63 protein-coding genes (1 of these 63 running past the window's edge) are annotated in these 57,671 nt (G+C 42.1%); 13 read left to right on the top strand and 50 right to left on the bottom strand.

Annotated elements, in window-relative coordinates; genetic code table 11:
• The 25 genes from HPK16_RS11675 to HPK16_RS11555 form a co-directional block, all read right to left on the bottom strand.
• Nucleotides 1–859, bottom strand: partial view of a S1C family serine protease gene (locus tag HPK16_RS11675; protein ID WP_181677123.1) — the 5' portion only. 710 nt of this gene lie to the left of the window's left edge; the window shows 859 of its 1,569 coding nt (coding positions 1–859); the start codon lies at nt 857–859; its stop codon lies beyond the left edge, outside the window.
• 106 nt (nt 860–965) lie between these two features.
• Nucleotides 966–1,799, bottom strand: coding sequence for an MBL fold metallo-hydrolase (locus HPK16_RS11670; protein ID WP_181677122.1), 834 nt, complete (start codon nt 1,797–1,799; stop codon nt 966–968).
• 111 nt (nt 1,800–1,910) lie between these two features.
• Nucleotides 1,911–2,756, bottom strand: a complete 846-nt coding sequence (locus tag HPK16_RS11665; RefSeq protein ID WP_181677121.1) for a two-component system regulatory protein YycI — start codon at nt 2,754–2,756, stop codon at nt 1,911–1,913.
• Nucleotides 2,756–4,051, bottom strand: a complete 1,296-nt coding sequence (locus tag HPK16_RS11660; protein ID WP_181677120.1) for a YycH family regulatory protein — start codon at nt 4,049–4,051, stop codon at nt 2,756–2,758. The genes HPK16_RS11665 and HPK16_RS11660 overlap by 1 nt, the downstream gene beginning before the upstream one ends.
• Nucleotides 4,048–5,877 carry a cell wall metabolism sensor histidine kinase WalK gene (walK, locus tag HPK16_RS11655; protein ID WP_181677119.1) on the bottom strand — a complete coding sequence of 610 codons (1,830 nt, stop codon included), beginning with the start codon at nt 5,875–5,877 and terminating at the stop codon, nt 4,048–4,050. The genes HPK16_RS11660 and walK overlap by 4 nt, the downstream gene beginning before the upstream one ends.
• Nucleotides 5,878–5,882: 5 nt before the next feature.
• Nucleotides 5,883–6,596, bottom strand: a complete 714-nt coding sequence (gene yycF / locus HPK16_RS11650) for a response regulator YycF (protein ID WP_036082165.1) — start codon at nt 6,594–6,596, stop codon at nt 5,883–5,885.
• Nucleotides 6,597–6,905: 309 nt separating this feature from the next.
• Complete coding sequence (locus HPK16_RS11645; protein ID WP_036082163.1) at nt 6,906–7,862, bottom strand: ribose-phosphate diphosphokinase; 957 nt, start codon at nt 7,860–7,862, stop codon at nt 6,906–6,908.
• A gap of 88 nt (nt 7,863–7,950) precedes the next feature.
• Nucleotides 7,951–9,324: a bifunctional UDP-N-acetylglucosamine diphosphorylase/glucosamine-1-phosphate N-acetyltransferase GlmU gene (gene glmU, locus HPK16_RS11640; RefSeq protein WP_181677118.1), complete on the bottom strand. Its 1,374-nt coding sequence runs from the start codon at nt 9,322–9,324 to the stop codon at nt 7,951–7,953.
• Between the two features lie 213 nt (nt 9,325–9,537).
• On the bottom strand, nt 9,538–9,852 hold the full coding sequence (spoVG, locus tag HPK16_RS11635) for a septation regulator SpoVG (RefSeq protein WP_036061445.1): 315 nt from the start codon (nt 9,850–9,852) through the stop codon (nt 9,538–9,540).
• A gap of 139 nt (nt 9,853–9,991) precedes the next feature.
• Nucleotides 9,992–10,303: a septation regulator SpoVG gene (spoVG, locus tag HPK16_RS11630; protein ID WP_036082159.1), complete on the bottom strand. Its 312-nt coding sequence runs from the start codon at nt 10,301–10,303 to the stop codon at nt 9,992–9,994.
• A gap of 779 nt (nt 10,304–11,082) precedes the next feature.
• On the bottom strand, nt 11,083–12,276 hold the full coding sequence (locus tag HPK16_RS11625) for an ABC transporter permease (protein ID WP_181677117.1): 1,194 nt from the start codon (nt 12,274–12,276) through the stop codon (nt 11,083–11,085).
• The gene (locus tag HPK16_RS11620) at nt 12,273–12,962 is read right to left on the bottom strand and encodes an ATP-binding cassette domain-containing protein (protein WP_181677116.1); all 690 of its coding nucleotides are present in this window, start codon (nt 12,960–12,962) and stop codon (nt 12,273–12,275) included. Before HPK16_RS11620 ends, HPK16_RS11625 begins: the two co-directional genes overlap by 4 nt.
• Before the next feature lie 28 nt (nt 12,963–12,990).
• Nucleotides 12,991–13,671, bottom strand: coding sequence for an efflux RND transporter periplasmic adaptor subunit (locus HPK16_RS11615; protein ID WP_181677115.1), 681 nt, complete (start codon nt 13,669–13,671; stop codon nt 12,991–12,993).
• 255 nt (nt 13,672–13,926) lie between these two features.
• Nucleotides 13,927–14,754 carry a pur operon repressor gene (gene purR / locus HPK16_RS11610; protein ID WP_181677114.1) on the bottom strand — a complete coding sequence of 276 codons (828 nt, stop codon included), beginning with the start codon at nt 14,752–14,754 and terminating at the stop codon, nt 13,927–13,929.
• A 151-nt stretch (nt 14,755–14,905) separates the two neighbouring features.
• On the bottom strand, nt 14,906–15,646 hold the full coding sequence (gene chbG / locus HPK16_RS11605) for a chitin disaccharide deacetylase (RefSeq protein WP_181677113.1): 741 nt from the start codon (nt 15,644–15,646) through the stop codon (nt 14,906–14,908).
• A gap of 18 nt (nt 15,647–15,664) precedes the next feature.
• On the bottom strand, nt 15,665–16,525 hold the full coding sequence (gene ispE, locus HPK16_RS11600) for a 4-(cytidine 5'-diphospho)-2-C-methyl-D-erythritol kinase (protein ID WP_181677151.1): 861 nt from the start codon (nt 16,523–16,525) through the stop codon (nt 15,665–15,667).
• Nucleotides 16,526–17,061: 536 nt separating this feature from the next.
• Nucleotides 17,062–17,322 (bottom strand): biofilm formation stimulator Veg, encoded by a 261-nt coding sequence (gene veg / locus HPK16_RS11595; protein WP_036060632.1) that lies wholly within the window; start codon nt 17,320–17,322, stop codon nt 17,062–17,064.
• A gap of 124 nt (nt 17,323–17,446) precedes the next feature.
• On the bottom strand, nt 17,447–18,331 hold the full coding sequence (gene rsmA / locus HPK16_RS11590; RefSeq protein ID WP_181677112.1) for a 16S rRNA (adenine(1518)-N(6)/adenine(1519)-N(6))-dimethyltransferase RsmA: 885 nt from the start codon (nt 18,329–18,331) through the stop codon (nt 17,447–17,449).
• The gene (gene rnmV, locus HPK16_RS11585; RefSeq protein WP_181677111.1) at nt 18,324–18,896 is read right to left on the bottom strand and encodes a ribonuclease M5; all 573 of its coding nucleotides are present in this window, start codon (nt 18,894–18,896) and stop codon (nt 18,324–18,326) included. Before rnmV ends, rsmA begins: the two co-directional genes overlap by 8 nt.
• A 132-nt stretch (nt 18,897–19,028) precedes the next feature.
• Complete coding sequence (locus HPK16_RS11580; protein WP_181677110.1) at nt 19,029–20,303, bottom strand: G5 and 3D domain-containing protein; 1,275 nt, start codon at nt 20,301–20,303, stop codon at nt 19,029–19,031.
• A gap of 296 nt (nt 20,304–20,599) precedes the next feature.
• Nucleotides 20,600–21,367, bottom strand: a complete 768-nt coding sequence (locus HPK16_RS11575; RefSeq protein ID WP_181677109.1) for a TatD family hydrolase — start codon at nt 21,365–21,367, stop codon at nt 20,600–20,602.
• Between the two features lie 130 nt (nt 21,368–21,497).
• Entirely contained in the window at nt 21,498–22,637 is a 1,140-nt protein-coding gene (locus tag HPK16_RS11570) for a spr1629 family repressor/antitoxin (protein ID WP_181677108.1), read from the bottom strand.
• Nucleotides 22,638–22,648: 11 nt separating this feature from the next.
• The gene (locus HPK16_RS11565; protein WP_181677107.1) at nt 22,649–23,365 is read right to left on the bottom strand and encodes a spr1630 family ClpXP-sensitive toxin; all 717 of its coding nucleotides are present in this window, start codon (nt 23,363–23,365) and stop codon (nt 22,649–22,651) included.
• A gap of 129 nt (nt 23,366–23,494) precedes the next feature.
• A complete protein-coding gene (gene metG / locus HPK16_RS11560) occupies nt 23,495–25,489 on the bottom strand; it encodes a methionine--tRNA ligase (protein ID WP_181677106.1) in 1,995 nt (664 codons plus the stop codon).
• Nucleotides 25,490–25,646: 157 nt separating this feature from the next.
• Nucleotides 25,647–26,495: a GRP family sugar transporter gene (locus HPK16_RS11555; RefSeq protein ID WP_181677105.1), complete on the bottom strand. Its 849-nt coding sequence runs from the start codon at nt 26,493–26,495 to the stop codon at nt 25,647–25,649.
• A gap of 220 nt (nt 26,496–26,715) precedes the next feature.
• On the opposite strand from HPK16_RS11555, the gene HPK16_RS11550 reads away from it, so the two are divergent.
• Entirely contained in the window at nt 26,716–27,000 is a 285-nt protein-coding gene (locus tag HPK16_RS11550) for an AbrB/MazE/SpoVT family DNA-binding domain-containing protein (protein ID WP_036060638.1), read from the top strand.
• 386 nt (nt 27,001–27,386) lie between these two features.
• On the opposite strand, the gene HPK16_RS11545 is transcribed toward HPK16_RS11550, so the two are convergent.
• The 8 genes from HPK16_RS11545 to HPK16_RS11510 form a co-directional block, all read right to left on the bottom strand.
• On the bottom strand, nt 27,387–27,980 hold the full coding sequence (locus HPK16_RS11545) for a DNA-binding protein (RefSeq protein ID WP_181677104.1): 594 nt from the start codon (nt 27,978–27,980) through the stop codon (nt 27,387–27,389).
• A 91-nt stretch (nt 27,981–28,071) separates the two neighbouring features.
• Complete coding sequence (gene rsmI / locus HPK16_RS11540) at nt 28,072–28,953, bottom strand: 16S rRNA (cytidine(1402)-2'-O)-methyltransferase (RefSeq protein ID WP_181677103.1); 882 nt, start codon at nt 28,951–28,953, stop codon at nt 28,072–28,074.
• Complete coding sequence (locus tag HPK16_RS11535; protein ID WP_181677102.1) at nt 28,950–29,225, bottom strand: GIY-YIG nuclease family protein; 276 nt, start codon at nt 29,223–29,225, stop codon at nt 28,950–28,952. The genes rsmI and HPK16_RS11535 overlap by 4 nt, the downstream gene beginning before the upstream one ends.
• Entirely contained in the window at nt 29,212–29,973 is a 762-nt protein-coding gene (locus HPK16_RS11530) for a tRNA1(Val) (adenine(37)-N6)-methyltransferase (RefSeq protein ID WP_181677101.1), read from the bottom strand. The genes HPK16_RS11535 and HPK16_RS11530 overlap by 14 nt, the downstream gene beginning before the upstream one ends.
• Nucleotides 29,974–30,013: 40 nt before the next feature.
• Complete coding sequence (gene yabA / locus HPK16_RS11525; RefSeq protein WP_181677100.1) at nt 30,014–30,403, bottom strand: DNA replication initiation control protein YabA; 390 nt, start codon at nt 30,401–30,403, stop codon at nt 30,014–30,016.
• A gap of 11 nt (nt 30,404–30,414) precedes the next feature.
• The gene (locus HPK16_RS11520; protein WP_181677099.1) at nt 30,415–31,245 is read right to left on the bottom strand and encodes a PSP1 domain-containing protein; all 831 of its coding nucleotides are present in this window, start codon (nt 31,243–31,245) and stop codon (nt 30,415–30,417) included.
• 5 nt (nt 31,246–31,250) lie between these two features.
• Nucleotides 31,251–32,243 (bottom strand): DNA polymerase III subunit delta', encoded by a 993-nt coding sequence (holB, locus tag HPK16_RS11515; RefSeq protein WP_181677098.1) that lies wholly within the window; start codon nt 32,241–32,243, stop codon nt 31,251–31,253.
• Between the two features lie 80 nt (nt 32,244–32,323).
• A complete protein-coding gene (locus HPK16_RS11510; protein ID WP_181677097.1) occupies nt 32,324–32,818 on the bottom strand; it encodes a dual specificity protein phosphatase family protein in 495 nt (164 codons plus the stop codon).
• Between the two features lie 304 nt (nt 32,819–33,122).
• On the opposite strand from HPK16_RS11510, the gene HPK16_RS11505 reads away from it, so the two are divergent.
• Entirely contained in the window at nt 33,123–34,631 is a 1,509-nt protein-coding gene (locus HPK16_RS11505) for an allantoin transporter (RefSeq protein WP_181677096.1), read from the top strand.
• Nucleotides 34,621–35,994, top strand: coding sequence for an allantoinase AllB (allB, locus tag HPK16_RS11500; RefSeq protein ID WP_181677095.1), 1,374 nt, complete (start codon nt 34,621–34,623; stop codon nt 35,992–35,994). The genes HPK16_RS11505 and allB overlap by 11 nt, the downstream gene beginning before the upstream one ends.
• 81 nt (nt 35,995–36,075) lie before the next feature.
• On the opposite strand, the gene HPK16_RS11495 is transcribed toward allB, so the two are convergent.
• A complete protein-coding gene (locus HPK16_RS11495) occupies nt 36,076–36,492 on the bottom strand; it encodes a YusW family protein (RefSeq protein ID WP_181677094.1) in 417 nt (138 codons plus the stop codon).
• A gap of 206 nt (nt 36,493–36,698) precedes the next feature.
• Here HPK16_RS11495 and HPK16_RS11490 point away from each other — a divergent pair, with 206 nt between their 5' ends.
• On the top strand, nt 36,699–37,028 hold the full coding sequence (locus HPK16_RS11490; protein ID WP_181677093.1) for a PadR family transcriptional regulator: 330 nt from the start codon (nt 36,699–36,701) through the stop codon (nt 37,026–37,028).
• Nucleotides 37,021–37,401: a DUF1700 domain-containing protein gene (locus tag HPK16_RS11485; protein ID WP_181677092.1), complete on the top strand. Its 381-nt coding sequence runs from the start codon at nt 37,021–37,023 to the stop codon at nt 37,399–37,401. Before HPK16_RS11490 ends, HPK16_RS11485 begins: the two co-directional genes overlap by 8 nt.
• Before the next feature lie 29 nt (nt 37,402–37,430).
• Here the strand turns inward: HPK16_RS11485 and HPK16_RS11480 are convergent, their stop codons facing one another.
• A complete protein-coding gene (locus HPK16_RS11480; protein ID WP_181677091.1) occupies nt 37,431–38,153 on the bottom strand; it encodes a Fic family protein in 723 nt (240 codons plus the stop codon).
• 94 nt (nt 38,154–38,247) lie between these two features.
• Nucleotides 38,248–39,459 carry a pyridoxal-phosphate-dependent aminotransferase family protein gene (locus tag HPK16_RS11475; RefSeq protein WP_036094648.1) on the bottom strand — a complete coding sequence of 404 codons (1,212 nt, stop codon included), beginning with the start codon at nt 39,457–39,459 and terminating at the stop codon, nt 38,248–38,250.
• 310 nt (nt 39,460–39,769) lie between these two features.
• On the opposite strand from HPK16_RS11475, the gene HPK16_RS11470 reads away from it, so the two are divergent.
• Nucleotides 39,770–41,389 carry a PucR family transcriptional regulator gene (locus tag HPK16_RS11470; RefSeq protein ID WP_181677090.1) on the top strand — a complete coding sequence of 540 codons (1,620 nt, stop codon included), beginning with the start codon at nt 39,770–39,772 and terminating at the stop codon, nt 41,387–41,389.
• 26 nt (nt 41,390–41,415) lie between these two features.
• Here HPK16_RS11470 and HPK16_RS11465 read toward each other — a convergent pair whose 3' ends face one another.
• The 3 genes from HPK16_RS11465 to HPK16_RS11455 all read right to left on the bottom strand — a co-directional run bounded on the left by HPK16_RS11465 (nt 41,416) and on the right by HPK16_RS11455 (nt 43,918).
• Nucleotides 41,416–41,745, bottom strand: coding sequence for a cyclic-di-AMP receptor (locus HPK16_RS11465; RefSeq protein WP_181677150.1), 330 nt, complete (start codon nt 41,743–41,745; stop codon nt 41,416–41,418).
• A gap of 112 nt (nt 41,746–41,857) precedes the next feature.
• Nucleotides 41,858–42,484, bottom strand: a complete 627-nt coding sequence (gene tmk / locus HPK16_RS11460; RefSeq protein ID WP_181677089.1) for a dTMP kinase — start codon at nt 42,482–42,484, stop codon at nt 41,858–41,860.
• A gap of 69 nt (nt 42,485–42,553) precedes the next feature.
• Nucleotides 42,554–43,918 (bottom strand): aminotransferase class I/II-fold pyridoxal phosphate-dependent enzyme, encoded by a 1,365-nt coding sequence (locus HPK16_RS11455; protein WP_246369401.1) that lies wholly within the window; start codon nt 43,916–43,918, stop codon nt 42,554–42,556.
• 107 nt (nt 43,919–44,025) lie between these two features.
• Between HPK16_RS11455 and dhaK the strand changes: the two genes are divergently transcribed.
• From dhaK to dhaM, 3 genes are read left to right on the top strand one after another with little or no spacing between them, the layout of a single operon-like run.
• On the top strand, nt 44,026–45,018 hold the full coding sequence (dhaK, locus tag HPK16_RS11450) for a dihydroxyacetone kinase subunit DhaK (RefSeq protein WP_181677088.1): 993 nt from the start codon (nt 44,026–44,028) through the stop codon (nt 45,016–45,018).
• 11 nt (nt 45,019–45,029) lie between these two features.
• Nucleotides 45,030–45,629 (top strand): dihydroxyacetone kinase subunit DhaL, encoded by a 600-nt coding sequence (gene dhaL, locus HPK16_RS11445; RefSeq protein WP_181677087.1) that lies wholly within the window; start codon nt 45,030–45,032, stop codon nt 45,627–45,629.
• Complete coding sequence (gene dhaM, locus HPK16_RS11440; protein WP_181677086.1) at nt 45,630–46,004, top strand: dihydroxyacetone kinase phosphoryl donor subunit DhaM; 375 nt, start codon at nt 45,630–45,632, stop codon at nt 46,002–46,004. It abuts the gene before it with no gap.
• A gap of 41 nt (nt 46,005–46,045) precedes the next feature.
• Here the strand turns inward: dhaM and rpsN are convergent, their stop codons facing one another.
• Together rpsN and HPK16_RS11430 are read right to left on the bottom strand one after the other, a co-directional pair.
• Nucleotides 46,046–46,315 carry a 30S ribosomal protein S14 gene (gene rpsN, locus HPK16_RS11435; protein WP_181677085.1) on the bottom strand — a complete coding sequence of 90 codons (270 nt, stop codon included), beginning with the start codon at nt 46,313–46,315 and terminating at the stop codon, nt 46,046–46,048.
• Nucleotides 46,316–46,432: 117 nt separating this feature from the next.
• Nucleotides 46,433–47,299, bottom strand: coding sequence for a LysR family transcriptional regulator (locus tag HPK16_RS11430; protein WP_181677084.1), 867 nt, complete (start codon nt 47,297–47,299; stop codon nt 46,433–46,435).
• Between the two features lie 149 nt (nt 47,300–47,448).
• Between HPK16_RS11430 and HPK16_RS11425 the strand changes: the two genes are divergently transcribed.
• The gene (locus tag HPK16_RS11425) at nt 47,449–47,970 is read left to right on the top strand and encodes a sugar O-acetyltransferase (RefSeq protein WP_181677148.1); all 522 of its coding nucleotides are present in this window, start codon (nt 47,449–47,451) and stop codon (nt 47,968–47,970) included.
• 215 nt (nt 47,971–48,185) lie between these two features.
• Here the strand turns inward: HPK16_RS11425 and HPK16_RS11420 are convergent, their stop codons facing one another.
• From HPK16_RS11420 to HPK16_RS11395, 6 genes are all read right to left on the bottom strand, one after another.
• Entirely contained in the window at nt 48,186–49,058 is an 873-nt protein-coding gene (locus HPK16_RS11420; protein WP_181677083.1) for an alpha/beta hydrolase, read from the bottom strand.
• Nucleotides 49,059–49,116: 58 nt separating this feature from the next.
• Entirely contained in the window at nt 49,117–49,377 is a 261-nt protein-coding gene (locus tag HPK16_RS11415; RefSeq protein WP_181677082.1) for a YaaL family protein, read from the bottom strand.
• A 17-nt stretch (nt 49,378–49,394) separates the two neighbouring features.
• A complete protein-coding gene (recR, locus tag HPK16_RS11410) occupies nt 49,395–49,991 on the bottom strand; it encodes a recombination mediator RecR (RefSeq protein ID WP_181677147.1) in 597 nt (198 codons plus the stop codon).
• Between the two features lie 199 nt (nt 49,992–50,190).
• Entirely contained in the window at nt 50,191–50,508 is a 318-nt protein-coding gene (locus tag HPK16_RS11405) for a YbaB/EbfC family nucleoid-associated protein (RefSeq protein WP_036067665.1), read from the bottom strand.
• Between the two features lie 31 nt (nt 50,509–50,539).
• Entirely contained in the window at nt 50,540–52,276 is a 1,737-nt protein-coding gene (gene dnaX / locus HPK16_RS11400; RefSeq protein ID WP_181677081.1) for a DNA polymerase III subunit gamma/tau, read from the bottom strand.
• 243 nt (nt 52,277–52,519) lie between these two features.
• Nucleotides 52,520–52,972: a DUF3284 domain-containing protein gene (locus HPK16_RS11395; RefSeq protein ID WP_181677080.1), complete on the bottom strand. Its 453-nt coding sequence runs from the start codon at nt 52,970–52,972 to the stop codon at nt 52,520–52,522.
• Nucleotides 52,973–53,110: 138 nt separating this feature from the next.
• On the opposite strand from HPK16_RS11395, the gene HPK16_RS11390 reads away from it, so the two are divergent.
• From HPK16_RS11390 to HPK16_RS11380, 3 genes are all read left to right on the top strand, one after another.
• Nucleotides 53,111–53,263: a hypothetical protein gene (locus HPK16_RS11390; RefSeq protein WP_181677079.1), complete on the top strand. Its 153-nt coding sequence runs from the start codon at nt 53,111–53,113 to the stop codon at nt 53,261–53,263.
• A 175-nt stretch (nt 53,264–53,438) separates the two neighbouring features.
• Complete coding sequence (locus HPK16_RS11385; RefSeq protein WP_181677078.1) at nt 53,439–55,199, top strand: CocE/NonD family hydrolase; 1,761 nt, start codon at nt 53,439–53,441, stop codon at nt 55,197–55,199.
• A gap of 67 nt (nt 55,200–55,266) precedes the next feature.
• Nucleotides 55,267–56,166, top strand: coding sequence for a LysR family transcriptional regulator (locus tag HPK16_RS11380; protein WP_181677146.1), 900 nt, complete (start codon nt 55,267–55,269; stop codon nt 56,164–56,166).
• Nucleotides 56,167–56,260: 94 nt separating this feature from the next.
• Here HPK16_RS11380 and HPK16_RS11375 read toward each other — a convergent pair whose 3' ends face one another.
• From HPK16_RS11375 to HPK16_RS11365, 3 genes are all read right to left on the bottom strand, one after another.
• A complete protein-coding gene (locus tag HPK16_RS11375; protein WP_181677077.1) occupies nt 56,261–56,521 on the bottom strand; it encodes a YiaA/YiaB family inner membrane protein in 261 nt (86 codons plus the stop codon).
• 70 nt (nt 56,522–56,591) lie between these two features.
• The gene (locus HPK16_RS11370; protein ID WP_181677076.1) at nt 56,592–57,074 is read right to left on the bottom strand and encodes a hypothetical protein; all 483 of its coding nucleotides are present in this window, start codon (nt 57,072–57,074) and stop codon (nt 56,592–56,594) included.
• 125 nt (nt 57,075–57,199) lie between these two features.
• On the bottom strand, nt 57,200–57,454 hold the full coding sequence (locus HPK16_RS11365) for a hypothetical protein (protein WP_181677075.1): 255 nt from the start codon (nt 57,452–57,454) through the stop codon (nt 57,200–57,202).
• Nucleotides 57,455–57,671 lie beyond the last annotated feature (217 nt).

Here is a 57,671-nt window from a genome sequence, read left to right as displayed (position 1 = left end):
CACTAATCTCAAGAACCGCTAAGTCATTCCATTTGTCCGTTCCAACAAGCTTAGCCTCTGTTTTCTTACCATTTGAAAATTTGACTTCTAATTTGTTAGCACCTTCTACCACGTGATTATTCGTCACGATGTAGGCTTTACCATTCGATTTCTTATACACAACACCAGATCCAGAAGAAGCTTCCTCTTCCGCTGATGCATCTGTACTAATCGATGTTCCGGCTTGGTAATTCAAAACACTCACAACAGCATCCTGTACTTTTTCAAGTGCTTTTGTCGTACTTGTCGTGTTTTCAACCGTCACTTTTTTCGTTTCGCCGCTACCAGTGGATGTCGTATTCGAGGTCGTGCTAGTATTGTCATCATGAAGCGCACCCCATGAGAAGCCAAGCACGATTAATGCACCAATCAAAACACCTAGAAGACCAGTTAAGAAGACCGCTAGCATCGGTTTCTTCTTACCTTCTTTTTTCGGCGGCTCACTACCATTTCCGCCTCCACCAGCACGCGTTGGAGGTACCGGTGGAACAACATTATTTCCACCACCACTATTCGCAGACACCGGTTTCACTTCTGGTTCACTAGCCGAAGCATCAAAGAAAGCATGCGTTGAACTCGCTTCTGCCTCCTCTTTCGTCGCTGTTGCAAACGGCTCACCTTCTGGCGTCACGCCCTCTGCAGAATGCACAGCTTCAACTGGGATATCACGCGCAACTTGTGGCTCAGATGACGTATGTACCGCCGCATCCCCAGTTGGCTCCGGTTTTTCGTAAGATTGTGACTCCGGTAACTTCTCAGGAGAAGCCCCACTTGCTAGTTCATCTTTATGTGTTTCCAAGTCTTTGTTTTTATCATCCATGCATTATTCATCCCTTTCCAAATTGTAGACGTATCCATATAGTTATTCTATACCCTAATTATGAAAAAACTATGAAATTTTATTAAAATTTTTGCTATAAATCATATTAAATCGTAAAAATCGGTGTTGGAATCTCCGGATCTGTATCAAATAGATCAATTTGCTCACCGACAATGATACCCTCACCAGCCAAGGTTTGCGAAACAGCCATTCTCGCGAGATCCTTCATATTATTATCTTTACTCAAATGTCCAAGATAAATCCGCTTCGTCGCGTCGCCAATCACTTCACTCATCGCGATACCAGCATCCTCATTCGAAACGTGACCCTCATCGCCCAAAATACGACGCTTCACATTCCAAGGATAACGCCCCATGCGCAACATCTCCACATCATGATTGCTCTCAAAAAGGTAGGCATCAGCATTCGCAATATGCCCTTTCATCCGATCACTCACGTAACCCGTATCTGTAATCATCACGAACTTCTTTTTGCCACTGTGAAAAATATAGAACATCGGTTCAGCTGCATCATGCGAAACGCCAAACGATTCCACTTGCAAACTACCGAATGATTTCACCGTTTCCATATCAAATTGAAATTTTTGCGCCGTGTTAATTTCACCAATCGACGTTTCCATCGCAGCCCATGTCTTCGCATTCGCGTAAACAGGCACCTCATAGCGTCGCGCCAGAACGCCCAGTCCTTTAATATGATCCACATGCTCATGCGTTACCAAAATCGCATCCACATCCGTCATACTCCGCCCAACTTCGCTGAATAAATGCTCGATTTTCTTTCCACTCAAACCACAATCCACTAAAATAGTCTGATCCGCCGTCTCAATGAGCGTTGCATTTCCTGAACTACCACTTGCCAATATACTAAAACGGAGCTGATCCGTTGCCTGATTCGCTGTCTTGATTTCCTTTGCAAACATCGCTTTCTAGCCCCCTTAAAAATTCCATAATCTTATTGTACAACGAAAAAAACACAATTGCACGAAAAAAGGAGAAACCTCACATTTTCCAAGGCTCTCCCACTTTCCAATCTACTGCCGCGCTTTCTGAACAGCGTCACTCTCCGAATTCGGTATTTCTTCATTTGCCTGCAAATCACTCGAGTTAATCACAGACCCCTCCAAGCCATTCACAAGGAAAAATGTCGTCTGCTTCTCGTGTTTCACCTCGAAAGCCCACACAGGCAAGTACACGTCCGAACTCGGCAAACTAACCAAATTGTAATAACCGAGCGTCGTATTCACAATCTTACTATTCTGCTTTAAATCACCATGCTGATGAAGTACCTCCAATGCATCCGTTCCCGAAATCACATCATCCTTTTCATCGAACATCTTCGGATCACCAAGCATCGTTTGCCGATAAGAAATAACCTCATTATCCTTATTCAAATTAAACACAATCTGGCCATTCGTATTAAACAACACAGGTCGTCCATCAATTTTCTGATTAAACGTCATCTCGCGCCTATCGGAATCATAACCCCAATACGTATACCGATCCCCTTCAAAAACATCACTCTTCAAAAATGGCATCAAGTCCGCACCATACTTCTCCGGATCAATCTTTACAGGTTTGACTAGCACCGAATAAATCCGCTGATCTGCATTCAAAACCGAAATCTTCTGTCCCTTCAAATCATTGATATCCTTCTGCGTAAAAGCAAGTGGCTCTGTGGTTAAATAAGACCCCTTCTCTGGATTAGACGGGATCTTACCATACGTAATATTTTCAGATTTCAACTTCTCCTCCAAAGTCTGACTAACGAGAGGCGTCGGCGAAGAAGACATTCTAGAATCAATGAACAATATCAATAAGAAAATATCCAAAATCAAGAAGGCGATAATAAAAATCGTTTCTGTTTTCTTCCAATCCATTACGATTCGCCTCCCACAACAGGTGTCCACGTACCATTGTATTTATAAAACCAAGCCGGTTTCAGCTCCACAACACGATTATAGCTGTTATTATTTTGCTCATATCCCATCACATACCCAGGGACAATCATCTGGATATCGTCTGGATCCACGGTCTTAATTAGGTTCTCATAAACACTCACCGAACTCGGCAATGTCACTGCTTTTGACTCCGTCGTAATTTGCGCACCAAGTTTGAAGAACGGACGCTGATATTTATACACGCCTTCCGTCCCCTCCGTCACCAAAATCTGCGACATGCCATCCTTGTTAAACACCGGCAAGCCCTGCACAAACAAAGAAAATGCGGTTGTCGAGCTATCCGCCGAGTACCCAGAATAATAATAATTTCCCGTCCAGCCCCAATGATCATTCACAAAATTAAAACTCGACTGAATCTGCTCCGACTTCATCGCACTGCTAAGCTGCGACGTATCCCGACGCTCTTGCGCTGGATCCACATACGTGAGCACCTTTTCTTCTGGATTCACCGTCATCGAACTCGAACCATTCGTAAACGAGTTATCCTGCCCTTTCACTTTGCTCCCATCACCAAACAGCGCATTTTTAAACAATCCAATATCAATCGTCTCAATTACATACTGCTGCTGTTGCAACTTCACCGGCGCATCATTCAAGAATAAATACTGCTTATTCTTATACAACTCATTTACCGGAGCCATCGCCGTTTTCTGCTCCGTCAAAACTTGCTTCAACGTTTCGACCTGTTCCTGCTGAATGGACCCCTGATAAATCTGCTCATTCGAGTCATTTCCAAAATACACCGAGAACAAACCATTCTCCGACTTAGTCAAATTAAACGTAATCCGATTAAACGAATTCGAGTCAAAATTATCACCCTTCAATCTAAAAACCTGACTGTAAATCGAAAGCGGCACAGCATTCGGGAAAACAAGTTCCATCGAATTATTCTGATGCATCATTCCTTGGTAACTCGCCGTCATTTTATCCGTCCGCACCAATTCAGAAAAATCAAATGTCGTCCCAGCCTTCACAAGCGCGTTAATCATCGTTAAATTTTGCGTCATATAATGCTTGTCATTCTGATGATAATACACCATTGTCGGCCTAAAAACCTGTTCTGGCTGTCGTAACTTTGCAATTTGCTCCTTTTTCACCGTCTCATTATCAATCACTTCATAATCCGGCTGCACTTTCCAGAGGCTGTAGCTTAGGAAAACGCTGATAACTACAAGAACAGTGAGGATAATTCCTCTTATTTTTGTACCCTTCATTCCCAATCATCCTCCGGTAAATCATTGTATGGCAACGTAAACGAGATAGTTGTGCCTTTCCCGCGATTACGCTCCGCCCAGATTTCGCCACCATGCGCTGTAATCACATCACGCGCAATCGCAAGACCCAGACCAGTTCCGCCCATCTCCCTTGACCTCGCCTTATCCACACGGAAGAAACGATCAAAGACTTTCGTCAAGTCCTCCTCAGGAATCCCCATACCTTCATCACTGATACTAACCTCAATCGCATCCTCGCGTTTCCGCAAGTAGAACGTTATACGGCCACCATCTGGTGAATATTTATTCGCATTCGAGATAATGTTATCCATCACCTGCATAATTTTATCTTCATCAATTTCAATAATAACCGGCTCACGCGTAAACTGACGCTTAAACGTTGTGCCATCCTTCTTCATCATCTCAAAGCGATCAATAATATGATTAAAGAAATCATTAAAATTCACAAAATTCTTATCCAAATTCGTACGTCCACTATCCATCCGTGATAATTTCAGCAAATCATTCACTAAGCGAATCATCCGCTCCGTCTCGCTTTGCGTCACCTCAAGAAAACGTGGCGCAATCTCTTCATCCCGCCATGCACCATCACTTAGCGCCTCTAAATAACTACGCATACTCGTAAGCGGCGTCCGAAGCTCATGTGACACATTCGATACAAAATCGCGGCGTTCCTGATCCACTTTTTCCTGGTCCGTAATATCATGTAAAACGGCAATAATCCCGTTCACAAAACCAGTTTCACGTTGGATAACCGACAAATTCGCCCGTAAAACATATGGCTCCTCAAACGTACTGCGATCCATTGTAAGCGGCTCTTCCAACTCCATCAAATCATCAAAAGAATAGTCATCCGCCACGCCAAGCACATCAATAATTGGTTTCCCATTCGCACTTTCATGCGCCATTTTCAGCATCTTTTCAGCCGGCGAATTAATCAAAATAACCTTTCCGCGACGATCCGTTGCAATCACGCCATCTGTCATGTAAGAAAGCACCGACGATAACTTCCGCCGTTCCCCCTCCGTCATGGCTTGCGCTTCCTGCACCCGTTTCGTTAGCGCATTAAAGGATTCCGCCAATTGGCCAATTTCATCCATGCCGTACACTTTTACCTTCCGCGTATAATTCCCGCGTGCCATCGCAAAAGCTTGACGTTTCATATCCGTAATTGGCTTCGTAATCGTTCGTGAAAGCAGAATTCCTAGAATCGCCGTAATAATCATCGCAAGGAGCGTCCCTGTGATAAAAATACTCGTGATACTATCAACCTGCTCATACACCGATTCAATATCCGTAGCCAAATAGATGGCGCCAATAACCTCTCCTTTTGAAGTAATCGGGGTAACATCCACCCAAATTTGCCGTTTTGGATTTTTCCCCATGAAGATTTTATTTTCGCCATTCCCACTATTTATCGTGTTTTTAATCATCTTATTCGTCGAGACCTGTCCAACAATACCTTGATTGTCCACATCTGAGGTCCCAATGATTTTCAGCTTATCGTCTACAACGAGCACGTTCTCAAAATCATTGCTACCACGAACGAAATCGAGCAACATACTTTGAATGTCACTCTCGAGTTTCGTCTGGTCATCGTTCGTATATTTCAACATTTCTTCGCGAACATTGTACTCCAATAAATTCACACTATTAGTAATCGCTGTTTTAAAGTTCTTCTCCAATTGGTCCTGCAATTCTCGCACAAAATAAGCCCCTATTACTTGCATTGCTACCAAAATAAGCAACAAATAAATCATGACAAATCTAAATTGGACCGATTGAAAAAACTTCATTCTCCGCATAATGTTTACTCCTGTTCAGGGTTACGTAAATAGTAGCCTACTCCCCGTCGTGTTACAAGCCATGCTGGATGACTTGGATTATCTTCAATTTTCTCACGTAAGCGGCGCACCGTCACATCAACCGTCCGCACATCGCCAAAATAGTCATAACCCCAAACCGTTTGCAATAAATGCTCACGCGTCATAACTTGTCCCATATGCTTCGCCAAATAATGTAGCAATTCGAACTCACGGTGAGTCAGTTCAATCGTCTCACCGCGTTTAGAAGCAACATACGCATCCGGATGAATAATAAGCGAACCAATTTCCAGTTCACTGTTCTCTTCCTCTTCTGCCGCAGCACTTCCAGCGGTACTATGACGACGCAAATTCGCTTTCACACGCGCAATCAACTCACGATTACTAAACGGTTTTGTCACGTAATCATCCGCACCTAGCTCAAGGCCTAGCACCTTATCAATCTCTGAGTCTTTTGCCGTCACCATAATAATTGGCATATCATATTTTTTACGAACCTCACGACACACTTCAATACCATCGCGCCCAGGCAACATAATATCGAGTAGAATCAAATCAGGTTGAATTTCCTCCACTAAATCAATCGCTTCATCACCATCATACGCGCAATATACGTCAAAACCTTCTTTATTTAAATTAAATTTCACAATATCAGCTATCGGTTTTTCATCATCTACAACTAGAATTTTCTTTTCGGCCATCTTTAACCAGTCCTCCCATTTCTAAAATCGCTCCATTGGCGATACCATATATTTTTTTGAGAAATAACCCTTATGTTGCAACTGAAAAATGTCTTTCTTTATGAGATAAATGACTGCTTTATTTCCCATGTAACAATCCACGCTTGCCTTATTTTTAGTTATGGCAACCTTTATCAAATGATAGACTATCACAATCATCATTATAACATAATATCTTCAGGATAGGAAAAGTTGGGAGGGAGATTTGTACTTTCCTAAACAAAAACGCAGACATCCTAGGAAGGAGGCCTGCGCTATGTATTTTCTGTATTAATCAAATAATGGGCTTACTGACTCGTTTTTGTGTACGCGGACGATTGCTTCGCCAAGTAACGGTCCTACAGATAATTGTTCGATTTTGTCAATCCATTTATCCTCTGGTAAAACGAGCGAATTAGTCACGATTAATTTCTCAATCGCTGAATTATTAATGCGTTCAATCGCCGGACCTGACAGGACTGGGTGTGAGCAACAAGCATATACTTTCGTTGCGCCACTCTCGATTAAAGCATTCGCTGCAAGTGTAATTGTACCTGCTGTATCAATGATATCATCAATCAAAATAGCCACTTTACCGTCTACATTACCAACGATATTCATTACTTCCGCCACATTTGGGCGTGGACGACGTTTGTCAATAATTGCAATCGGCGCTTTCAAACGATCGGCCATCTTACGAGCTCTTGTTACACCGCCGTGATCTGGTGAAACAACAACCAAATCTTCATCGATATGATGCGAGCTGAAATAGTTTGATAGCAAACGAACCGCGTTCAAATGATCGATTGGAATATCAAAGAAACCTTGAATTTGCGGTGCATGAAGATCTAGTGTAATCATGCGTGTAGCTCCTGCTTTTTCAATCAGGTTAGCCACGAGTTTTGCCGTGATTGGCTCACGACTACGCGCTTTACGGTCTTGGCGAGCATAACCGTAATACGGCATCACAATGTTAATTGTTTTTGCTGAAGCTCTCTTAAGTGCATCAATCATGATCAAAAGTTCCATCAGATTTTGGTTAACAGGAAAACCAGTGGACTGCACAACATAGACGTGACAACCACGGATACTTTCTTCAATATTAATCTGAATTTCACCATCACTAAAATGGGTCACGCTGGACTTCCCTAAATTAATTCCTGCTACTTCCGCGATTTCCGCCGCCAGTGCTGGGTTGGAATTTAAAGAGAAAATTTTTAACTTTGGATCAAAATAATCGTTAGACATAATCAGCCTCCACATAGATTTTATATAATTTTTAAATGGCTGGGATTGCACAGTGGCAGAACCGAAGTACAACCCCACCCACAAATGACTACTTACCGAAATTCAGTTTCTTCGCGTATCCTTCTTTATTTTCTTGCTTCACACGAGAAATAGCAAGGGCATCTTCTGGTACATCTTTTGTAACCGTTGTGCCTGCTGCTACAAAGGCACGATTGCCAATGTTCACCGGTGCTACCAAGTTGGAGTTGCAACCAATAAAGACGTCATCACCGATAATTGTTTTGGCTTTATTTTTGCCATCGTAATTCACTGCGATAGAACCGCAACCGATATTGACATTTTCGCCGATTTCCGCGTCACCCATGTAGATAAAATGCGGGATTTTCGAGTTTTTGCCAATCGTTGCTTTCTTCGTTTCCACAAAGTTACCAATTTTCACGCCTTCGCTGATTTCAGATTCAGGGCGTAGGTGCGAATAAGGCCCAACTTGAACGTCATCGCCAACTTTGCTGTCATAAATAGAAGAATGTCTCACTTGCACACGTTCACCAAGAGTCGCATTATCAAGCACGCTCGCGCCTGTAATCTCACAATCAGCACCGATAACTGTTTTCCCATGAATCGCAACGTTCGGTCCAACAACGGTATCTTGACCGATTTCAACATCGACATCAATATACGTATTTGCTGGATCAATCAACGTTACACCATTGCGCATGTGGTTCTCATTGATTCGGTGACGCATAATTTCTTGCGCCTCTGCCAAAGCTACGCGATCATTAACACCAAGCGATTCCTTCGCATTCTCCATTCGATAAGCCGCAACAACCTCATCTTCATCTTTTAAAATTTTGATAACGTCTGGTAAATAATATTCACCTTGCGCATTTTCGTTGGATACTTTTTCCAACGCTTCAAACAAAGCTTGATTGTCAAAACAATATGTTCCCGTGTTGATTTCATTCACGCGTTGCTCTTTTTCAGACGCATCTTTGTGCTCAACAATTTTCTCTACAATTCCTAAATCGTCCCGAATAATCCGTCCATATCCCGTTGGATCATCTAAGACAGTCGTTAAAATAGTTGCCTTGGCACGCTTTTCTTGATGATACTTCATTAAGTCTTCCATTGTATGACCTTGAATAAGCGGCGTATCACCACACACAACAAGCGTTACACCTTCTTTGTCACCAAGTACACTCTTCGCCTGTAAAACCGCGTGAGCAGTCCCTAACTGTTTCTCCTGCAAAGCAAACACACTTCTATCTTCCAAATGGGTCTGCACTTGTTCCGCACCGTGTCCAACAATCGTCACGACTTCATCCGGTTCAAGCTGACTGATTTGGTCTACAACATGTTCTACCATTGGTTTTCCACATACAGGATGCAAAACCTTGTAAAGCTTCGACTTCATTCTTGTACCTTGCCCAGCCGCTAAAACAACCGCATATCTTTTCATCATTGACAAGACCCTCCAATTATCCACTATTCTTCATAATGATAATACCGTAAAACAACCTTTTTTTCAAGATGCAATTAGAACCTAATCTTGTGTTTACTCTAAGTAACTCGACGACAAGCGCTCGTATTGTTGGGTCTGTAGCTCATTTCATTTCGCGCAGCCCCAACAAAAAACAACCAGCGCTGGGCTGGTTGTTTGGATTTATATTATTAATTATTCCGCAGTTACTTCTTCTTCAACTGCTACATCTTCTGATACGGCACTTGACTCTTCTTCGCCTACACGAACATATTCAGCAAGTACAACCTCTTGGATTTTTCCACGAGTATCAGAATTGATTGGGTGGGCGATGTCACGGAACTCACCGTCAACGCCACGTTTACTTGGCATTGCTACGAATAAACCGTTGTTGCCGTCAATAACACGGATATCATGAACAACAAATTCCTCATCTAAAGTTATGGAAGCAATAGCTCTCATTCTTCCATCAGTTTCTACACGACGTAATCTCACATCAGTTACTTGCATTATTAGTCACTCCTTATCCCATTTTGTCTTCTCATAGTTTTTTCGGGTTATTTTATCTTGTTACTTGGGACAAACTTAGTCTCCCTTTAGATTTGCTATTCACAACAAGTATTTACCCAGGTCCTATAAAAAGTAGTGTTTAGTCTTCATTTCCTTCTTCCGCTTCTGGTGCTGCTTCCTCTACTTCACTGACAACTTCATCAGCTTCTGCATAAGCAACTAAGACAGCGTCCTGAATTTTAGCACGAGTATCAGAATTAATTGGGTGAGCGATGTCACGAAACTCTCCATCTGGAGTACGTTTACTTGGCATTGCTACAAATAATCCATCATTACCATCAATCACGCGAATATCATGTACTACGAATTCACCGTCAATAGTAATTGAAGAAATAGCTTTCATTCTTCCATCAGTCTCAACTCGACGTAATCTCACATCTGTAATTTCCATTTTCTTCACCACCTTAGCTCTTGTTGACATGCTACTTGTTGATTCAACACACACGCAACATCATAAAGATAACACTAGAGAATTGTTCCCTCGACATTTCTCCCATACAAAAAGCAATTATTAAATTACTCCTTGTTCCCAAAAAGGAAAGCCCAGAATTTTTCTCTAACAACATCATAATAAAAAAAGCTAAATTTGACAACTTTGTGACTTCGTACATAAAAATGCTGTTTATAGTGCATTTTTTATTGACAAAAATGCATTGTTTTTTATAAATGAATAATTGTATACTATAAAATAATAATTTATAAAAAAAGCCACAAACGACTGCCAGTATAACGTTTATATGCAATGTTTAATACCCAATATTTCTTTCATTCTATAATATTCCAAGAGGAAAAGCCAAAAACAACCTATTTTTTAGTATACAAAAAATGGCGTATTGATCGTTTTTCATACTCCTTTTTGCACATCATTTTTTATTTATTTTTACAAACACGCCTGAATTATGACAGTTAGTAACATCCTTTATTTTTCATCTATAAGCATTGAAGCGAAAGGGTTTATCATACTTTTATAAACTTACATTTTAGGATGAAACACATTTTTCACAAGCATTTTCATCACAATTATGACAAACAGATTAAAAATATATGACAGCTCGATTTATGACTTAAATTCAAACATTTGCGCAAAAAAAGGACTTTTAGACGCATTGTTATGTAGCTATATAATAAAAAAAGAGGATTATTTTACATAAATCCTCTTTTTTATATACATTATTCTGATCGTAACGCATCGATTGGGCGTAATTTTGACGCTTTATTCGCTGGTGTAATGCCAAATATGACACCGATAAACATCGAGAATAGGAACGCGCCAATGATTGTTGATGCGGTAATTCCAGATGGTATACCCGCAATGGAACCAAATGCAAGGGCTCCGGATACACCTATCGCAATTCCGATTAAACCACCGACAACACTGATGACGATAGATTCAATTAAGAATTGAGTCAGGATATCACGTTTTTTCGCACCCAAAGCTTTGCGGATACCGATTTCTCTGGTCCGTTCTGATACAGAAACGAGCATGATATTCATAATCCCAATACCACCGACAACAAGAGATATGCCGGCAATTGCTCCAAGCGCTGTTGTAAGCGTCGAACTGATCGTATCAAACGCATTTAAGATTTCTTGCTGATTAATAACTTGATACGGCGCCGATTCACCACTTGCAGAGTCAGCTGCATTATAGTCAAAATGGATAGATAAACGCGATTCTAAGGTATTAACAACACGATCTACATCTTCTGCTGTATCCGTTTCTACATAAAACGTCCGGACATTCGTATCTTTTAGCATGCGTTGCGCTGCGGTCAAAGGCACAAATACTTGATCATCACTCGACCCCATCATCGACGCGCCTTTTTCTTTTAGAACGCCGACAACTTTATAAGGCATCCCATTTACGCGGATATATTCCCCTACCGGATCTGAGAAGCCGAATAAATCACTAGCTACATTTGGTCCGATTACAGCAATTTTTTGTCCATACTCGACATCAATTGGCAATAAAAAGCGACCGGTATCTAGCTTCAATCCACGAGCATCTTTATATTGCTCGTTTGTGCCGATAAGCTTCAAGTCTTTTGATTTATAATCAAATGTTGCTTTGACTTGTCCTGAGAGTTCAGGAGAAACACTTTTGACACCATCAATATTTTTATACTTCAGAACATCATCGTACGTAAATTTATCATTAGGATTAGTCGATGTATTCATTACCGTCACCAAGTTCGAGCCTAGGTCTCCCATTTGGCTGTTGACTTGATCGGTTACACCTTTACCGAGTGATACTAGCAAAATAACCGAAGATACCCCGATAATAATTCCTAGCATTGTCAGAAAGGAACGCATTTTACTTGTTTTTAATTGCTTCCAGGCCATTTTCATACTTTGGCGGATCATTTTGCTACCCCCTCATTGAAAAGTTGACCATCTTGAATTCGAATCGTTCTCGTTCCGTAATTCGCGATATCCAGATCATGTGTAATCATTACGATTGTATTGCCAGCCTGATTCAGTTCTTGCAAGATCCCCATAACTTCTTTACCAGTTTTGGAATCAAGCGCCCCAGTTGGTTCATCAGCTAGCAAAATTTGTGGGTTAGCCGCAAGCGCACGTGCAATCGCGACACGTTGTTGTTGCCCACCAGACAATTGCGTCGGTAAATTCTGCTTCTTATCTGTTAGCCCAACCTTACGAAGACAATCAAGTGCAATTTCTTCCCGTTTCGCAACACCCATACCACCATAAATCAGCGGTAATTCGACGTTCTCAAGCGCCGATAATTTCGTCAATAAATTAAACTGTTGAAAAATAAATCCGATTTTCTTATTACGAATAGCAGACAGTTTGTTATCGTTTAACGTTGCCACATCGACACCGTCCAAATGATATTCACCGGAATCCGGCACATCTAAGCAACCAATCATGTTCATCAAGGTTGACTTACCAGAGCCAGAAGGTCCGACAATCGCTAAAAATTCGCCTTGTTCAACAGCAAGCGTTACATTGTCCAATGCTTTAAATGTCTCGCCGCCAAGTGTATATGTTTTCGTTAAATTTCTCATATCAATAAGTGGACTAGTCACGCGATCACCTCCTTGTTTGGTCTAGTTTTTAAAATCCTGGTTGTTGGGATGAGTTAGATTTCGTTGGCAAAATGACTTCATCGCCTTTTTCTAGACCTTTCGTGATCTCCATATTATCTTCGTTATGAAGCCCAGTCGTTACGTATTGTTTTACTTCTTTCGTCGTCTCATTTTTCCCTTTTTTAGGGATGAGTACGTAATATTTGCCGTCATCATTTTTCTGAACTGCTTCAATTGGAACGTATAATGCATTTGCTTTTTCATTCACCAAAATGGAAGCATCCGCTGTCATCCCTGATTTTAGATCTGTACTATCATCGATTGAAATCGTCACCAAGAACGAAGACACGCCATTCATAACGGTTCCTTGTTCTGCGATTTCCTTCACTTTACCTGTGTATGTTTTGTCAGGAACTGCCGTAACCGAAATCTTAGCTTCTTGATCTTTTTTCACGTTTGGTACATCTAGCTCGTCCATTTGTACTTGTAGCTCTAATTCTTTGTAATCAGGCGCTTGTTGATTTTGCGGAACAATAGCCCCTGTTGCTGTCGCGTTAATTTTCATGTCCCCTTGCTTCACTTTCGTTGTCACAAGGTCCTTCGTCGCTGTTGTATCTGATCCTGATTTAGATCCTAAAAATAATACTGCTCCTACTACGATTGCCGCGATAATAACGATGGCAATCAACCATTTAACCCATTTCTTCATGTGTGTTGCTCCTTCCAAATTAAGTAATTGTTTGTTAGCTCCCAGTATGTAGGCAAGCACTGCTATAAAAAAGTTCATAAACATAAATATTCGCTTGTCGAAATGTTCATGCGCCCTCTACAAGTCCCTATTGTAGCATAGATAAAATTAAAACCAGTCATACGGAGGTCGTATTTATCTGTTCATATTCCATTCATATAAAAAAACTAGAACGCTAAAACAGCATGACTCGCTGCCCCAGATTCTAGTCGTTATTTATTGATTTGGGTAGTTGAAATAATTGCCTTCTACCACTTCGATTTGCTTCTCTTTAACATCTACGTTCTTAATTTTCACCAAGGAGACGTAATCATCCACTAAGCGCTCTTCCGCGTATTCAGATTCCACTAAAACACCGATACCGACTAATTTGGCATTGAACTCTTCTAACAAATTCTTCATCCCGTTAATCGTTCCGCCCGCTTTCATGAAATCATCCACAATGACAACGTTCGAACCTTCTGGTAGACTGCGCTTCGAAAGTTCCATTTTCTCAATACGTTTACTCGATCCCGACACGTAATTAATACTAACTGTCGAACCTTCCGTCACCTTACTATCACGTCGCACAATGACAAATGGGACGTTCAGATGTTCCGCCACGGCCTGCGCAATTGGAATCCCTTTTGTCGCCACCGTCATAATCGCGTCTATTTTTTGCTTATTAAATTTCGTCGCTAAAATTTTCCCGATTTGGCTTAACGTCACGGGCTCACCAAGTAAATCAGATAAATATAAGTAACCACCTGGAAGTAAACGATTAGGTTCAGCGATGCGGTTACAGAGCGTCTGAACGAAATCTAGCACATCGGCATTATCCGCAATCGAAATGTATTTCACGCCACCAGCAGCGCCTGGGACAGTCTCAAGCGTACCAATGCCTCTATCTTCAAATGTTTTCTTTATAATAACTAAATCTTCACTAATAGATGATTTCGCAGAACTATAACGCTCAGCAAATAAAGTTAGTGGTACCAGTTTTCGTGGATGGCTCAGTAAAAACTGTGTCATATCAATCAAACGTTCACTACGCCGAATTTTCATATTGCTTCTTCTCCTCTTTTTAAAAATAGCTTTTCCAAACATTAGAACCTATTTCGCCCTTTTTGTACGTGTTTAACATCATTATAAAGGCTTTTTAGAGGAAAAGATAGTCATAGCTTGCCTTTCAAAATCACCACATACTAGAATCCTCTTATTTCATAACTTCTTTAAAGCTAACTACTTCCGCTCCAACTGATTTCAACGCTTCCTGCACCTCATCCGATGTTAAGAAAGTCAGCTCTTTTATCCGATAATCAGAATAAGAAGTCAAGCTGAGCATTGTTTCATCGATAAATGCTGGGTGACACATGAATTCCAACGTCTCCGTATCATGCTCGTGTGCCTTCACAACCTGTTTGACAACATCCGCTGTAATCCCATCCGCATAAAATTGATCAGAAAAACGATCCGTTGTTGGAATCCCCGTATAATCCGCATCATGCACAGAACGACGCAACCCAACTTGATATTTTTTCGCTAATTTTTGCATAACTGGCAAAACAATAGGTTCGATAAGGTGATGCGTATCAAAATGGGAAATGGGAATGCCTGCTGCGAGAATTTTTTCGATTTGAGCGGTGAATTCACGCTCTACTTCACTAAAATCAATCGCATCCGCCGAACTCCTCAGCACGTCTTGCGCTAGAAATTTCCCCGACTCAGCAGTAAGACTCGGAACATCCTTCAAAAGTGGACTACCAAATGTCAGCGTCAAATGCGCCCCGATATCGAGTCCTGGATTCTCTTTCGCCACCTCAGCGCCTAAATCAAACGCTGGTGAATTCGCAAGCATTGTCGTCGATTTTACAACACCATGCTTATACGCTTCCAAAATTCCATAAACGACACCTTTTGACAAACCAAAATCATCCGCATTAAAAATAACTTTCATCACTTCACGACTCCTTTATCATTTTTCTTCTTGCCAAGGTCTAACTAAATATACTTCCTCACAGAAGCCACGTAAGCCGTTATAGACGCGTTTTGCTCTAGAGTACTGTTTTACAAGGGCAAACACTGTCGGCCCGCTACCACTCATTAAAGCCGTATCTGCGCCAAATTCCAGCATCTTCTCTTTGATTCGCTTCACTTCTGGGTGTTTCGCGAGCGTCACCGTCTCGAGCACATTCCCGATATTATCACAAATCCCCTCAAAACTGCCATCCCGAATCGCCTGAACCATTCCAGCCGTATTCGGGTGCTCCACTTCTCCAACGCGCAAGTCTCGGTATACACCCGGCGTCGAAACACTAATCGAAGGCTTCGCTAACACAATCCAGCAATTTGGCATCATCGGAAGCGGTTCAATAATCTCACCACGACCAGTTGCAAGCGCCGTTCCACCATATAAGCAAAATGGAATATCCGATCCTAATTCCGCGCCTAAATCCGCAAGTTCCTCAAGCGTCAACTTCAAATCCCACAATTGGTTCAATCCCTTAAGAGCTGCAGCCGCGTCACTACTACCACCCGCAAGTCCAGCCGCAACCGGAATACTCTTATCAAGCGTTATAGCCACACCTTGCTTCACTGAAAAACGTTCCTTCAAAAGCGCCGCCGCCTGATACACCAGATTTCGCTTATCATCCGGAATAAAATGCGCCTTCACATCCAGTTTGATGATATCCTTTTCCAATAAAACTAACTGCAGACGATCCGCCAAGTCAATTGTAGTCATCACCATCTCAAGCTCATGATAATTATCTTTTCTCTTATATAGCGCATCCAATGACAAATTAATTTTCGCAGGTGCTTTCACATTTATTTTCATCATTTCTACAGCCTTTCTTAGGGAACATCCATCGTTCAACCCAAAGTAATAAGTTAGTAATTTCGCCTGACTTCAAGTTTGGTCACAGCTCCTCAAATCTTCTTTGTTTATTCTACCATAGCAACGCCCAAATATGTACTCCAAACTCAAAAAGACTTCTAAGCATACTGCAAAAGTATTGAGACTAGCTCAATTCCGAAGTTTACTCAAGATGTGAGTCAGATAATCTCAATCATTCTTTTATTTTTTTGCGTAAGACGTAAATTACGCTTTACACAAATCGAGCGAAAGCGGTTGCAATGCAGCTATTCTCTGGAAGCCGGAAGCGGAGCGTACTGGCGTACGTGATGACTGAAAACAGGGAGGGAGTAATTTCTCCGACCATGTGAGAAGTTATGCGAAGCGAAGCGTAGAAGAACCGGAAGTCCAGAGAATAGCTGCATTGCGAGCGCTTGTCGCCGATTTACTTGTCATAGACTCAACTCCCTAAGACATCAAAAAACCAGCCGAGTTGGCTGGTCTTGAGATATTAGTGATTAAAGTGCTAATTCTTTACTTACATCGTCGGTAAAGTCTAATTCCACAGTGTCTGTTAAAATGTCTGTATAACTATAGGATACTCTTTCGAAATTGTTCTCGTCTTGATCTAATTCAACAACAAAAACAGCTGGATAAGTTTCAGCTAAAACGCCACAACGCTCGATTGTTTTCTTACGTCCGCCGTTAGCTTTCAAAGTTAGTCTCGTTCCAAGTCTGGATTCAAGATTTTGTTTGATGCTTGCAATAGTTTTTGACATTTTGTACCCCCACCTCACTAATTTCCAGTATAGCATATCTAGGGCCAAAAATCAACAAACAAATATTTTAACAGCGAAACGCCTCTGTGTCAACCACTAAGGTCGTCTTTTTATCATTTTTTCGCTATTTTCTCATGAAACTGTCAAGAAAATTACTTAAAGTCGCAAATTCAGGGATGTTAAGCGTTTCTCCGCGTCGTTTCACGTCAATACCAAGCGCAGCAAGTTCTGCTTCTAATTCTTCTTTTTGCGGTTTCAATTCTGGAAATCGGTTCACTAAATTATTCCATAATGTTTTACGTCGCTGTGCAAATGCCGAACGCGTAATATCGAAAAAGAAGGTTTCATCATTCACCTGGGCTGGTGGTTCCGAGCGTCGTTTTAGATGAATAATCGCTGAGTCTACATTTGGTTGTGGCATGAATACCGTTTTTGGGACGATAAAGGAAAGCTCAGCCTCCATGTAGTACTGTATCGCGATCGATAAGCTCCCGTATGCCTTTGTACTCGGTTTTGCTGAAATCCGATCTGCCACTTCCTTTTGCAACATAAAAGTCATGCTAGACACTGGCAAGTCCTCGTGAAGCAATTGCAAAATAATCGGCGTTGTCACATAGTATGGCAAGTTCGCAACTACTTTTACAGGTTCCGTTCGATCCGGAAGTTTTTCCGTAATCATCGCCCCAACATCGACTTTCAAAATGTCTTCGTTCACGATCTCTATATTGTCGTAAGCTGCGAGCGTATCTGGCAAAATGGACATCAGGCGTTGGTCAATCTCAAAAGCCAATACGCGCTTAGACGTGCGCGCTAGGTGTTCCGTAAGCGCTCCGATACCTGGCCCAATTTCAATAACGTCTGTTTCTTTATCCAGTTCCGCCGTCTCCGTGATTCGTCTCAAAATATTACTATCAATCAAAAAATTCTGGCCCAGACTTTTCTTAAACAGAAAATCATATTTTTTCAGAATTTCTTTTGTACGACCTGGTGTTGCGATATCTTTACTCATTCGTCTCCTCCTGCACTACTTTGCTCCATGCGGCTTCGAATTGTTCTTTTGTAATACCGAACATGCGTAGTCTTGCTTGCAATTGTTTGCCGTTGGTGTAACCTATTTTAAGGATTTCTCCTAGCTTTTGTCGTTTTGCTTTCGCGCCTGCTCCACCCATCAGACCAAGCATCACAAGCCGATCATAATCGATATCACTCGTCTGGACGCGTTCATTGCTTGTATGAAAATGTTCCAAAGCTTCGCGAATTTTTTCTGGTGTGGCATGTTCTACACCTAAACCACGACCATATTTCGGTAGTGCATCACTGCGTCTAATAAAAGCGTGATGGCATCCTGGAACTGCTGCATCGATTTGCTTTCGTATTTTTTCACCTGGGAAATCGGGATCGGTTAGTATAATCACACCGCGTTTTTCTTTTGCATGGCGAATTTTCTCAATGGTCATAGTGGATAGAGCTGAGCCGTTTGTTTCGATTGTGTCTGCATCTACTGCGCGGTGTATTGCGGTTGTATCATCTCGCCCCTCAACAACAATGACTTCATGAATCACTAACTTCTCCATACAAAACGTCCCTTCTCTTAATCAGTGTTTCTATCATACCATAAAATTCGAAAAAGCAGAACCCGCTTTATTTCACACAAAAAAGCAGGAGGGACACCATGATTGGCGCGCCTCCTGCTCTCTATATGTTTCTTAATCTAAAATTGTTACAGTAACTTGGCGACGTCCCCAAGTATAACATTGGCTCTCATCTGCAAAATAAACGTCTACGATATTACCTTTAATCGCGCCACCAGTATCTCCTGCAATTGCTTCTCCATAACCTGACACATAGACTCTAGAGCCTAGTGGAATAACGCTTGGATCTACTGCAACTACTTTTAAGCCTGGGTTTGCTGTTAAATTAATACCTGTCGCTGTTGTACCGCCACCTGAATAAGCTGTTGATTCCATCGTGAACGTTTTACCGCCTGATGATGGTTTACTGCTTACAGTGGAAGGGCTACTTTGAGAAGATGATGAACTCGATGTTGTAGCTTTTGATGTTTCAGCTTTTTTAGAAGATTTAGCTGGGGCATTGCTGATTGCAGTTACCACAGGCTCTTCTTTTGTACCACGAACAATAATTTTATCCTCTGGTTTTGCTGTTACTTGTTCTGCAAGGAGTTTGCGTTGTTTTTCTTTACCATTCTCAATAACAACATCATACTTGGCAATTTTCTCGCCAGCTTTTCCTGCTTGTACAACTTTTTCTTCCCCTTTTTCAAGAGAAGCATCTTCTTTTACTACTGTTTTGAAAGCTACTTTAGATTTCTTTTCATCGGTTTTTTTGTCTACATATGTAACAACAACCGTCATGTTTGGAGTAAGTTTAGCCGTTTTTACTGGTAATACTTTATCGTGAGCATCCAATTTAATGTTTTTCTCCGCCAATAAATCTGCAACTGTATCTTTTGTTGTCCACGTTACTTCTTTTTTCGCACCATTTTGAATTGCTAGAGCGACAGCACGGTCGATTTTAACTTCCATGTTTGCTGCTACTTTGTCATCCAATGAAACGTTTAAAGCATCTTGTGGACGTGTCGTAATATTTTCATCCTTCAGTACTTCGGCAACTGTGTCTTTTGTTGTCCACACACTCGCTTCTTTACCTTCGTCATTAATTGTAACTTCTTTAGCTGGAATGTAAGCAATCTTCATTCCGTCTTTTACAGCTGTATTTTTGGAATAAGACAGTTCGTCATGTTTTCCAATTTTTACACCTTCGTCATTTAGTACTTCTCCAACTGTTTTTGCGTGCGTGCTAACTTTCGTAACCTCGCCTGCTTTTACAATCGTGATATCGTTTTTAGTTCCCTCGAAAACGAAATAAAAAACCAATGCTACGACAATAACAAACGCGCCAATCATTATTGGTAAACGCCATTTTGATTTTTGGCTTGCGTTACTGCTAGTTTCCATGGTCATGTATTTCTCCCCTTTCTAACTTCTGTTGTGATTATATACGGGGGACGAAAGAACTGTCAACGAATTATCCAAAAAAGATGTCTAGACCAAAAACAGGCACTTCATCGTTGGTATAGAGCCATTGTAAAACCTTTTCATTACATTCTATGTCTAATGTGTCAGTTATATTTCAGCAAAGTCAGTCTCTAGTCGTAGGCATAATAGCGCGGGTTTTTAAAGATTTCTTAAACTTTATTTTTTCCTTGCTTAAGATTCCGTTACAAAGTTCAGGTAATATTACAGTTTGATGACAAAAATCAACTTAATTTGAATAGCCGATTTGCATTTTCTGTTGTGTAGCGGGCGATTTCCTCATATTTCAGTTCTTTTAATTCTGCAACCTTTTCGGCAACAAGCTTGACGTAACTCGGCTCATTTCTTTTGCCCCGATTTGGATGCGGAGCGAGATATGGAGCATCCGTTTCGATTAAAATCTTGTCTAATGGCACTGATTCTGCTGCAATTTTTGGTAATTTTGCGTTTTTAAAGGTAACTGTCCCGCCAAATGAGATGTAGAAATTCATGGCTAAACACGCTTCCATTACCTCTACTGTTTCGCCAAAACAGTGCATAATTCCGCCAACTTCTGACGCGTTTTCTTCTTGTAAAATACGAACAACGTCCTCCGTTGCTTCCCGATTGTGAATCACGATTGGAAGCTGCACTTCTTTTGCCAATCTAATTTGCTGACGGAAGACCTCAAACTGAGTTTCTTTTGGCGACGTATCCCAATGATAATCCAATCCCATTTCGCCAAGTGCGACAACTTTCGGATTTTTGGCTAATTCGCGTAACCATTCTAGTTTTTCGGGAGTAAAAGTAATCGCATCTGTTGGGTGCCATCCGACAATCAGGTAAATAAAATCATATTTATCAGCAAGTTCCAGCGCACGATTGATTGTTTCTTCGTTAAAACCGACAACTGCCATTCGCGAAACATCATTTTCTTTGGCCCGCGCGATAACTTCTTCCAAATCTTCGTTAAATGCATCATCATTTAAGTGTACATGTGTATCAAAAAGCATTTTTATCCCTCATTTCTTTATTTTCAACAGGTAGAATGTCGACTTTCTTCTATATAATAGTATAACTGCTTTTCCTGTTTTGTGATTGTGTCATATTACTATAGAAGAAAGTCGTTTTTTTGGTAGTCGCTTAATCTGCCTTTTTAATAAAATCGTATGTTGCTGATACTTGCTTATTTACTAAATAAGATTCGAAAAACGAGGTTTCAATGCAAAATAACCGACTCAAAAACGGTATTTCCACATGCCAATACTGCAACATTTCTTCCAGTGTCATCAATTGATTCGTAAATACAAAATGAAATAAAGCCTTGATTTTACCTGGTTTGATAATTTTTATTTGATCATCTAGCGGTTCCTTTGTTCTATATCCTTTGCGATTCAGGTTGGCAAAGAAGTAGCGATTCTGTTCGTAAGTTAGCTGGCCAAGCTTATAGGCTCGGTACTCCATCGTTTGAATAGACACGCACCACTTCTCTTTCATTTCAATATACGCATCTGGATTTGTTTGCTTAGGAATAGCCTGAAAATCAGCGAGGAATGGCTCCTTTGGCAAAAGAAAGCAGCTTGCAAAATAGTTAGCTTCCTGTTCTACCGTTTGATAGCTTTTCTTATCTAGGTTATTAATATCTAGTTTATAATGCATCAATAAATGCCCTAATTCATGCGCCAAATCAAAATTACGCCTGACCGATGATTTTTTTTCTCGACTTAGAACAATGAATGGTGTATCTATCCATGTGCTGTATGCATCGGTTTCTTTTCCTAAATTCTTTTCAAGAATGACAGCCCCGTTTTTCTCTAGCACGTACAGTAAATCTTTATTGTCTTCAAGTCCTAACTGCCTTCTAATCTCCACCGCCAGCTCTTCAATACCGCTTTCACGATCCGTTCCTAAGTTTGTAGCTATCCATTTCTTCAAATTATTAGGCGGCGCTTCCACATAACGTTCCGCATCGCTAATCATAGCGCTGGTGAAATTTAAAAACATCGCTTCTGTTACGGTTTTGGATCGATATTCTCTGTCGCCATTTCGATAAGCAATGGTGGCCTCGTCCACGTCATATGTTAACCTATTCTGGCTATAAAAATACTTCGCTTTCACGTTGAATAGCTGCTTTAACTGATTGATATTATTGAGATTAGGCAATGTAGCCCCAGTCTCATATTGCCATATCGCCTGCTCCGAAACATTCAACATACTAGCAAGTTCCGATCGTGAAAAGCCATTTAAAATTCGAATATCTTTTAATTTTTCACCTAAAAACATGGTGCCACCTCTTAATTTTTTATTTCTTTGGCTGGAATAATATACTCATATCCATCAAATTCACTTGCAATTTCTTCTTCTGCTTCTGTTTCTCCTCGTACAACTTTGAGATCCTCCGCACTAATTTCAATAGGACTACTCGCGATATAAGGAGTCAAATCTTCTACTTCTATAATCTGGCCTTTTTGAAGGGGAAGTGTCAGCGCAATTCTTGAGATCATTTTAGCCTCGTCTACTTCATAAATAACAGCATAGAAAAGTCTATAGTCAGATACCAAGGTTTGAACCGTCTCCATATCAGCCTTTGCTGCAAAGAACAAGGATAATTGCTCTGTCTGCTCAACCGAATCCTTCATTTTAAAGGTTCCGTTAATCGCCGCTAACTCGGATAAATAGTTTTCTTTGCTCTTCTTTTTGATAGGTAAACTCTTGGCAAGGCTTTTCACACTTTTTATAATCAACACAAAACGTTCTTCCTTCAGTTGACCATCGAACTTCAGAAATTCCCACGCATATCCAGCTTTATCTAGCTTCCATTCAAAACCTGCATCTGCAACATTCTCAGCCACGTAATGATCAATATGATTCCCTTTTACCCAAGCGTATGCACCACTCACATTTAGCTCGGTCTTTTTGGCGCGTCGTTCATCTAAGTAGCTTTTATAGCCTTGCAAAACACCATCAACAATTGCTTGATTCACATCTTTAGAGAAAACATATTGATCCATATATAGCACTCCCTATCTTTATTTTTAAACCAATCTTAACACATATCGTCATTTAAAATAAAGAAAAAGCGTAAAAAGAGCGAAATAATTAAAGTGAGGCAGGTTCCTTAGAAACCCACCTCACTTCAATTATTTCACTTTCGCACCGTTTGGAAGGGCGCTACTTGCTTCAATTATTTGTAATTTGCCATCTTTTTCGCCAGATAGGATCATGCCTTCACTCATTAAACCGCGCAGTTTTACTGGTTTTAAGTTCGCTACGACAATGACTTTTTTGCCAAGAAGTTCTTCTGGTTCATAGAATTCTGCGATGCCTGATAGAACTTGGCGCAGTTTTCCTTCACCTAGATCTAATTGGAAGCAAAGCAGCTTATCCGCTTTTTTGACCTTTTCTACTTGCTTAACTTCTCCAACTCGTAAATCAATTTTGTCAAAGTCCTCAATGCCGATTTCTGGTGTTTCAAGCGCGACGACAGTTGGTTCTTCCGCTATCGGCGCTATAACCGTTGCTTTCATCTGGTCTTGGATGTAGGCCACTTCTTCCGCTGCATCTAAACGCGGGAAAATTGGCGTTCCTTTTGCGACTACTTTTGTGCCTGCTGGAATTTTGCCATAGCCTGTGATCGAGGACCAGTCTTTTAGGGCTTCATCGGTAATTCCTAATTGTGTGAAAATACCTTCTGGACATTGCGTTAAGAATGGTTTCAACATCACGGCGATGATTCGTAAATTCTCCGCTAAATGGGTCATAACGCTTGCTAGTTCATCGCGGTTTGCTTCGTCTTTCGCTAGAACCCAAGGCGCTGTTTCGTCAATGTATTTATTTGTACGACTGACAAAAGTCCATAACTGGGAAAGAACCACTGAAAATTGCATCGTTTCCATATTTGTTTCGTATTCTTTTAGAACATTATCTTTAAAAATCTCTAATTCGCCGTCAAAAGGCGTTACATTGCCTTGATAAGCTGGAATTTCACCATCAAAATATTTATTGATCATCGCAACAGTCCTGTTTAAAAGGTTGCCCAGATCGTTTGCTAAATCATAATTCACGCGATCGACGAAATCTTCTGGTGTGAATAAGCCGTCAGAACCGAATGGAACTTCGCGTAATAGGTAATAACGTAGTGCATCCAAGCCGTAGCGGTCAATCAGCATGTATGGATCGACAACGTTACCTTTTGATTTCGACATTTTGCCGTCTTTCATTAAAATCCAACCGTGTCCGAAAATTTTCTTCGGTAGTGGTAAATCAAGCGCCATCAAGATAATTGGCCAATAAATCGTATGGAAGCGCACAATCTCTTTTCCGATGATATGCACGTCTGCCGGCCAGTATTTGTTGAAATTCGCATCGTCTTCTGAACCATAGCCAAGCGCGGTTATGTAGTTAGAAAGCGCGTCAATCCACACATAAACAACATGTTTCGCGTCTCCCGGAACCTTAATTCCCCAATCAAAAGTTGTTCTGGAAACAGCCAAATCTTCTAAGCCTGGTTTGATGAAATTGTTAATCATCTCGTTTTTGCGTGATTCTGGTAGGATGAATTCTGGATTGTCGTTATAATAAGCGAGCAAACGATCAGCATATTTACTCATGCGGAAGAAATACGATTCTTCTTTCACAAGCTCAACTTCATTGCCACTTGGTGCTTTTCCGCCAATTACTTTGCCATTTTCGTCGCGGTATACTTCTTCTAACTGTGTTTCAGTGAAATATTCTTCATCTGAAACGGAGTACCAACCTTCATATTGACCAAGATAAATATCGCCTTGATCCAGCAACTGTTGAAAAATTTTCGCAACGCCATCTTTATGACGCGGTTCTGTTGTCCGAATAAAATCTGTATTGGTAATCTCAAGTTTCTTCCACAAATCTTGGAATCCTGCCGCGATATCGTCCACATAACTTTGCGGCGAAACATTTTGTTCTTCGGCTTTTTGTTGGATTTTTTGACCGTGCTCATCTGTACCCGTTAAGTAGAAAACATCGAATCCTCTCAAACGCTTGTAACGCGCCATCGCATCTCCTGCAACCGTTGTATACGCATGTCCAATATGAGCCTTTCCACTTGGATAATAAATCGGAGTCGTAATATAAAATGTATTATTCTCTTTTGGCAATCTAATCCTCTCCCATTCCTCCGCCGAAAATCAGTTTTTCCGGTGTTAAATTCACAATTACCTTCTATTATATCATTTTCTACGCAAAACAAAATACCGCAAGCCTGAAAATTTGAAAAAGGCAGCGCGGAATAAAGTCCCACACTGCCGAATTTGTTTATTTAGTTAGTCCAATCATGAATCCACCAGCGCCAACTAAAATAATTCCGATGATAACAAGGATAAGTTCGCGTCTTGTCTTTTTCTCACCAAGTAGTAGAATCCCACCTAGCGTCGAAATGACAACACCCATTTGCGAAAGCGAGAAGCTGATTGCTACACCAATAACCGTATTCGAAATGAGTAGCGCCAAGTTCCCAACACTCCAAATAACACCTGGAATAATGCTAAGCCACGTTTCTCGTAAAAAGAAGGTTTTACGATCTTTAAATGAGAATGCAACGGCCGCAATAACCATCCCGACAGCTTGTGGCAGAATCGCTTCCCAACCACTGATATCAAACGCTTTTAGAATAACAACATACGCAACATAGCCCAGCGAAGAAATAATTAGTGCGACCATTCCTTGCTTCATATTGCCATTTTTTGATTTATGTTGTTGGTATGATGTTAGTGTAATCCCAACGATGATGAAAAATAATGCTGAAAAACCGAGTACTAATTTAGCAGTCGTGCCCCATTCATGAAAAACGAAAACACCGAATAGCGAGGTTCCGACTAATTGCATCCCAGTCGAAAGTGGCATTGCCTTGGAAACACCGATATGCGTAAAGGCGCGAAACTGGTTCAGCTGCCCAACAGTCCAGAATATCCCTGATACAAAGCTAACTAATAGAATCGTCACCGTAAACTGCGGCGTGGAATAGAAATACATGCCAATCGCAAAAATCAGCGCTCCAAATGTTACTCCAAGTGTCTGCTGATATGGTTTCCCACCAATTTTAGAAACAACAAGCGGCATAATCCCCCACATGACCGCTGGAATAAGTGCAATTAAAATTTCCATAAAAAAACTCCTCTCAAATCTGTAAAATTGTCTAATCGAGCTAAAGAAACAAAATTTGCAATTGTAGAACATTTTCAGTACAAATAGCGCCCCAACTAGCTTTATACCCTTTTTTAGAAACAATAATCATTTTTTTTGCATTAAATGATAATTTCGTCTAGCTTTTCTAGGAAATTCTTGGTATTATAGATAATAGACCAAAGAGTTAGGAGGTAAGAATATGAAATCTACAGGTATGGTAAGAAAAATTGACGAACTAGGACGTATCGTAATCCCAGTTGAAATTCGTCGTAACCTAGGCGTTGCAGTTAAAGATGCTTTAGAAATTTACATCAATGAAGATGAAATTATCCTAAAGAAATATACAGCTAGCAACCTTTGTGACATTACTGGTGAATTTTCCGATCAAAACAAACAAGTTGTTGACGGTAAATTAACACTTAGCCGTGATGGAGCTGAGAAATTAGTAGCTGACATCCGTCGTCAATTCGGCGATGATATCTAAACTACAATTAAAGAAAGTATCCTATTTGAAAGCGTGCTAGCCTCAAATAGGATGCTTTTTTGTTTGGGTTATTACAAAGCGTACCTTGCTGAGTTAGAACCCAAATATAAGAGCGAACGTAGTGAGTTGTTAATCCTTTTTGGAGTTTTGCCCCTACTTATGGGTAAATCGGCGGTAAGCGTTCGAATTGTTGAGGCTCTTATGAAGCATAGTTTGCTGAATTAGAGCCTCAATATGCATGAGAGCAAAGCGAGCATGTAATCCATTATTGTTCGGTAGACTTCGATTCTCCACCAAACTGTTGCAATACAAACCCTTTCGCTCGATTTGTTTAAAGCAAAATATAGATCCTACACAAAAAGAATAAAGACTTAATAAATCATAGTTTACTCTTCTATCACCACGAACGAGGTTAGTTTTGAGATTTTGGCGTCCGGTTTGTTGCTTTGGAAGGTGAAGATGTCGGAGAAGTAGACGTGTTTGCCTTTTTTGTTTGTGACGGTTCCATGGGCGGAGCCTTCTTTGCCATGGCTTATGAGCGATTGGACTTCTAGTATGTTGACTGCTTGGAGGTTGGCGATTAGTTCCGCGATGAACTCGTCTCGGCCTTTGATTTGGAATTCGCCTGGTACCGTCCACACGAACGACTCTTCTAATACGCTTTCAAGTAGAGCTCTGTCGCCTGATGCCGATGCTACAAGATAGTCACGGATAATGCGTTTTTTCGGTGCATTGTCGCAGTCAAAATCACAGAGTACAGCGAAATCTACTCCGGATGAGGCGGTTCCTTTTGTCGTTTGTTTAAATGCTAAACTGCTCTCTGCCAATGCTTCTTTTAAAATTCCAATTGCTTTTGGGCCAACGCCGTGTATTTTTAACAGCGTTTTTTCGTCGTATTCTGCTACTTGTTCGAGTGTCGTTATGTCCAGAAGTTGTAACGCGTTCGTTGCTGGTTTGCCGATACTTGGTAGTTTCGTCATTTGGAATCCCTCCTTTTTCTATTACCATCATTATAACAAGGATAGACATTTTTTCACAAAAAAAGACCCGCGCGATGACGAGTCTGATTCACTATAATTCATGATAGGCTTGATAAACTTCGCGTTTTGGAAGCTGGCGGGTTTTCATGACCTGCTTAATGGCTTCTTTGGAGGAAACGGATTCTTCTTCCATCACTTTTTCGACGTGCTCTTTGATTGGCATTGTCTCCCACCAAACTTCTTCGTCTTCACTTGGTGCATCTTCATTTCCTTCTACGATGACGCAAAATTCACCACGGATTTCGGTTTCTTTCGCCCATTCTAGCGCTTCTTCCACCGTTCCACGCAAAAATTCTTCATATTTCTTCGTCAACTCGCGGCATAATACGATTTTGCGGGTACTTCCAAGTATTTTGCTCATCGCTTTTAAGACTTCTTTCAAGCGGTGTGGTGATTCGTAGACAATCCACGTTTCCTCGCGCCGATTCAGCTGGTTCAACGCTTCTTCACGATCTTTGTTGCTTCGTGGTAGGAAACCATAAAAGAAGAACGGTTGTGGTGCTAAGCCTGATGCGATAAGGGCGGTAAGCGCTGCGTTCGCTCCTGGTAGTGGTACAACGGTGATTCCAGCTTCAATCGCGGCGCCTACGAGTTCATAGCCTGGGTCGGATATCGACGGCATGCCCGCATCACTCACGACGGCAATTGTTGTTCCTACCTCCAGTTTTTCGATAAGCTCATCTTGGCGTGTCGTTTTGTTGTGCTCGTGGTAGCTTACCATTTTTGTATGTATGTCGAAATGGTTGAGTAGCTTGATTGTGTTTCGCGTGTCTTCCGCCGCAATTAAATCCACTTCTTGCAAAATTCGAATCGCGCGCATTGTCATGTCTTCTAAGTTGCCGATTGGTGTCGGAACTAGGTATAACGTGCCTTTCGTGTCGTCTGTTTCAACAAAACTTTTCTGACTCTTCATATCGTGTCACCCTTCCTCTTTTCTTGCAAATATTGATCTTTATCTTTGCGTACTAATTTTTTAAAAGCAGATTCGGCTTTTGTAGCCTCGGATCGTGTTTCGAAACATTCGGAATGGATGACCCTCACTGGGCGCCGATTTCGCGTGTATTTGCAGCGAATCCCGGCGTTATGTTCAGCTTCGCGGCGTTCTACATCAGTCGTGTAACCGCCATAATAAGAGCCGTCTTTGCATTCCAATACGTAGAAATAATGCGTGTCACTCTTCACCATAAAGCAGCTCCCTCACTTGCGTCGTATATTCGCCGTCCGCATTCTGCACGATGATTGGCGGCAGGTACCTCACGCCTGGTTTAGCGCCTTTTATGCCTTCCACCAAAATCGTGTTCGCCTCTCGTTCCACACGCGGATGCACAAACTGGACTCGCTTCGGCTCCAATCCATATTCCCGCATAATATCAATGATTTCAAGCAGCCGCTCCGGACGATGAACAAAGCTCGCTTTACCGCCTTGTTTCAGCAAATCTGCCGAGACCTGAATCGTATCGCGCAACGTACAATGCACTTCATGACGTGCGATTCGCAAATGCTCATTTTCATTTTTGATACTGGTTGATTCTAGCGCAAAATACGGCGGGTTGCAGATGACAAAGCTATTTTTTCCTTTCCCAAGAATCGGCACCACCTCACGCAAATCTTGTTGCAAAATTTCAATCTGACCCTCGAGTCCATTATATTCAATGCTACGTCGCGCCATGTCTGCCAAGCGTTCCTGAATCTCCACACCAATAATTGGCACTTTTGTTCGCGAGCTAACCAACAAAGGAATAATGCCATTGCCGCTACACAAATCGATAATGCGCCCACCTTTTTGATAGGGTATGTAGCTAAATCGCGCAAGTAATACTGCATCTAGCGAAAAAGAAAATACAGACGGACTCTGAATAATTCGCAAGTTCTCCGCTAATAAATGATCTAATCGTTCGTCTCCTACTAACACTCTTTCGTTCCCCCATATCATTTCAAAAATGGCCTTCCCACAAAAGAGAAAGCCATTTTTTTCACTTCTTATTCAATAACGACATGCAGAACAGACAATCTTCGTCGTTTCCGCGCGGGCTCCCAAAATGCACGTTGCAAATATGGAAACCCTCTTTATACAATTTGACTAAATTATCATATCCTTCGCCAACTTCAATCATCTGGCGCATCGCTTCTTTGCGAGCTGGAGCCATCGCCCCCAACTCTTTTTCTGCTGGTATCCTGCTCACATGTTGCTTGCCATCGAGTTCTTCCAAACGGCGACGTAAATGTTCATTTTCTAAGTTCAGACGGTTGTTTTCTTCCAACATATCGCCTAGATTTTGTTTTAAGTCGCCAAGTTGTTGATATAACTCGCCGATTTGTTCTTCCATATTGCTGACTGAGTCAAAAAGGGCTTTTTTATCCATATGGGCTCACCTCAGGACTTCGCGGGTTCTTTTGAAAAGGCATTAAAGGGACGTAATTCTTCTAATGCATATTCAATGACCGCGTCTTGATCTGGTAATCTAACTTGCATAATTCGGCCGAGTAGATTAATGCCGACTACACGTGCCTTGCCATCAGGTGTCACAACATGTTGACCGACATCAGGCATTTCTTTCTTCGCTGTTTCGTATTCATCGTTCTCATATTTCAAACAACACATTAAACGACCACAAAGTCCGGAAATCTTCGTCGGATTTAGTGATAAATTCTGGTCTTTAGCCATTTTGATAGAAACTGGTTCAAAATCACCAAGAAAAGTCGAACAGCACAGCATCCGGCCACACGGGCCAATTCCGCCAAGCAACTTCGCTTCATCACGTACACCGATTTGGCGTAATTCAATCCGCGTACGGAAAATCGATGCCAAATCTTTTACGAGTTCACGGAAATCCACACGTCCTTCTGCGGTGAAGTAAAAGATGATTTTATTACGATCAAATGTATAATCGACATCCACTAAATTCATCTCGATTTTGTGTTCAGAAATCTTCTCATCACAGAGTAAAAATGCGCGCTGACAAGAGGCCGCATTTTCTTCGACACATTTATAATCTGCATCTGTTGCAACACGTAATACTCGTTTTAGAGGCATAACAACATCCTCTTCATCGACTTCGCGTGGTGCGATAACCGCTTTTCCAAACTCAATTCCTTGTGCATTTTCGACAATAACGCCTTGACCCTCGACAATTTTGAGTTTCTCAGGCGAAAAATAATATATTTTACCGGCTTCCTTAAAACGAACGCCTACAACTTTTGGCAATTGGACTACCTCCCTTGAATTTTGAGTACGAGTTGCTCCATCAATAGCTGGGTGTTCATGTTGGAGTCTAGTTTGCGCTTGGCTCCAAGAATGATTTCCATCTCAGCAGTCGTATCTGTGAGTGACTTTCGCAGTATGTCCTGCTTTAACATCGATGCTTGCTCCATGCAAATTGGACGATAATCGTCGTTTAGCGATAAATGCAATCGGTCGCGATAGAGTAATAGCAACAACTCTAGGCCTAAATGTAGCTGTGTTTTGTCCTTGAAAACGGGCATCCATGATTCTTGAATAAGCAAAATCGGATCCACACCTTGATGATGTAGTCCCTCATAGAGCTTCACCGTCACGTTGCGTGCTTCGGCAAACCATTCGTCCTCGTTCCAAGTAGTGGCCTGTTCCGCATTTCCAGCGACACTCGCCAACACACGGGCCTTCTGTTCTAAAATGCCTTGCGCTATCAAATCGCTGACAAAAGCTTCAAATGGTAAAGCCCGAAAGCTCACCGGTTGCAGTCGCGACTGGATGGTTGGCAAGATTTGTTGTGGACTCGCGGTCAAGAACAAAATCAACATGCCGCCATCCGGTTCTTCTATAAATTTAAGCAAAGAATTAGCAGATTGCACTGTCATTTTGTCCGCGCTGTCGATAATCAAAACCTTGCGATCCGATTCCATACCGCGCTTAGACAGTTCCTGCTTCAATTCCCGTACTTGATCAATTTTGATACTGTTACCATCTGGTTCTAGCCAATGAACGTCGGGGTGGTTATCATTTTCAATTCGCAGGCAATTATTACACGTCCCACAAGCCAACTCGTCGTCACTTTTTTCCAAGCAAAAACGGGTCTGGGAAAGCCATTTAGCGGTGCGTTTCTTACCAGTTCCACGCGCGCCTTCTAGCAAATAACCATGCGCCAATCGGTCTGTCAGAATACTTTTGATGAACAGTTGCATCGCGATTGGTTGCATCGCTAGCAGATCAGCTTGTCGTCCCACGAAAAAACCCCTCCAATCATTTCTCTACATTATAACATGACGGACAAGGTTATGGCGCAAATTTTGCCAAAAAAATTACGTTAAAATTCTTCACCGCGCATGATGGCGAGAACGCGCGTGTTCGGGATGTAACGCTTGATTTCGCGTAGTTTAGCGTACGTATCTAAGTCGTCCGTGTACTCCGCCAGCTGCATCGCGACCGCGCTACTTCTACTCACACCCGCATTGCAGTGCACCACGATTTGACTGATATCAGCAAACTGGTCGACAAAATCATGAATAATCGCCGCATGTTTCTTATTGAAAAGAAGCATCTCGTCCGATTCTTTCTTACTAAGTCCCCAATAATCATCCTCTTCATTGATATCATTGAACTGAATCTCTAGAATTCCTTGATACTTTCCTGGATCTTTTATCGGTGCAAACGCTTTATCTTTATCCGCAATGCGAATCATAATCGGTGTTTTTCCAATCGGGTCAAAAGATGTCGCGATGACTTCGGGTAAAGCGATGATGGGCAATGTATATGGATCGAAGTCAATTTGGCGACGTTTCTCGTTAATATAATTAGCCACTATTCTCACTCTCCTCATAAATAAGCAACTTTGCCTACTACTTCATTCTAGCATTTATTCGCAAAATTCCCTACCGTTAACGCCTTATTTTGTGCACATTTTCACTTTGTTCGAAACAGACAAACCTTTTCAAAAGTTTATGTAAAACGTCTAAGGAAATACGTTTCAGAGCATGCTATATTTAACATATCAGGAGAAAGCTGTCTCTCATATCCATAAATTTAAAGCGCTTTCTTTCACAAACTCAACTTGGTTTTTCGCTTATTTTAAGCATTATTTTATAGATAAAGGAGGAAAAAATGGTATGGTTCAGGTGGATAATGCGCAACTAGAGAAATATCGATCTCGGGGGTATAGCGATGATCTACTGCCTAAAACAGAGAACAAACGGACATGGGGTACGTTTAACTATTTCACATTGTGGATGGGTTCTGTACATAACGTTCCTAACTATGTAGCAGTCGGCGGGTTTCTAATACTCGGATTGTCAACGGTTAGTATCATGGCAGCTATTATTGTAAGCGCCTTTATTATCGCCGCGGTCATGGTTTTAAATGGGGCTGCTGGGTCAAAATATGGCGTACCTTTCGCGATGATTTTGCGGGCTTCTTACGGGGTTCGTGGCGCGCTCTTCCCAGGGATTTTAAGGGGTTGTGTCGCAGCGATTATGTGGTTCGGCTTGCAGTGCTATGCGGGATCACTCGCTTTTCTGATTTTAATTGGCAAAATTTGGCCTGGTTTTTTAGAGATTGGCGGAGGCATCAATATTTTAGGGATTACGATTCCTGGCTTGATTGCGTTCTTGCTTTTCTGGGCGGTCAATGTCGCGATTGGATTTGGCGGGGGCGGCGTTTTGAACAAGTTTACCGCTATTCTAAATCCTTGTATTTACATCGTATTTGGGGGAATGGCGATCTGGGCGATTTATTTGGCAGGCTTCGGCAATATTGTGAATTACGTGCCAGCTAACGTCCAAACTGGCGGGAACTCGATTTTCCTATTCCTCGTCGTGATTAACGCCGTTGTTGCGGTTTGGGCGGCACCTGCTGTCAGCGCATCGGATTTCACGCAAAATGCGAAAAGTTTCAAATCACAAGCGACTGGGCAAACGTTCGGTCTCGCGGTAGCTTATGTTTTATTCGCCATTGCTAGTGTCTGTATTTTGGCGGGCGCGAGCATTCATTATGGTACGGAAACCTGGAATGTACTTGATATTGTGCAAAAATGGGATAGCTTGTTTGCATCGATTTTCGCCGTCTTGGTTATTCTGATGACGACGATTTCAACGAATGCGACGGGGAATATTATTCCGGCGGGGTATCAGATTGCTGCGATTTTTCCGAAGAAGTTGACGTATAAGCATGGCGTTATGATTGCGAGTATTATTAGTGTTCTGATTTGTCCATGGAAATTGATGGAGAATCAGGCGAGTATTTATTTATTCCTCGATATTATCGGTGGGATTCTTGGCCCTGTTATCGGTGTGATGCTAGCCCATTATTTCATTATTATGCGCCGTCAAATCAACTTGGATAGCCTTTACACAGCGCCCGGTGAATTTTCTTATTACAAAAATGGTTTTAATTCGCTCGCGTTTGTGGTGACCATTGTTGCCGTCCTTGTATCACTAAGCGGTAAGTTCATCCCAGTCTTGGAGCCAGTTTCCAGACTTTCATGGTTCGTCGGTGTGATTGTGGCTTTTGGCGCATATGCCCTGTTTGCCTCGCTTCACCGTAAGAAAAATCCATCGTTTTATGAAGAGAATACAGAAGTTCATATTAAAAAAATAGGAGTTGAAGGAAATGAGTTATGATTTAATTATCAAAAATGGAAAAGTGATTTTAGACACGGAAGCGGTAATTACAGATGTGGCAGTAAAGAATGGAAAAATCGTGGCAATTGGCGCAGGACTTGGCGAAGCGAAAGAGGTCATTGATGCAAGTGGACTCGTTGTTTCACCAGGTATGGTCGATGCGCACGTGCACATTTCAGAACCTGGTCGCACAGAATGGGAAGGCTACGAAACCGGGACAAAAGCAGCTGCAAAAGGTGGCGTGACTTCGTTCATCGAAATGCCACTCAATCAATTACCGGCAACAATTGACCGTGAATCTCTAAATCTCAAATTTGACGCGGCAAAAGGCAAACTTAGCGTCGATGTAGCGCTTTTTGGTGGACTGGTTCCACATAACTTAGATCGCCTGAATGAGCTGAATGAAGACGGTGTTGCGGCTTATAAATGCTTCCTAGCAACGTGTGGCTTCGATGGTGTCGATAATGATTTCCGTAACGTCGATGATTATTCTTTCTTCGCCGGTATGCAAAAAATCGCTAAAATGGACAAAATCCTAGCGATACACGCTGAAAATGCATTAATATGCGATGAATTAGGCAAAGTCGCCCAAGCTGAAGGCAAAACATCAGCGAAAGATTATGTCGCATCACGTCCTGTTTTCACAGAAGTGGAAGCCGTACGTCGCGCCATTTATTTAGCTAAAATCGCAGGTTGCCAAATCCATATCTGCCATTTAAGTACTCCAGAAGGCGTGGAAGAAGTAACTCGCGCACGTAATGAAGGCCAAAAAGTGACGTGTGAATCATGTACCCACTACTTCGCGATTGACGAAGAACAATTTGAAACGATTGGTACCACGGCAAAATGTGCTCCACCACTGCGCGATAAAGCGAACCAAGATCGTCTTTGGGAGAAACTTTTTGCAGGTGAAATCGATTTCGTAACTTCGGATCACTCGCCTTGCCCTCCAGATATGAAAATTGGAAATGCCTTCACAGCTTGGGGCGGTATTTCTGGCTTGCAAAATAACGTTGACATCATGTTCGATGAAGCGGTGCAAAAACGTGGCATGGCGTTGACACAATTCGCGAAACTGATTGCATCAAACCCAGCAGATCTTTATAAGTTAGCCGACAAAGGTCACATCGCGATCGGTAAAGATGCCGATTTCGCTTTGATTCAGCCAAATGCACCGTATACGCTTGCCGCTGAGGACTTGGAGTATCGTCACAAAGTTAGCCCGTATATCGGTCGTACAATTGGCGCACAAGTCGTGGCAACGGTACTACGCGGTTCCGTGATTTATGACAAAGAAAACGGCGTTCGCGATACGCATGAAGGCGCGTTCGTTCTTCAAACCGCGAAAGAGACTGTTCAATAATTAAATGAAAATAGGAGAATAATCCAAGTTTAATTCATTTTAAACCTCGATTATTCTCCTATTTTGTATTATCTCGGTTGTTTATCTTTCGATTTCAAATGCGACACGTTTGTTATTCTTTAATTTTGCTTCAAAATCGAACTCTTGGTAGCGCGTAGATAGTTTGTAAGTTTTTAGAATATGGTTCACGATTTGTGTACGTGTTTTACCCGTTACATTATATGTTGCGAAAGCTTTATCCACTTCGGCTTGTGCAGCTGTTCCGCGTAATTTCTTACGTGTGAAATCATTTTCGAATTCTACTTCCACGCGACCATTTGATTTCACTTCGAATTCAAATTCTAGTTCTTGGCGGCCATAGTCTACCGATACTTCTACTTTTTTATAAAGGTTCTTGGCTGTTGCTTTTGCCGCTGATGCTTCACTTGCTCCAAATCCTGAAAAACCGACGATTAATGCCATTCCGCTTGCGATTGTTACTTTTGCTAATTTATTCATTTTTATTCTCCTTCTTAAAATTATGAAGTATACTACTATGCAATGCGTAGTACCTGTAAATAGCATAATACAGTCACATTACTTTGTCAACACTTAATATTATATTTATTACATAATAGATAACACGAGTATTGCTATTAAACCGCAAAGTTGCTATACTTATCACATATAGTATCATTGGAATAATTTTTTATTGGAGGATGAATATGAGCGTAACGACACAGTTTCGAAAGGGTGCGTTGGATATGTGTGTCCTTTTCATCTTACAGACGGATGATTTTTATGGATATGATTTGACGCAACAAATAAAGAAACATATTCCAATTACGGAAAGTACGCTTTACCCTCTTTTGCGTAGACTTGTGAAAGATGGTTATTGCGCAACATATACGGTGGAGTCGCCAACTGGGCCACAGCGGAAATACTATCACATCACGCACCAAGGCCGGATTTTTTTGAAAGAGACGTTGCAAGAATGGGATGAATTCACGGCAAGTATTGCAGCTTTACGAAAGGAGATCAAACCAAATGAATAGATCAGATTTTTTCGAAACATTGCATCATGGTCTGCGTTCTCTGCCCGAAGATGAGCGTGCCAGTATTATCAAAGATTTGGATGAGCACATTGCGGTAAGCTTAGAAAACGGGATTTCGGAAGCTGACGCCATCGCTTTGCTAGGTGATCCGAATGATATTATTGATCAGTATGTGCAGGACACTGTTGTGGTTCCTAAGCGCGTACAGCAACCAATTATTCAAAAATCAATGCCGCAACCGGAGCCTCCTCAAGTTCAGGTCGAAACGAAAACAGAGAAACCCGCCAACAAGCAGATTTCTCCGTTTAAAATCGTGCTGATTGCGGGTATGTGTTTTATTATATTGATGTTGCTATTAGATGCATTGGATTAAAAATAGAAACGTCGATTGATTTTTGATAATCAGTCGGCGTTTCTATTTTTGTTATACGGTATTTTTTGGTCTTCACTATTCTGAAAACGTTTGGCACGCTCTTTCTCTTCTTCCAATTTATCTTTTACAAATCGGAAAAATGCCTCTGAATCCTGCGTCGCTAAATATTGCATGTATTGTGCGCGTTCATCTGCTCGTATGATTAGTGGCGGAAAGTCATTTTTAAGCAGTGCATAATTCATGAGCATTCGACCGGTTCTGGCATTACCATCGCTAAATGGATGAATACGTTCAAAGTCAATATGACTCTCCGCGACGGCTCGCAAGTTTTCGTCTAGCGAGTCCTGCTCTAGCCTATAATTAAGATTATCCACCCATTGTTGCATTAGGATGGGTCTTTCTGCTGGACTGGCTGTTTGAAAATCAGCGCCTAAAATAGCGTTTTCACCAGTTTTGAATTCGCCTCTATCGTATTGTAGTTTGTCGGTAAGTTTGGCGTGAATCTCTTTTACCAGTGCTATACTGATTGGTGCCTGTTCTTCTAGTTGTTCCAGCATATATTGAAAGGTCTGCTCATGGTTTTTTATTTCATATATTTCGCGTAAATCGTAGCCACTTCCTGTTACTTTGTTGTAAATAATGATCGATACGGTATCAGCCAACGAAATAGTATTTCCTTCTATCGCGCTAGAGTGATGGGCTAAGCGAACTAGCACATCCTGCAAATATTCCTTTGACAGCGTTCTATTCATGATTCGACTCACCCTCCTAACTCCCTTTATTATAACGGTTTATCCCTCCAACGTAAAAATCCCTACTCTCGCAAGCAGGGATTCGTATTCGTATTTAATTCTCGCTATAAAATTTCAACGCGGCTTGTGCTGCTTCGCCTTTTGCGATTTTGCCGCCGTGGAATGTGATCGAGGCTTCTAGCGCGTTCAAGGTATGCAGAACGTTCTCTTTGCGGCTACTAAAGCCCATATTTCCGATGCGCCAAATCTTGCCGGCAAGGGAACCGAATGAACTCGCGATTTCGACGCCGTAATGGTGCAGTAATGTTGCACGAACGGCTTCTCCGTCAAGGCCTTCCGGTATATTCACACACGTTACAGTCGGCATTTTACTAGACATATCGCCGAACAGCGTTAAGCCCATGGCGTTCAAACCAGTCATCATCGCTTTTTCATGCTTGCGGTGACGGGCAAAACGGTTTTCTAGGCCTTCTTCGTGCACAATTCTTAAACCTTCACGTAACGCATAAATCATTGATGTCATTTCGGTATGGTGATTGATATGTTTTGGTCCCCAATATTGTTGAATTTGGCTAAGGTCTAGGTAGTTGCTCGAAATGAAGCGGTCATTTCGGACGTCCTTTGTTAGGCCAAGCTCGACTTGGTAACGGGATGCGAGGATTTTCTCGACTTTTGCGTTGTAGGTTACTGGTGCCATTCCGGTTGGGACGCTGAGGCATTTCTGCGTGCCAGCAACGGCGATATCTACTCCCCACGCATCAGTTTGGAAGTCAGCACCGGTGAATGTTGCGACCGCATCAACCATGAATAGGACGTCGTTTTCCTTACAGAATAAGCCGATTTCCTTCAAGTCTTGCATTTGGCCCGTGGATGTTTCGCCGTGAACCATGATAAGCATTTTTGGGTTGTACGCTTTAATTTCGTCGATAACTGTTTTCGGGTCAAAAATAGTGCCCCATTCTTGCTCGACAATCTTGACTTGCGCGCCTGCACGTTGCGCGAGTTCTGCCATTAAAAAGCCGAAACGACCAAATGACGGTACGAGTACTTTGTCGCCTGGTTCAATGATTCCACAAACGGCTGCTTCAAGTCCTGCGCGAGCTGTGCCATCAACGGCTAACGCCCATTCATTTTCTGTTTGAAATGGCATTTTTAAAAGGTTGGTTACGTCGTTCATCATGGCGAAGAATTCTGGATCATATTGCCCTAGAATCGGTGTGCTCATTGCTCTTAATACGCGTGGTTCGGCCTCTACTGGGCCTGGAGTCATGATTGTTCGGATCGATGCTTGTAGTTCTTTTACCATATTATGTTCCTCCTTCGTTATTAAAAAAGAGCGGTTGGTCGTTTATGTACATTTATTCACAACATTACTTGGGAATTCATCATACACTCTCCATGGACCGACCGCCACAATAGCTATGCTTCTGCCTTTATTTTAAGATAATTCTAAACGGGAAACATTAGCCAACTAGCACGAAAAGGATATCCTGTTTTGTTCATAGTAAACAATATTTTCTAACGACAAACGGAGCACTTCTATAGTACAATTGAGAGGACTAAACTTTGGTGTGGTCCGATGCTTGTTCGTCCTGCCAATGGAAGGGGTTTTTACAATGACAACGATGTCCGAACTGCTACTAACGCCAAGGTTTTCTAATATTGAAGTGATAAATGCGGAGGCCGATTTGGAGAATATGGTCGATACGATTGAGATTTCGGAGACGCCTGATATTGTTGCTTACTTGCCTAAAAATACATTTTTGCTTACAACTGCGATGGCTTTTCAGAATGATCCGGAAGCGCTTTGTAAATTGATTGAAGATTTGCATCGTTTGCCGGCTGCTGGGCTCGGGATTAAGTTGGGGCGTTTTATTGATAAATTGGATCCGATGGTGATTGAGACCGCGAACCGGTTGAAGTTTCCGATTTTGCGGATTCCGCTTACGGTGACGCTGGGCACGATTTCGCACCAGTTGTTGTCTTATATTTGGGATCATCAGACGGAGAAGTTTCATTATGCGATTGATATTCAGCAGAAGTTTTCGAAAATGATGATTAAGGGCGCGTCGCTACAGTCTTTGATTCAGAATTTAGGTGGTATTTTGAAGCGGCCGGTGGTGTTGATTAACCCGTTTTTGGAGGTTGTGGCGAGTACGCAGCATTTTAAACAGCCTAGTTACGCGACGACACTAGATGATATTCATGCGAAATTGAAAAAGACGCCGGAGCTTTCAAGTGAAATGACGTTTTTGCTGGAAGATGATACGTTGTTGATTTCGGTTTTCCCAGTGAAAGTGACGACGTACTATCCGTATTTTCTGGTGATTTTGAAAGCGGATCAGATTCCGTATCCGTTCTCGCAGCTCGCGATTGAGCAGGCGAACACGATTATTTCGTTTACGATTTATAAGAATCAGAAATTGGCGGAAGGTAACCGAACGTTGCGTGGGAAATTTTTCACGAAGTTGTTGCAAAAGGGCGAGGATGACGCGGAATATACGCGAAACTTGCTGGATTATGGGAAGGGTTATGGTTTGTTGCCGTCGGATTATTATCGGTGCTTGGTGGCGGGGATTGATGAGAGTTCGATGGCGCTGAAGAATTTGACGTTGCAGGAAGAGATTTATTCGCTGACGTATGAGTGGTTGGAGCGGGAATTGCATCGGAATTTTGAGAATGCGTTGATATTTCCGCACCCGACGGAGGATAAGTTTATTATTTTGCTGCAGCAGCATGAGGCGGATTTGAAAGAGCGGTTGGTTGCGATTCAGACGGCGCTTGATCGGTTGTTCCCGATTTCGATTTCGTTTGCGGCGGGTAACGAGGTGTATGAGACGGCTTCGATTCATTATTCTTACATGGAGGCTGTGGATACGTATCGGCAAAGTGAGAAGGATCACTATCACTCGTTTGTGCATTTTTATGAGTCGAAGGGGATTATGGAGTTGATGCAGTTTATTCCGGTGGAGCAGATTCAGCATTTTTGTTTGTTCACGTTGAAGACGCTGGCCTACCCGCAAAATGAGATGCATCAGGAGTTGCGGCGGACATTACAGGTGTATTTGAGTTGTCAATGCGAGATTACGGAGACGGCGAAACAGTTGTATATTCATCGGAATACGGTGAAGTACAGGATTGCGAAATGTGCGGCGCTGCTCGATCATCCGATTACGCATGCGGATTTTTCGCTGAAGTTGCGGTTGGCGTTATTGTTGTCGGACAAAAAAGGTTGAGCTAGGATTTCTAGCTCAACCTTTTTTTAGAACTGTTGAAACTGATCAACTGGCATGACAAACACTGTCGCACCGCCAACTTGGACTTCAATCGGGTACGGCACATACGTGTCTACCGTTACGCCAAGCGATGCCGCTGGGCTCATGATTTGTTCGCGAGCCTTGCAGTTGTTTTTAATGATTTCAAGCGCGGTATCGACTTGTTCGTCTTCCACACCTATGATAAAAGTCGTGTTTCCTGCTTTTAGAAAGCCACCTGTTGATGCTAATTTCGTGGCACGGAAATTGGCATCCGTTAACGCGTCGGATAGGCGGTTGCTGTCCTGATCTTGAACAATCGCAAAAATAAGTTTCATCATTTTCCATCCCCTTACAATGTTTTTCTTTATTATATCAGAAATTTGGCGAAAGCTTTACTAATAAAACCTCGTGGCGGGCGGGGCTCATCTCGATATGTAACAAGAGATGTCAGCCCAATCTCGCTTGGATTCGTTCGAAAATATCTGTGACGATTTCGTCGATACTTCTTGTCGCATCAATGATTTCAATCCGTTCTGGGAACATGTCGCGCACAGTTTCATAACCTGACTGCACTTTGTTGTGGAATGTCACGTCTTCCATGTCGAGGCGGTTGACTTCGCGGCCTTTATTCGCAGCGATTCTTGCCAAGCCAACGTCTGCTGGAACGTCTAAATAATACGTCACATCTGGCATCGTTGTTTCAACGGCAAATTGATTGATTTTCAAAACTTCGTCGATCCCGATATCGCGTCCAACGCCTTGATAGGCAAGCGAACTATCGATGAATCGGTCACACAGGACTAGTTTTCCTTCGGCGAGGGCTGGGCGGATAAGCTCCACGACGTGTTGGCGTCTCGCACCGGCAATCAACAAGGCTTCGGTTTTTGCGTCCATTCTGCTGTCGAGATCGTTCAGGAAAATTTCCCGTACGACATCAGAAATCTTGCTACCTCCTGGTTCTCTCGTTTTGACAAATTGGATTCCTGCTGCTTCTAAACGCTCTGCTAGACGCGCGCCGACCGTTGTTTTCCCTGATCCATCTGGACCTTCTAACGTGATAAAAATACCGTTCATTTTTTGTTACCATCCTTATTCGTTTTCTTAGTTCTAAGCATACCATGAACTGGCGCAAAACGCTTATATTTATATGAAAATTTTCATTTGGTTTTGGTGAAGTTTTTCACCGCCTTGGTAGTGATGTTTTTGGACTGATAAAAGTATTTCGATGTGTGTCGCTGTTATTATCTCACCAGCTAAAATAACTGGAATTCCTGGTGGGTATGGAATAACCATTTCTGCTGCTGTTTTGCCGATTGTATTTTCAAGTGTTTCGAAACAGGTTGAGTGAGTTGTATCGCGAGCTAAAATTTTTGTGATTTTTGGGATTGTCATTGAGATTGGCTCAGATAATTTGCCAAAATCTGCGGCATTCCAATTTAATTGAGCTGTAGGGGCCTGGAATTCCATGCCTTCTTTGATTAGAGGTAATGTTAGTAACACATTATTAGCGTCCGCGAGTTCTGGATAGTAGCCTGCCTGTTCGAATATTGTTTGGAGGTCGAAACCTGATAAGCCGTCTTTACAAACGCTGAGCTTTAGTGGATCGTCAGGTGTGATGACAGTGAGGTTATTTTGCCGAAGCCACGCTATCCAATCTGCGCGAATTTTTAGGAATGCTTTTGTGTCCTGTTCATTGTAGTTTGCCACATAATGACGCGCATAATCGAGTGATGCCATGATTAAATAGGAAGGGCTGCTCGATTGCAACATTTGTAGATAGCGCGGAATCTCGGCTAATTCTTCGCGCCATTTTGGTATATGTAAATAAGATCCCATCGTCAGCGCAGGTAGGGTTTTATGCGCAGAATGCACGACAACATCCGCGCTGAGTTCTATGGATGATACTGGAAATAATGAGGCGTCTGCTTGAAAATGAGCACCGTGCGCTTCGTCAACAAGTACGAGTGCACCGAATTCTCGACAGGTCGCGATACAGGTCGCTAGGTCAAAGTCAAAACCGTAGTAGCTTGGATAGGTGAATATGACGGCGCGAATCGTTTCCATTTGTAAGGCTTCGCGCAATATCGAAGCTTCAACACCATTCGCCGTACCTGTCTGCGGTTCCTTTCGTGTCGCCAAATAAATCGTGTGGACACCCACCAAATCTAACGCATGCATCACTGATTTGTGGCAATCCCGCGACACTATCACCGTATCCCCACGCTTGCAAGTTCCCAGAATCATCGCCAAATTCCCGACGGTTGATCCGTTCACCAACATGTAACTGCGATCTGTATTGTAGCATTTGGCGAGTAATTGCTGCGCCTCAAGTATCGCACCTTCTGGGTGATGCAAATCGTCTAATCCCGAAATTTCTGTGAGATCATGACGCAAAACTTCGCGATATTTCCCGGGAAATAATAGCCCATTTTTATGTCCTGGCACGTGTAGGGATGTTGCCCCCTCGTGATTTTTTAAAGCCTCCACAATCGGCATCTTGTTTTGCATCGAAAACCCTCCAATCTTATCTCATCTATTGTATCATAAACGTTTAATCTCCCACCATCAGGGAAATTTACATAGTAGGAACTAAAAGCAAGGAGGAGACAGCAAAAATGAAAAAGATTCTAAATGCAGTCGATCAAGCCGTGGAACAAATGGTGGAAGGCCTCGTTAAAACGCACAGCGATCTTGTTTACCGCGTGGAAGGCACGCGTGTCATTGCTCGTAACGACAAACGTTCTGGAAAAGTTGGGCTGGTCAGCGGTGGCGGTTCTGGTCACGAGCCTGCGCATGCTGGTTATGTTGGTAAAGGGATGCTTAGCGCGGCGGTTTGTGGAGACGTTTTCACATCGCCTACGCCGGATCAAATTTTGGAAGGAATCAAAGTCGCGGATCAAGGAACAGGTGTGCTACTCATCGTGAAAAATTATACGGGTGACGTGATGAATTTTGAAATGGCGGCGGAACTCGCGGAGGCAGAAGGGATTAACGTGGCGTCTGTCCTCGTCAATGATGATATCGCGGTGGAAGATAGCTCGTTTACGACTGGTCAGCGCGGCGTTGCAGGGACGGTATTTGTCCATAAAATTGTAGGCGCGGCCGCGGAGGCTGGTGCCTCACTCGAAGAACTCCAAGCCCTCGGTGAAAAAGTCGTGGCTTCCGTCAAATCGATTGGCGCAGCCTTGTCAGCTGGGACGGTTCCCGAGGTGGGACATCGCGGTTTCGAACTTCCCGAAGACGAGATTGAAGTCGGCGTTGGGATTCACGGTGAGCCTGGATCTAGTCGCGAAAAGGTGATGACCTCGCATGAACTCGCGAATTTGCTTTTTGCTCGGATTAACGCGGAACTGATTCTTGGCACGAATGACAAAATCGTTGTTCTCGTCAACGGCATGGGCGCGACGCCACTCATGGAGCAATATATTTTCGCCAATGATGTGCACAAAATCATCGCAGCTCACGGGATTCCTGTTGCTAAAACGCTCGTTGGTGACTTTATGACATCGCTTGATATGAACGGCGTCTCCTTGACAATTTTGAAATTAGCGGATGAAAAATGGCTCGATTTAGTGAACTATCCTGTCGTAACTAGCGCGTGGAAATAGGAGGGATTGCAATGACTTATAATCTAAAATGGGCGATTGGGTGGCTGACGGATTTCAGCGATCGTGTCATCCAAAACAAGCAGTTGCTCAGCGATTTGGATCAAGCGATTGGCGATGGTGACCACGGGATTAACATGGCGCGTGGCCTCACGGAACTGAAAAAAACGCTGGCGGAGAAAGAGCCGACAAACGTAAAAGAAGCATTCAAAACGGCTGGCATGACGATACTTAGTAAGGTTGGTGGCGCTTCTGGACCGCTGTATGGCAGTGCTTTTCTCGCGATGAGTAAAGCGACCGAAGCGGGCACGTTGACCGAGGCCGAATTGATTGAGGCGCTAGAAGCTGGGCTGGACGGGATTGAGCACCGCGGCAAGTCGCATGCTGGTGAAAAAACGATGATTGATGTTTGGGAACCGGTTATCCACGCCCTGCGCCAAGACGAATTGACTGGTGATGTCATTGAGGCCTCGCTCCAAAAAACGAAAGATCTGAAAGCTACGAAAGGCCGTGCCGCTTATCTTGGCGATCGTTCCATTGGCCATCTTGATCCAGGCGCTTACTCTTCTGCACTACTTTTCCAAGCCTTACTCGCACAGGAGGAGCTGAAATAGATGACAAAAAAATACGGTATTGTGATTATCTCCCATTCTGCAGATGTCGCGTATGGCATTCATCAAATCATTCAGGAAGTCGCGCGTGACGTTGCGATTACACACGCTGGTGGAACGGATGACGGCGAAATCGGCACGAGTTTTGAGAAAGTAAGTACAGCTTTTGAGACCAATGAAGCGGATTACCTCTATGCTTTCTATGATCTCGGCAGCGCAAAAATGAACATCGAAACGATTATGGAAATCTCGGATAAGGAAATCCTCCTGTTCGATGTCCCTATCTTGGAAGGCGCTTATGTCACTGCGGCCCAGCTTCAAATGGACGAAAATATCGATGTGATTAATAAAAACTTAGAAACGATTATTATGAAATGAAAAAATGCCTCGCGTGATAATCACGCGAGGCATTTTTTCGTTCACCAACTGGCTTTTTTCACGCCAGGAATTTGTCCTTTATGTGCGAGTTCTCGAAATGTAATCCGAGACATTGCGAATTTGCGCATATAAGCTCGTGGTCTGCCATCAACTAGATCACGATTTTTATAACGAATCGGATTTGAGTCTTTCGGCAATTTATTCAGAGCTTCTATGTCACCGCTTGCCTTTAATTCACGTCTTAAGTCAGCATATTGCGCGATTAATTGACGTTGTTTCGCCGCTTTTGCTATTTTAGATTTTTTAGCCATATATTTCCTCCTTTGATAATAGTAATCATTACGATTTAACAAGTATACTCTTACTCGCTACATAAATCAAGTTTTTCAATTTTAGTAGCTCGGAGCCAAGCTCTCAAAAAAAGGCTACTACTCTGCTTTTAATTGATCTAAAAACTTAGTCGCTGCAATAGACATCGCCTGATTCTTTTTCCAAATCATGCTTAATGACGCATCCAATTTCGGTTGAAGTGGAACAAAACTCAAATTACTTTCCGTTGTATTAATGATTCCATCGATACACAGAGCACAACCAACGCCTTGCTCCACCATCAAGGAGGCATTATATAACAAATTATAGCTACCCACAATATCTAGTTGATCCAGATTGTTTCCAAGCCATTCAGAAATTTGATTGCTTACCAAACTTTGCTGGGAAACGAACAACGGGACTCCTACTAAATCAGCTGGCATAATCGTTTCCTTTTCAGCTAAGAAATGATCACATCTAACGAGCAACCCCCACCTATCTTTCTGTGGCAAATTGATATACGCATATTTTTGTTTATTAGTCGGATTAACAACCACTCCAAAATCTAACAAACCAGCATCTAATTTTCCCATAATATCATCTGCATTGCCGCTATACAAATTCACCTTTACTTCAGGATACGCATCCATCATCTGTTTCATCGTTTTGGCAATCAGCGACATCGCCTTAGTCTCTCCGCCTCCAACATGAATTTCTCCAGCGACAACCTCATCCTTCCTTAAATTCATGGTCGTCTTTTCAACTAAAGTCAGTATCTCATTGCCCTTGCTTAATAAAAATAGGCCCTCTTCTGTTAGGCTGATTTCACGATTCCCTCTCTCAAAAAGTATAACACCTAGCTCTTCCTCTAACTCTTTTAATTGCTTAGACAATGTTGGTTGAGAGAGGTGTAAACTTTTGGCCGCTTTGCTAATATTTCTTTCTCTGGCTACTGCTAAAAAATAGTTCAATACTCGAAGTTCCATAAAACCTCCTATAATAATTAGTTATATTTGATTATAGTTTATAGGTATTAGACATATATATAATACTACCGTAAACTGAAGATGACAAATAGTTAGGAGGGATTGTTTTGGCAGACACATTAAGAAATCGAATCAGTAATCGAGAAATAATGGTATCTGATCCGATTTTTGAAGAAATTCATCACTTGCAGGAAGAGAATGAAGAAAGGTTAGTTCATTTAAACCATGCCTTCCATTCCAAGCAAGAGAGGAATCAAATTTTATCCGACATTATAGGCGCAAAAATAGACGATACAGTCACGGTACTTCTTCCCTTTCATACCGATTTTGGAAAGCACATTACACTCGGAAAACATGTTTTTATTAATAGGAACGCGATGTTCGTTGATTTAGGAGGCATTACGCTCGACGACCACGTTTTAATTGGGCCTCGAGTAAATCTGATTACAGTCAATCACTTACTAGAACCTACAAATCGTAGAGGGCTATTCACAAAACCCATTCATATTAAGAAAAATGCTTGGATTGGAGCAGCGGCGACCATATTGCCTGGTGTCACGATTGGCGAGAATTCTGTTGTCGGAGCAGGCTCTCTTGTCACCAAAGACGTCCCAGATAATGTCATTGTCGTTGGATCACCTGCAAAAATCACAAAGAAGATTGAAAGCTAATAAATCCGCACCATGTAAAAAAATAGGCAGGACTGTAACTAGCACTTACAGCCTTGCCTATTTTGGGATGAGACTCTATAAATAAGCTGCACACAAAAAGACTTATTTATAAAGTCCACTCTATTTTACCTCATTTTTGTGATTCCGTCAAAATTTTGTCAGAAAATACTTTTTTATTTGAGTTAACTATTATTATAGTCTGAACAACTTTGTTTTTAGTCTTTTCCCAAGAATTGCTTAACTTCCCTGTCGACACCAATATTAGCATGGAGCCAACTGTGCTGCGCGAATCGCCCGGTGAACAGAACTTCTTCGTAATCGTTATTACTAAATAAGAATGCCGCACTCTTCGCACTATCAACGGCGACCGGCCCATCGCTCCGACTGCCGTCATCCAAATCCCCAACGATATTCAAGACTTGTAAATCGTGCGGAATCTTATCTTTACGCTTCATCATTTCTTGAAAATAAGCAGACTCTTTTTTCGGTCCATTAGCAGCTAAATCATACGGTGTTTTGCCATCGCTTGACACAGCGGAGCCATTGAATGGTGTTCCAATCGCAGTGAATTTGTCCACTTTTGGATAGCTGTCTGACTGATAATTATACTTTTGCAAGAAGTTAACGAACGTCAAACCACCGTAGGAATGCGCAATGATATCCACTTTTTTAATGCCATAATCATTTTTTAGCGTGTCCATCGCCTTGGAAAACCAAGTCGCATTATTAGGTATAATTGATCGCGGATTTTCAAAATTCACACGAATCATCGGCCGCTTCATACCTTTATCGTAGACGCCCGAAGCCTCAATATCGCCATTTTCACGAACGAGTAAAGTCAACGAACGCGTCGCAAAATTGGCCGTACTATACCGAACCGTCGTTGTGAAAAACGTCCAATTGGAGCCATCAAACCCGTGAATAAACACAATCGGCTCATCATCCAAACTCTCTGCTGAACTGGAAATATTCAAGGCTTGCTTCACGCGGAAACCTAGCGGATCAAACAGCGTCGTTCGAAAACTCATAAACAAAAGCACCACGACAAGCACTATTACTCCAATCATCATACTCCGTTTTTTCTTCACTTTCCACACTCCATTAACCACAAAACTAGAGACCACAACCATGATCTCTAGTCCTATTTTATTTCGGCGAGTTTCTTAAGTTACGATGTCTAGCTTCACGAAAAAGATAAAAATATTTGGCTTCTGCTTTCTTTAATTCATATTCTGTTTCCGAGTTGTAGCCAAAACTTTTACGCGCAATGTCTCGATGTTGATTCCATTTCTCTTGGGTAACCTCGATTAATTCTACTAAATACGCGTCATATGATTGATGCATTTTCCCTATCTTTTGTTTCTTTTTACGTGGAGATTTCGCATTTTTGTCGCTTCTTGTTTCCATTTTCGCTCACCTCGTTTTTAAATTTCGCGTCGTCCCTCTAATGCTTTGGATAGCGTCACTTCATCAGCATACTCTAAATCGCCGCCAACCGGGAGTCCGTGCGCAATTCGCGTCACTTTTATGCCCGATGGTTTCAGCAATCTTGAAATATACATCGCTGTCGCCTCGCCCTCCACATTCGGATTCGTCGCCAAAACTACTTCTTGAATTGTGTCATCCTGCAAGCGTTTCAGCAAATCAGGGATATTAATATCTTCTGGACCAATCCCGTCCATCGGTGAAATCGTCCCGTGAAGCACATGGTACAAGCCGCGGAAATCACGCATTTTTTCCATCGCAATCACGTCTTTTGCCTCTTGAACAACACAGATAATACTGCGATCGCGCGACGTATCCGCACAAATATAACACGGATCTTTGTCCGTAATATGGCCGCAAACGGAGCAAAAACTCAAATTACGTTTCGCATCCACAAGTGCCTTCGCAAAATCAAGCACATCTTCTTCTTTCATGTCCAACGTAAAAAAAGCCAGCCGCGCCGCGGTTTTCGGTCCGATCCCTGGCAATTTCATAAAGCTGTCCATCAGTTTAGTTATCGGCTCCGGATAATGCATAAAATCCTCCTTGCTCTTAATCTCTTGGGTAGACATCTAAATTCTGCTCCCAACAAATCGAGCGAAAGCGTTTGTATTCAGCAGATTCGGTGGAATCCGGAAGCGGAGCGTACTGGTGTACGTGAGAACCGGAAGTCCGCCTAATCTGCTGAATGCGAGCGCTTGTCGCCGATTTACATTGTGTAGAATCTATCCAGAATTACATCCCTGGTAGGTTCATACCTTGCGTGAATTTGCCCATTGTGGATGCGGTTGTGTCTTCTACTTGTTTTAGTGCGTCGTTTGTTGCTGCTAAAATTAGGTCTTGTAGCATTTCGATGTCTTCTGGGTCTACTACTTCTTCTTTTACGATGACGTCTGTTACAAGGCGTTTTCCTGTCATTTCAACGGTTACCATGCCGCCGCCTGCTGTTCCTGTGAAGCTTCTTTCTTCCAGTTCTGCTTGTGCTTTTGCCATTTCTTTTTGCATTTTTTGCATTTGTTTCATCATACCTTGCATATTTCCCATTCCACGCATTATTAAATCTCCTCTTTCTTATCTTAGTTTTTTATTCTTTAATTTCAAGTAAACCTTCTCCAACTAGTTTCGCAGCTTCACTGATAATAGGATCTTCCGCCGGTTCTGATGGTTTTTCGCCGCCGTCTTCTGATTCGGTGTTGTCCGCATTTTTCAGGAAGTTCTCGCGGATTTCGCCCCACTGATCTTCGGGAATGCCGATGAAGCTATAGTTATTCTTCGTCAGCCGCGAAATGCCGTTCGTTACTGTTTCTACAAAATTGGGATTATCCATCGCCATTTGACAATGAATCTCATGCTTAAATTTTAACACAAAAGTGTCGTTAGAGGCAGCTACGGGCTCTGCTTCGTTTAAAAGTGCGGCTTGTGAGGCCATCAGCATCGAAATCAGGTCGCTCCAGCAACTGCGAATGAGTTGCAAATCTTGTTTTTTCGCAGCGCTTAGTACGGAATTGATTCGCCCGACTGGTGCTTTGAATTGTTTGTTTCCCGAGATGGCTTGCTTCTTGCGCGGTGCGGCAGATTGGGCGTTTGTTCCATTCCCTGCCGTTGCGCCATTCGCGATTTGACGTTTTAAATCGTTCAGCTCTTGCTCTAAACGGTCGACTTTGTTCACGAGTTCGGCAACATCTTGACTCGGCGCAGCCGCTACATTCGGTGTGGTAGCTGCAACTGGTGCTCCTCCGCCAACTTGAATCAACTGCACAAGCGCAACTTCGATGTAGATTCCTGGATGATTAGAAAATCGCATTTGTTGACCAGCGTCGTTTAAAATCGTCACGTATTGGTATATTTTGTTCGCATCGGCAGACGTCGCCAATGTTTGGAACGCTTCATCGATAACTGCGCGCTCCATAGCATCTGTTAAATCTGGCGCCTTTTGGAATAGCAATACATCGCGGAAAAATACGAGCAAATCTTCTACTAAGCGAACCGGGTCTTTACCTTCTGCGAGTAGTCCGGATAACTTTTCTAATGCCATTTTTGCGTCGGAATTGATTACTGCTTGCACGAGTTCGGTGAGCATGCCTTGCGCTACGGAACCTGTGATTTCGAGTGCGTCGGCAACCGTGACTTCTTGCGTGCCGTACGAAATAACTTGATCGAGCAAACTTAGCGCGTCACGCATCCCGCCTTCTGCTGCGCGGGCCACAATGTCGAGCGCCTTCGCATCATACGCAATTTTTTCCTCTTCTAAAATAAACGCCAAACGCCCAATAATGTCTTGCGTCGTAATCCGTTTGAAATCGAAACGCTGTACCCGCGAAATGATGGTCAGCGGTAACTTATGCGGCTCTGTCGTTGCCAAAATAAAGATGACATGTTTCGGCGGTTCCTCGAGCGTTTTTAAGAGCGCATTGAAAGCCCCCGTCGAAAGCATGTGCACCTCATCGATAATGTACACTTTATACTTCGCGATGGTCGGCGCATACTTCACCTTTTCCCGGATATCACGAATTTCCTCGACACCGTTATTAGACGCCGCATCAATCTCTAGAACATCAGGAATCGAGCCATCCGTCGTACCCGTACAAATCTCACAATCATTGCAAGGCTCGCCATCCACACTATTCGGACAGTTAATCGCCTTCGCAAAAATCTTCGCCGCACTCGTTTTACCCGTTCCACGTGGACCAGAAAACAAGTATGCATGAGACGTCTTATTTTGGACGATAGCATTTTTGAGTGTTCGCGTTACATGTTCTTGCCCGACTACATCTTGAAAACTTTGCGGTCGGAAAACACGGTATAGTGCTTGATATGCCATTCTTACTCCTTTCAGCGAAGCGACAAGTACTCATCTTCGTCGTTAAAGTCTGTGTTCCGATGCTCTTGTACAGTCGTACACTCCGCTCCGGTACTCGCCTTTGCCTAGAATCTGAGCGCTTGTCGCTCCGCTGAAGGTTTGGCGTTTGCAAAGACTAACTTTTAAACAATAAGAACTTTGTCTGCTATCTGCGTATTCTATATTTCCATTATAGCTTATAAAAACCTATTTGATAAGTTCGAGTTAGCCTTCAATTTTCGAGACTAAATCCTTGTGTTGTTGGATTACTAGGGCTTCGATTCCGTCTAGCATTCGGGTGATTCGTTTCTTACGTGTGAATCCTAGCATGCCGCCGACAAGGATGTTATTCCATCGCGCCATCGATGTTTTTGCTTCTACCGTCTCATCATAAATCACTTCACATGTATGCTCTGTGACAGCCTCAATCGTGTAGCTTGTCGTGTGTGTATTTACATGCGTTTTCGTCTGAAATTCATACACTTCGGGCGGCGTACATTTCGTAATAATCATGATGGCTTCCGAACCATTCGCCATTTTGCGCTTGAATTTCAAGCCCTCAAGCTTTTGTACAAGCGGTTTCTTCCCTGTTGCCGCCTTTACATCATGGACAACTGAATTCATAATCGTATCAAAACACTCTTTTTGCGAGATCGCGAGTTTTTTCGTAATTTTCAATGGATTAACGCTCCTTCTTCACTTTATTCCGTGGCAACTTCTTCTCTAAAATTATCCCATTTACGCGCTCCTTTTACAAGCATATAAGGAAAGAAAATGAGATTTGTAGTATAATGGGAGAGAAATGGAGGTCATAGCATGGCACAAAAAGCAGATTTCCCAGACTTCGACAACGGCAAACTGGTGAAGAAAAATGATTATACCATCGTGCTCCCAGGCGATAAAGAAATTATTTTGCCAACGAAAAAGAAGACTGACGATACAAAAGATGAGTCCAAGGATACAGAATAGGAAAATGCCTCGATAGTTAGATTTTTAATCTGCGTATCGAGGTTTTTTTCATGGTATTCATTTTTCAAATAACACATACCTCGATAGCTTGAGTATGCAGAATAACGATTGTACTTCTAGCGTTTTCCCTCGTATAATTTGAAGTGTAGAGAAAATAGTCTTGGAGGTAATACAAATGACTGCAAAAATCACAGAAAATATGAGTTTTAGCCCAGCATTCGAATATATTGACAATGGTATCGAACACGGTGTCCTTAGCCCTTTTGAAACAAAGGAAGTTATCTTGAAAAAAGGCCAACTAATCGCGGAAGGCTTCAAACCACTAACGTGCGATATTAAAATGTTAAAAGATGTACCCGTTAAATTGCGCGACGGTATCACGATTTACACAGATATCTATTTACCAATTACAGAAGAAACAGTCCCAACTCTCATCGCTTGGAGCCCTTATGGAAAAAGCGCCGGAACTGCACCTCGCTACAAAAATCTTTTCAATATGTTAGGTATGGGAAACGCGTGGAATTCAGGTCTAACGAAATTCGAAGCGCCTGATCCAGCTTACTGGTGTGCGCATGGTTACGCCGTTTGTAATCCAGATATGCGCGGTATCGCTCATAGTGAAGGCGACACCACGATGATCGGTTCCCAGGAGGCAGAAGACGGTTATGATTTAATCGAATGGTTAGCCGCTCAATCTTGGTCAAATGGCAAAACAGCCCTTACCGGAACATCGTATCTAGCCTTTTCGCAATGGTATATCGCAGCCGAACAGCCACCGCATTTGACTTGTATCAACCCAACAGAAGGACTTGCGGACGGTTATCGCGATTTAGCTTTTATTGGTGGCATCCCTGATCAAAATTTCATTGAACGCTTGCAAATAAATCACGTCAGCGCTACAGGTGCCAAACGTGAAGACTTAGTAAAAGAAATGCAAGCTTATCCAATGGCCGATGCTGCTATTTGGAAAGATAAAGTGGCGGATGCGAGTAAAATCACTGTTCCGGCTTTCGTTATAGCAAGTTATTCCAACACACTACACACAATGGGTACCTTCCGTTCATGGCGTACACTCGGCTCCACTGAAAAATGGCTTCGTATTCACGACCGTCAAGAATGGCCATATTACTACGATGAAGACAATACAGAAGAATTGCGTCGCTTCTTTGATTACTATTTACTTGGCAAAGATAACGGTTGGACAAATACACCGACTGTGCGCTATTCCCTTCTTGATTTCCATGGTAGTAATGAAACAGATCTACCCGCGGAAACTTTCCCACCTGTAGCTAGCGAAAATAAACGTTACTACATGAATGGTAAATTCCGTGCTTTACAAGAAAATCCTGAACCAGAGGACTTCCCAGTAAAATATGTTGCCAATAGCGTCCCAGGGCGCACGTCTTTCCAAATGACCTTCGACAAAGAAACGCATTTTGTTGGTTATCCGAAAGCAAAACTGTTTATGGAAGTGGACGGCTATGATGATATGGATGTCTTCGTTTGGATTCAAAAAATCGATAAACTTGGTAATGTTTTGAGTGAATTCGTCGTTCCAAATCATGGCGCAGCACTCCAAGATTTCACGCAAGAAGGAGCATCAGCATTACGTTACAAAGGTCCGTGGGGTCGTCTTCGTGCTTCGATGCGTCAACTTGACAGCGAAATAGCAACCGATGAAATTCCAGCCTATCGTTTTGACCGCGTTGAAAAACTCGCGCAAGGAGAAATTGTGGCATTAGATATCGTTTTAAGTCCACTTGGTTTATCTTATGAAGCTTTAGAAACGTTGCGAATTGTTGTCAGTACAAAAGACGAACTTGGATCGGTTATGCCAGGAACACCAGGTTGTACACCAGATAATAAAGGCATTCATATTCTTCATACTGGTGGAGAGTACGCTTCTTACCTTCAATTACCTGTGATGCCCAAATAACTTGTAGATTCAAGGGGTTAACTTTATAATGAAACTACTACCAATATTAGTTTGGAATGGAGTTATTATGAAGTTAACCACCTTGAATTATTTCGTTAAAGTTGCAACGGAGAGTAGTTTTACAAAAGCTTCCGAAAAGCTGTATATTTCGCAACCAACTTTAAGTAGACACATACAAGAATTAGAGGCTGAGCTAGGTGTGGCGCTGTTTATTCGGCGTAGTCACACGATTACATTAACACGTGCCGGTGAACAATTTCTAGCAGAAGTCAACGATATTTTAACACGTGTTGATAAGTTGGCTCATATGTTTGATGAGCAAGAGAGTCCGGATAGAACTGCCCAAATTATAAAAATTGGTTATCTATCCAATTTTAATATGAGTAAAATGTATGAACTGTTGGAGCGTTTTAAAATTAGCCATCCTCATGTTCCATTTTTGATGAAACAAGATACACCGATGAAGCTAGCTGATGGGCTCTTGAGTGGCCAGTATGATTTGGTTTTTAATTTATTAACTTATTTTCAATCTAGTGATACGGTTGAGAAAGCGATATTCCTAGAAAATCATTTACAAATCGCTATGCCAGTCAATCACGCCTTAAGTCATAAGAAAAAGTTGCGTTTTTCAGATTTAAGTCAGGAAACGTTTATTTTACTTGAAAGACAGCAGTCACCAGTTATTGTGGATTATGTGGTCGGACAAGGTCTCAAGAATGGGTTCAATTTGAAGGCGAATTCTTACGTGAAAGATCTTGATGAGGGGCTATCTTTGGTTTCTGTGGGAAAAGGTTCGGCTTTCTTATATTCCGGGATGAATGATGGGACTCTGGAAGACAAGTATCGGATTAAGATTGTTGATTTAGAAAGTGACAGTGAAGATCAAAATATTGTCGCTGCTTTTGATAAAGAGCATGAAACCAGCCTTCTTTTAGATTTATTTACGTTTATACAGAGGGAATTGTAGTTTAAAAAGATATAAAAAATGGTTCTATAATCAATATCGAGGTAAGAATAATCTTCCTCCACATTGATTATAGAACCATTTTCTGCGTCTTACCTTATTCCTCAGCGTTTTCTACGTCTTTCGCGCGGAACATTTGGTTGTAACGCTCTTCATCCTCTTGGTTATCACGCACGACTTTAGCCACTGTAAAAGCAGATGAAATCAAACCGATTGAACCCATGAGATAGTACCCTTTGACCATTAGAGGTTCTTTCAACGTTGCTAGACCAATGATTGTAAGTGCTAGGAACGCCAAGAATGAACCCCACGCTAACATAACAAATGCTGGTGAATTACGATATGCTTTTCTTTTCACACTATCACTCCCTTTTTATTAAGTATACCAAGTTTATAGTAAAAAGGATAGAGAATTTTTACAGGGATTATTAGTTAGCTTTAGGATAGGAAAGTAGTGCGCTGTATTCTTTGGATTCCGCGTCATTAGGATCAATCCAATTCCCAAAAACGCTCATGTTCACGGTCACTTCCCCGCGATCGTAGTGAAAAATATAATACCAATCCGTACTTTGCGGATCATTCGTGTTTTTCTTTTCGCGGATTTCTTTGTTGTCCTTGTCGTAAGTAATGTAGTAATTATTTTCTTCGTGCTTCGGGTTTTCAAGATAGGCTTTCCACTTCGCCATGTCTTTTTTTGTCGTTATAATTCGACCGTAACCGCCGCTTTTAAAATCGTAGCTAAGTTTGCTTATGTCAATGATATCGTCAGTTGGAATGCCGTATGCCGCGATTTTTTCGTTGATCGCCGTGCTCGCCTTCGCTTTGTTGCTTGTGAAAATGATTGCTGGGATGGCGATGATGCAGATGACTGCTAGCGCTACGATTCCCCATGATTTTTTTGTGAACTTCATTGTTTCGACTCCTCGTGTGGTAAATTCGTGATTAACGCTATGATTCATTATAACACAAGATTACATGAAAAAAGCGCCCAAATTAGGACGCTTTTTGCTTTATTGGTAGGCTTCTGTTTCGTTGTTTATTTCTCTAACTCGACTACTCGATATTTCTTAAAGTTAACCACTGTACGTACTGGTGCATTGTGTTCTTTTTGCAAGTCTTCGTCAATCGCTACTATGGCTGAGTTAATTAGCATCTTTTCGATTCGACCGAAGTACAATTTATCTTCACGTTCCCACGTCACGTAATCCTCTATTTCCCCTTGTATTTCGGGGTTCAACTTTGGAGATTTCCGCAGTTCTAGTAAATTCACACCTTGATTTTCTGCTGGCATTTCATTCACCTCTTTTGTCTAGTATAGCCTATATTTGGAGAATTAGATAGGGCTGGGTGTCATAAGTGTGGTGGCAGGCGGTTACTATTCTGGTTCTATAATAAATGTTGGGGTAGAAATTAATCTGCCTCAACATTTTTTTGTTCTCATTTCAAGACAAAAAAATACACAGTAATATCAACATCCGTTAAGATAAAAGTGACGAAACCCAATCCAA

This window comes from Paenilisteria rustica (genome assembly GCF_013820765.1).
GTDB classification, from domain to species: Bacteria; Bacillota; Bacilli; order Lactobacillales; family Listeriaceae; genus Listeria_A; species Listeria_A rustica.
This window is presented reverse-complemented; position numbering and strand designations above follow the sequence as displayed.

Bases quoted from the DNA above. Each gene is read 5' to 3' on its own strand.
- HPK16_RS11670 (WP_181677122.1), bottom strand. From the start codon at position 1,799: ATGTTTGCAAAGGAAATCAAGACAGCGAATCAGGCAACGGATCAGCTC.
- HPK16_RS11665 (WP_181677121.1), bottom strand. From the start codon at position 2,756: ATGGATTGGAAGAAAACAGAAACGATTTTTATTATCGCCTTCTTGATT.
- HPK16_RS11660 (WP_181677120.1), bottom strand. From the start codon at position 4,051: ATGAAGGGTACAAAAATAAGAGGAATTATCCTCACTGTTCTTGTAGTT.
- walK (WP_181677119.1), bottom strand. From the start codon at position 5,877: ATGCGGAGAATGAAGTTTTTTCAATCGGTCCAATTTAGATTTGTCATG.
- yycF (WP_036082165.1), bottom strand. From the start codon at position 6,596: ATGGCCGAAAAGAAAATTCTAGTTGTAGATGATGAAAAACCGATAGCT.
- HPK16_RS11645 (WP_036082163.1), bottom strand. From the start codon at position 7,862: ATGTCTAACGATTATTTTGATCCAAAGTTAAAAATTTTCTCTTTAAAT.
- glmU (WP_181677118.1), bottom strand. From the start codon at position 9,324: ATGATGAAAAGATATGCGGTTGTTTTAGCGGCTGGGCAAGGTACAAGA.
- spoVG (WP_036061445.1), bottom strand. From the start codon at position 9,852: ATGCAAGTAACTGATGTGAGATTACGTCGTGTAGAAACTGATGGAAGA.
- spoVG (WP_036082159.1), bottom strand. From the start codon at position 10,303: ATGGAAATTACAGATGTGAGATTACGTCGAGTTGAGACTGATGGAAGA.
- HPK16_RS11625 (WP_181677117.1), bottom strand. From the start codon at position 12,276: ATGATCCGCCAAAGTATGAAAATGGCCTGGAAGCAATTAAAAACAAGT.
- HPK16_RS11615 (WP_181677115.1), bottom strand. From the start codon at position 13,671: ATGAAGAAATGGGTTAAATGGTTGATTGCCATCGTTATTATCGCGGCA.
- purR (WP_181677114.1), bottom strand. From the start codon at position 14,754: ATGAAAATTCGGCGTAGTGAACGTTTGATTGATATGACACAGTTTTTA.
- chbG (WP_181677113.1), bottom strand. From the start codon at position 15,646: ATGAAAGTTATTTTTAATGCGGATGATTTTGGTTTGTCAAAAGGTGTC.
- ispE (WP_181677151.1), bottom strand. From the start codon at position 16,525: ATGAAAATAAATGTGAAAGCACCTGCGAAAATTAATTTGTCATTGGAT.
- veg (WP_036060632.1), bottom strand. From the start codon at position 17,322: ATGTCAAAAACTATTGCAAGCATCAAACAAAATCTTGAATCCAGACTT.
- rsmA (WP_181677112.1), bottom strand. From the start codon at position 18,331: ATGAGTAAAGATATCGCAACACCAGGTCGTACAAAAGAAATTCTGAAA.
- rnmV (WP_181677111.1), bottom strand. From the start codon at position 18,896: ATGGAGAAGTTAGTGATTCATGAAGTCATTGTTGTTGAGGGGCGAGAT.
- HPK16_RS11580 (WP_181677110.1), bottom strand. From the start codon at position 20,303: ATGACCATGGAAACTAGCAGTAACGCAAGCCAAAAATCAAAATGGCGT.
- HPK16_RS11575 (WP_181677109.1), bottom strand. From the start codon at position 21,367: ATGCTTTTTGATACACATGTACACTTAAATGATGATGCATTTAACGAA.
- HPK16_RS11570 (WP_181677108.1), bottom strand. From the start codon at position 22,637: ATGTTTTTAGGTGAAAAATTAAAAGATATTCGAATTTTAAATGGCTTT.
- HPK16_RS11565 (WP_181677107.1), bottom strand. From the start codon at position 23,365: ATGGATCAATATGTTTTCTCTAAAGATGTGAATCAAGCAATTGTTGAT.
- HPK16_RS11555 (WP_181677105.1), bottom strand. From the start codon at position 26,495: ATGGAAATTTTAATTGCACTTATTCCAGCGGTCATGTGGGGGATTATG.
- HPK16_RS11550 (WP_036060638.1), top strand. From the start codon at position 26,716: ATGAAATCTACAGGTATGGTAAGAAAAATTGACGAACTAGGACGTATC.
- HPK16_RS11545 (WP_181677104.1), bottom strand. From the start codon at position 27,980: ATGACGAAACTACCAAGTATCGGCAAACCAGCAACGAACGCGTTACAA.
- rsmI (WP_181677103.1), bottom strand. From the start codon at position 28,953: ATGAAGAGTCAGAAAAGTTTTGTTGAAACAGACGACACGAAAGGCACG.
- HPK16_RS11535 (WP_181677102.1), bottom strand. From the start codon at position 29,225: ATGGTGAAGAGTGACACGCATTATTTCTACGTATTGGAATGCAAAGAC.
- HPK16_RS11530 (WP_181677101.1), bottom strand. From the start codon at position 29,973: ATGATATGGGGGAACGAAAGAGTGTTAGTAGGAGACGAACGATTAGAT.
- yabA (WP_181677100.1), bottom strand. From the start codon at position 30,403: ATGGATAAAAAAGCCCTTTTTGACTCAGTCAGCAATATGGAAGAACAA.
- HPK16_RS11505 (WP_181677096.1), top strand. From the start codon at position 33,123: ATGGTTCAGGTGGATAATGCGCAACTAGAGAAATATCGATCTCGGGGG.
- allB (WP_181677095.1), top strand. From the start codon at position 34,621: ATGAGTTATGATTTAATTATCAAAAATGGAAAAGTGATTTTAGACACG.
- HPK16_RS11495 (WP_181677094.1), bottom strand. From the start codon at position 36,492: ATGAATAAATTAGCAAAAGTAACAATCGCAAGCGGAATGGCATTAATC.
- HPK16_RS11490 (WP_181677093.1), top strand. From the start codon at position 36,699: ATGAGCGTAACGACACAGTTTCGAAAGGGTGCGTTGGATATGTGTGTC.
- HPK16_RS11485 (WP_181677092.1), top strand. From the start codon at position 37,021: ATGAATAGATCAGATTTTTTCGAAACATTGCATCATGGTCTGCGTTCT.
- HPK16_RS11480 (WP_181677091.1), bottom strand. From the start codon at position 38,153: ATGAATAGAACGCTGTCAAAGGAATATTTGCAGGATGTGCTAGTTCGC.
- HPK16_RS11475 (WP_036094648.1), bottom strand. From the start codon at position 39,459: ATGGTAAAAGAACTACAAGCATCGATCCGAACAATCATGACTCCAGGC.
- HPK16_RS11470 (WP_181677090.1), top strand. From the start codon at position 39,770: ATGACAACGATGTCCGAACTGCTACTAACGCCAAGGTTTTCTAATATT.
- HPK16_RS11465 (WP_181677150.1), bottom strand. From the start codon at position 41,745: ATGAAACTTATTTTTGCGATTGTTCAAGATCAGGACAGCAACCGCCTA.
- tmk (WP_181677089.1), bottom strand. From the start codon at position 42,484: ATGAACGGTATTTTTATCACGTTAGAAGGTCCAGATGGATCAGGGAAA.
- HPK16_RS11455 (WP_246369401.1), bottom strand. From the start codon at position 43,918: ATGCAAAACAAGATGCCGATTGTGGAGGCTTTAAAAAATCACGAGGGG.
- dhaK (WP_181677088.1), top strand. From the start codon at position 44,026: ATGAAAAAGATTCTAAATGCAGTCGATCAAGCCGTGGAACAAATGGTG.
- dhaL (WP_181677087.1), top strand. From the start codon at position 45,030: ATGACTTATAATCTAAAATGGGCGATTGGGTGGCTGACGGATTTCAGC.
- dhaM (WP_181677086.1), top strand. From the start codon at position 45,630: ATGACAAAAAAATACGGTATTGTGATTATCTCCCATTCTGCAGATGTC.
- rpsN (WP_181677085.1), bottom strand. From the start codon at position 46,315: ATGGCTAAAAAATCTAAAATAGCAAAAGCGGCGAAACAACGTCAATTA.
- HPK16_RS11430 (WP_181677084.1), bottom strand. From the start codon at position 47,299: ATGGAACTTCGAGTATTGAACTATTTTTTAGCAGTAGCCAGAGAAAGA.
- HPK16_RS11425 (WP_181677148.1), top strand. From the start codon at position 47,449: ATGGTATCTGATCCGATTTTTGAAGAAATTCATCACTTGCAGGAAGAG.
- HPK16_RS11415 (WP_181677082.1), bottom strand. From the start codon at position 49,377: ATGGAAACAAGAAGCGACAAAAATGCGAAATCTCCACGTAAAAAGAAA.
- recR (WP_181677147.1), bottom strand. From the start codon at position 49,991: ATGCATTATCCGGAGCCGATAACTAAACTGATGGACAGCTTTATGAAA.
- HPK16_RS11405 (WP_036067665.1), bottom strand. From the start codon at position 50,508: ATGCGTGGAATGGGAAATATGCAAGGTATGATGAAACAAATGCAAAAA.
- dnaX (WP_181677081.1), bottom strand. From the start codon at position 52,276: ATGGCATATCAAGCACTATACCGTGTTTTCCGACCGCAAAGTTTTCAA.
- HPK16_RS11390 (WP_181677079.1), top strand. From the start codon at position 53,111: ATGGCACAAAAAGCAGATTTCCCAGACTTCGACAACGGCAAACTGGTG.
- HPK16_RS11385 (WP_181677078.1), top strand. From the start codon at position 53,439: ATGACTGCAAAAATCACAGAAAATATGAGTTTTAGCCCAGCATTCGAA.
- HPK16_RS11380 (WP_181677146.1), top strand. From the start codon at position 55,267: ATGAAGTTAACCACCTTGAATTATTTCGTTAAAGTTGCAACGGAGAGT.
- HPK16_RS11370 (WP_181677076.1), bottom strand. From the start codon at position 57,074: ATGAAGTTCACAAAAAAATCATGGGGAATCGTAGCGCTAGCAGTCATC.
- HPK16_RS11365 (WP_181677075.1), bottom strand. From the start codon at position 57,454: ATGCCAGCAGAAAATCAAGGTGTGAATTTACTAGAACTGCGGAAATCT.